The sequence below is a fragment of the Streptomyces sp. NPDC047453 genome (assembly GCF_040643155.1).
GTDB lineage: Bacteria > Actinomycetota > Actinomycetes > Streptomycetales > Streptomycetaceae > Streptomyces.
In genome coordinates this window covers 1-50,289 of record NZ_JBEYTS010000050.1, presented here as the reverse complement: position 1 = coordinate 50,289, position 50,289 = coordinate 1, and the positions used below count along the sequence as shown (strand labels likewise).

39 protein-coding genes, 2 tRNA genes and 4 pseudogenes are annotated in these 50,289 nt (G+C 69.8%); 24 read left to right on the top strand and 21 right to left on the bottom strand.

Annotation, left to right across the window (positions count from 1 at the left end; all coding sequences use genetic code 11):
• Positions 1-299 precede the first annotated feature (299 nt).
• Positions 300-371 (bottom strand): annotated as a pseudogene (locus ABZ818_RS30880) (transposase); the annotation flags it as partial.
• 126 nt (positions 372-497) lie between these two features.
• On the opposite strand from ABZ818_RS30880, the gene ABZ818_RS30875 reads away from it, so the two are divergent.
• The gene (locus ABZ818_RS30875; RefSeq protein ID WP_361421803.1) at positions 498-1,262 is read left to right on the top strand and encodes a GNAT family N-acetyltransferase; all 765 of its coding nucleotides are present in this window, start codon (positions 498-500) and stop codon (positions 1,260-1,262) included.
• A gap of 124 nt (positions 1,263-1,386) precedes the next feature.
• Here the strand turns inward: ABZ818_RS30875 and ABZ818_RS30870 are convergent, their stop codons facing one another.
• Positions 1,387-1,608 carry a hypothetical protein gene (locus ABZ818_RS30870; RefSeq protein ID WP_361421785.1) on the bottom strand — a complete coding sequence of 74 codons (222 nt, stop codon included), beginning with the start codon at positions 1,606-1,608 and terminating at the stop codon, positions 1,387-1,389.
• On the opposite strand from ABZ818_RS30870, the pseudogene ABZ818_RS30865 reads away from it, so the two are divergent.
• Positions 1,593-1,775: pseudogene (locus ABZ818_RS30865) on the top strand (SAM-dependent methyltransferase); the annotation flags it as partial. The gene ABZ818_RS30870 and the pseudogene ABZ818_RS30865 overlap by 16 nt on opposite strands.
• A gap of 109 nt (positions 1,776-1,884) precedes the next feature.
• Here the strand turns inward: ABZ818_RS30865 and ABZ818_RS30860 are convergent.
• Positions 1,885-3,426: a substrate-binding domain-containing protein gene (locus ABZ818_RS30860; RefSeq protein WP_361421782.1), complete on the bottom strand. Its 1,542-nt coding sequence runs from the start codon at positions 3,424-3,426 to the stop codon at positions 1,885-1,887.
• A 272-nt stretch (positions 3,427-3,698) separates the two neighbouring features.
• Positions 3,699-4,817 (bottom strand): serine hydrolase domain-containing protein, encoded by a 1,119-nt coding sequence (locus ABZ818_RS30855; protein WP_361421779.1) that lies wholly within the window; start codon positions 4,815-4,817, stop codon positions 3,699-3,701.
• A gap of 187 nt (positions 4,818-5,004) precedes the next feature.
• Here ABZ818_RS30855 and ABZ818_RS30850 point away from each other — a divergent pair, with 187 nt between their 5' ends.
• The 6 genes from ABZ818_RS30850 to ABZ818_RS30825 all read left to right on the top strand — a co-directional run bounded on the left by ABZ818_RS30850 (position 5,005) and on the right by ABZ818_RS30825 (position 13,645).
• Complete coding sequence (locus ABZ818_RS30850) at positions 5,005-5,679, top strand: TetR/AcrR family transcriptional regulator (protein ID WP_361421776.1); 675 nt, start codon at positions 5,005-5,007, stop codon at positions 5,677-5,679.
• Between the two features lie 226 nt (positions 5,680-5,905).
• Positions 5,906-7,018: an ABC transporter substrate-binding protein gene (locus tag ABZ818_RS30845; RefSeq protein WP_361421773.1), complete on the top strand. Its 1,113-nt coding sequence runs from the start codon at positions 5,906-5,908 to the stop codon at positions 7,016-7,018.
• Between the two features lie 127 nt (positions 7,019-7,145).
• The gene (locus ABZ818_RS30840; RefSeq protein WP_361421770.1) at positions 7,146-9,488 is read left to right on the top strand and encodes a polysaccharide lyase 8 family protein; all 2,343 of its coding nucleotides are present in this window, start codon (positions 7,146-7,148) and stop codon (positions 9,486-9,488) included.
• Between the two features lie 446 nt (positions 9,489-9,934).
• The gene (locus ABZ818_RS30835; protein WP_361421767.1) at positions 9,935-10,465 is read left to right on the top strand and encodes a (2Fe-2S)-binding protein; all 531 of its coding nucleotides are present in this window, start codon (positions 9,935-9,937) and stop codon (positions 10,463-10,465) included.
• Positions 10,452-11,441 carry a xanthine dehydrogenase family protein subunit M gene (locus ABZ818_RS30830; RefSeq protein ID WP_361421764.1) on the top strand — a complete coding sequence of 330 codons (990 nt, stop codon included), beginning with the start codon at positions 10,452-10,454 and terminating at the stop codon, positions 11,439-11,441. The genes ABZ818_RS30835 and ABZ818_RS30830 overlap by 14 nt, the downstream gene beginning before the upstream one ends.
• Entirely contained in the window at positions 11,438-13,645 is a 2,208-nt protein-coding gene (locus ABZ818_RS30825; RefSeq protein WP_361421761.1) for a xanthine dehydrogenase family protein molybdopterin-binding subunit, read from the top strand. Before ABZ818_RS30830 ends, ABZ818_RS30825 begins: the two co-directional genes overlap by 4 nt.
• A 122-nt stretch (positions 13,646-13,767) precedes the next feature.
• Here ABZ818_RS30825 and ABZ818_RS30820 read toward each other — a convergent pair whose 3' ends face one another.
• Positions 13,768-15,072 (bottom strand): MFS transporter, encoded by a 1,305-nt coding sequence (locus tag ABZ818_RS30820; protein WP_361421758.1) that lies wholly within the window; start codon positions 15,070-15,072, stop codon positions 13,768-13,770.
• A gap of 590 nt (positions 15,073-15,662) precedes the next feature.
• Between ABZ818_RS30820 and ABZ818_RS30815 the strand changes: the two genes are divergently transcribed.
• On the top strand, positions 15,663-17,312 hold the full coding sequence (locus ABZ818_RS30815; protein WP_361421800.1) for a TlrC/CarA/OleB/SrmB family ABC-F type ribosomal protection protein: 1,650 nt from the start codon (positions 15,663-15,665) through the stop codon (positions 17,310-17,312).
• A 106-nt stretch (positions 17,313-17,418) separates the two neighbouring features.
• On the opposite strand, the gene ABZ818_RS30810 is transcribed toward ABZ818_RS30815, so the two are convergent.
• Together ABZ818_RS30810 and ABZ818_RS30805 are read right to left on the bottom strand one after the other, a co-directional pair.
• The gene (locus tag ABZ818_RS30810) at positions 17,419-17,976 is read right to left on the bottom strand and encodes an XRE family transcriptional regulator (RefSeq protein ID WP_361421755.1); all 558 of its coding nucleotides are present in this window, start codon (positions 17,974-17,976) and stop codon (positions 17,419-17,421) included.
• A gap of 112 nt (positions 17,977-18,088) precedes the next feature.
• Positions 18,089-20,227, bottom strand: a complete 2,139-nt coding sequence (locus tag ABZ818_RS30805; RefSeq protein ID WP_361421752.1) for a helix-turn-helix transcriptional regulator — start codon at positions 20,225-20,227, stop codon at positions 18,089-18,091.
• Between the two features lie 128 nt (positions 20,228-20,355).
• Between ABZ818_RS30805 and ABZ818_RS30800 the strand changes: the two genes are divergently transcribed.
• Both ABZ818_RS30800 and ABZ818_RS30795 read left to right on the top strand, forming a co-directional pair.
• The gene (locus ABZ818_RS30800) at positions 20,356-20,676 is read left to right on the top strand and encodes a DUF6191 domain-containing protein (protein ID WP_361421750.1); all 321 of its coding nucleotides are present in this window, start codon (positions 20,356-20,358) and stop codon (positions 20,674-20,676) included.
• Positions 20,677-20,705: 29 nt separating this feature from the next.
• Positions 20,706-20,978: pseudogene (locus ABZ818_RS30795) on the top strand (DEAD/DEAH box helicase family protein); the annotation flags it as partial.
• 169 nt (positions 20,979-21,147) lie between these two features.
• Here the strand turns inward: ABZ818_RS30795 and ABZ818_RS30790 are convergent.
• Together ABZ818_RS30790 and ABZ818_RS30785 are read right to left on the bottom strand one after the other, a co-directional pair.
• Positions 21,148-21,276: a hypothetical protein gene (locus tag ABZ818_RS30790; protein WP_263638119.1), complete on the bottom strand. Its 129-nt coding sequence runs from the start codon at positions 21,274-21,276 to the stop codon at positions 21,148-21,150.
• The gene (locus tag ABZ818_RS30785; RefSeq protein ID WP_361421746.1) at positions 21,251-22,576 is read right to left on the bottom strand and encodes an OFA family MFS transporter; all 1,326 of its coding nucleotides are present in this window, start codon (positions 22,574-22,576) and stop codon (positions 21,251-21,253) included. Before ABZ818_RS30785 ends, ABZ818_RS30790 begins: the two co-directional genes overlap by 26 nt.
• 300 nt (positions 22,577-22,876) lie before the next feature.
• Between ABZ818_RS30785 and ABZ818_RS30780 the strand changes: the two genes are divergently transcribed.
• Together ABZ818_RS30780 and ABZ818_RS30775 are read left to right on the top strand one after the other, a co-directional pair.
• Positions 22,877-24,490, top strand: a complete 1,614-nt coding sequence (locus ABZ818_RS30780) for a right-handed parallel beta-helix repeat-containing protein (RefSeq protein WP_361421743.1) — start codon at positions 22,877-22,879, stop codon at positions 24,488-24,490.
• Positions 24,491-25,208: 718 nt separating this feature from the next.
• Positions 25,209-27,398: a phosphocholine-specific phospholipase C gene (locus ABZ818_RS30775; protein WP_361421740.1), complete on the top strand. Its 2,190-nt coding sequence runs from the start codon at positions 25,209-25,211 to the stop codon at positions 27,396-27,398.
• Positions 27,399-27,478: 80 nt separating this feature from the next.
• Here the strand turns inward: ABZ818_RS30775 and ABZ818_RS30770 are convergent, their stop codons facing one another.
• From ABZ818_RS30770 to ABZ818_RS30755, 4 genes and pseudogenes are all read right to left on the bottom strand, one after another.
• The gene (locus ABZ818_RS30770) at positions 27,479-28,546 is read right to left on the bottom strand and encodes a substrate-binding domain-containing protein (RefSeq protein WP_361421737.1); all 1,068 of its coding nucleotides are present in this window, start codon (positions 28,544-28,546) and stop codon (positions 27,479-27,481) included.
• 79 nt (positions 28,547-28,625) lie between these two features.
• Positions 28,626-28,784 carry a hypothetical protein gene (locus ABZ818_RS30765; RefSeq protein WP_361421734.1) on the bottom strand — a complete coding sequence of 53 codons (159 nt, stop codon included), beginning with the start codon at positions 28,782-28,784 and terminating at the stop codon, positions 28,626-28,628.
• Positions 28,775-29,095 carry a hypothetical protein gene (locus tag ABZ818_RS30760; RefSeq protein ID WP_361421731.1) on the bottom strand — a complete coding sequence of 107 codons (321 nt, stop codon included), beginning with the start codon at positions 29,093-29,095 and terminating at the stop codon, positions 28,775-28,777. The genes ABZ818_RS30765 and ABZ818_RS30760 overlap by 10 nt, the downstream gene beginning before the upstream one ends.
• 164 nt (positions 29,096-29,259) lie before the next feature.
• Positions 29,260-29,544 (bottom strand): annotated as a pseudogene (locus ABZ818_RS30755) (DUF2264 domain-containing protein); the annotation flags it as partial.
• Positions 29,545-29,853: 309 nt separating this feature from the next.
• On the opposite strand from ABZ818_RS30755, the gene ABZ818_RS30750 reads away from it, so the two are divergent.
• The 5 genes from ABZ818_RS30750 to ABZ818_RS30730 all read left to right on the top strand — a co-directional run bounded on the left by ABZ818_RS30750 (position 29,854) and on the right by ABZ818_RS30730 (position 35,177).
• The gene (locus ABZ818_RS30750; RefSeq protein ID WP_361421728.1) at positions 29,854-31,194 is read left to right on the top strand and encodes a sugar ABC transporter substrate-binding protein; all 1,341 of its coding nucleotides are present in this window, start codon (positions 29,854-29,856) and stop codon (positions 31,192-31,194) included.
• 89 nt (positions 31,195-31,283) lie between these two features.
• Positions 31,284-32,162, top strand: coding sequence for a sugar ABC transporter permease (locus ABZ818_RS30745; RefSeq protein ID WP_361421797.1), 879 nt, complete (start codon positions 31,284-31,286; stop codon positions 32,160-32,162).
• A complete protein-coding gene (locus ABZ818_RS30740) occupies positions 32,159-33,040 on the top strand; it encodes a carbohydrate ABC transporter permease (protein ID WP_361421725.1) in 882 nt (293 codons plus the stop codon). Before ABZ818_RS30745 ends, ABZ818_RS30740 begins: the two co-directional genes overlap by 4 nt.
• A gap of 116 nt (positions 33,041-33,156) precedes the next feature.
• Positions 33,157-34,140, top strand: a complete 984-nt coding sequence (locus ABZ818_RS30735; RefSeq protein WP_361421794.1) for a hydroxyacid dehydrogenase — start codon at positions 33,157-33,159, stop codon at positions 34,138-34,140.
• Positions 34,141-34,751: 611 nt separating this feature from the next.
• Entirely contained in the window at positions 34,752-35,177 is a 426-nt protein-coding gene (locus ABZ818_RS30730) for a hypothetical protein (protein ID WP_361421722.1), read from the top strand.
• Between the two features lie 105 nt (positions 35,178-35,282).
• Here ABZ818_RS30730 and ABZ818_RS30725 read toward each other — a convergent pair whose 3' ends face one another.
• Positions 35,283-35,867, bottom strand: coding sequence for an XRE family transcriptional regulator (locus ABZ818_RS30725; protein ID WP_361421719.1), 585 nt, complete (start codon positions 35,865-35,867; stop codon positions 35,283-35,285).
• Positions 35,868-35,985: 118 nt separating this feature from the next.
• On the opposite strand from ABZ818_RS30725, the gene ABZ818_RS30720 reads away from it, so the two are divergent.
• Genes ABZ818_RS30720 through ABZ818_RS30710 form a run of 3 tightly spaced genes read left to right on the top strand, consistent with a single transcriptional unit; the run spans position 35,986 to position 38,258 of the window.
• On the top strand, positions 35,986-36,822 hold the full coding sequence (locus ABZ818_RS30720; RefSeq protein ID WP_361421716.1) for an EamA family transporter: 837 nt from the start codon (positions 35,986-35,988) through the stop codon (positions 36,820-36,822).
• A gap of 41 nt (positions 36,823-36,863) precedes the next feature.
• Positions 36,864-37,511, top strand: a complete 648-nt coding sequence (locus ABZ818_RS30715) for an FMN-binding negative transcriptional regulator (protein WP_361421713.1) — start codon at positions 36,864-36,866, stop codon at positions 37,509-37,511.
• A gap of 39 nt (positions 37,512-37,550) precedes the next feature.
• On the top strand, positions 37,551-38,258 hold the full coding sequence (locus tag ABZ818_RS30710) for a phenylalanine--tRNA ligase beta subunit-related protein (RefSeq protein WP_361421710.1): 708 nt from the start codon (positions 37,551-37,553) through the stop codon (positions 38,256-38,258).
• Positions 38,259-38,336: 78 nt separating this feature from the next.
• On the opposite strand, the gene ABZ818_RS30705 is transcribed toward ABZ818_RS30710, so the two are convergent.
• The 5 genes from ABZ818_RS30705 to ABZ818_RS30685 all read right to left on the bottom strand — a co-directional run bounded on the left by ABZ818_RS30705 (position 38,337) and on the right by ABZ818_RS30685 (position 43,223).
• Positions 38,337-39,743: a M1 family metallopeptidase gene (locus tag ABZ818_RS30705; protein WP_361421707.1), complete on the bottom strand. Its 1,407-nt coding sequence runs from the start codon at positions 39,741-39,743 to the stop codon at positions 38,337-38,339.
• Between the two features lie 252 nt (positions 39,744-39,995).
• A tRNA-Pro gene (locus ABZ818_RS30700) sits at positions 39,996-40,069 on the bottom strand.
• Positions 40,070-40,080: 11 nt separating this feature from the next.
• Positions 40,081-40,153, bottom strand: a tRNA-Lys gene (locus tag ABZ818_RS30695).
• A gap of 32 nt (positions 40,154-40,185) precedes the next feature.
• Positions 40,186-41,550: a hypothetical protein gene (locus ABZ818_RS30690; protein WP_361421704.1), complete on the bottom strand. Its 1,365-nt coding sequence runs from the start codon at positions 41,548-41,550 to the stop codon at positions 40,186-40,188.
• Between the two features lie 131 nt (positions 41,551-41,681).
• Complete coding sequence (locus ABZ818_RS30685; RefSeq protein WP_361421701.1) at positions 41,682-43,223, bottom strand: M28 family metallopeptidase; 1,542 nt, start codon at positions 43,221-43,223, stop codon at positions 41,682-41,684.
• A 499-nt stretch (positions 43,224-43,722) separates the two neighbouring features.
• Between ABZ818_RS30685 and ABZ818_RS30680 the strand changes: the two genes are divergently transcribed.
• Together ABZ818_RS30680 and ABZ818_RS30675 are read left to right on the top strand one after the other, a co-directional pair.
• Positions 43,723-44,571, top strand: a complete 849-nt coding sequence (locus tag ABZ818_RS30680) for an arylamine N-acetyltransferase (protein ID WP_361421698.1) — start codon at positions 43,723-43,725, stop codon at positions 44,569-44,571.
• 330 nt (positions 44,572-44,901) lie between these two features.
• Positions 44,902-46,635 carry a M14 family zinc carboxypeptidase gene (locus ABZ818_RS30675; protein WP_361421696.1) on the top strand — a complete coding sequence of 578 codons (1,734 nt, stop codon included), beginning with the start codon at positions 44,902-44,904 and terminating at the stop codon, positions 46,633-46,635.
• A 156-nt stretch (positions 46,636-46,791) separates the two neighbouring features.
• Here the strand turns inward: ABZ818_RS30675 and ABZ818_RS30670 are convergent, their stop codons facing one another.
• Complete coding sequence (locus ABZ818_RS30670) at positions 46,792-48,294, bottom strand: hypothetical protein (protein ID WP_361421693.1); 1,503 nt, start codon at positions 48,292-48,294, stop codon at positions 46,792-46,794.
• Positions 48,295-48,379: 85 nt separating this feature from the next.
• Between ABZ818_RS30670 and ABZ818_RS30665 the strand changes: the two genes are divergently transcribed.
• The gene (locus ABZ818_RS30665) at positions 48,380-48,985 is read left to right on the top strand and encodes a DUF305 domain-containing protein (protein ID WP_361421791.1); all 606 of its coding nucleotides are present in this window, start codon (positions 48,380-48,382) and stop codon (positions 48,983-48,985) included.
• On the opposite strand, the gene ABZ818_RS30660 is transcribed toward ABZ818_RS30665, so the two are convergent.
• Positions 48,960-50,042 carry an NAD-dependent epimerase/dehydratase family protein gene (locus ABZ818_RS30660; protein ID WP_361421788.1) on the bottom strand — a complete coding sequence of 361 codons (1,083 nt, stop codon included), beginning with the start codon at positions 50,040-50,042 and terminating at the stop codon, positions 48,960-48,962. The two genes, ABZ818_RS30665 and ABZ818_RS30660, sit on opposite strands and share 26 nt — an antisense overlap.
• Positions 50,043-50,289 lie beyond the last annotated feature (247 nt).

Below are 50,289 nucleotides of genomic sequence, written 5' to 3'. Positions count from 1 at the left end.
TTGTTCGCACTTCCCAATTGGCGGCCGAGTCGTCGTGGGGAGCCGGGCGGCCAAGCCTCCCAAGCCATGGTCGGCAGCGTCATGAAAGCCACACCGGCTCCCCTGGGTCCCCAAACCAGCATGATCCGTCCCGGGATCCGCGCCCGTATCGCCCTCGCCTGGCGGGCCGCCGGCCCCGCGAGCCCCGCAGCCCGAGTACTGCTCGACAGCCTGCGCGAGAGCCTGCCTGCAGTGCCCGCGACGCCCGCTGACTAGTGCCGCATCAGGCAACGTTCGCCCTGTTCACGACGTCGCGGAGGCGTTCGTCGGGCCTCGATCCGGTTCAGCCAGGAGCTGTTGGTCGGCGTGTAGGCGAGCTCGACGTTGTCGGCTGTGCTGGTCGCCGACGTGACACCGTCGGCGAGCGATCCAAAATCACGTGCAACCTGCGCCCAGTCATGCTGGGATCATTCGTTATGAATGTTCATTTCCTCAATGACGCCGACTTGACGGACAGGATGGAGCAGAATCTGGCGGAACATGCCTGTCACCTGCATCGGAGCATGAGCGGTGCGACCATTACAGAGACTGATGACCTCCTAGTCGCCGACAGCAGCCTGGACGACGACACGTTCAACATCGTTGCCGCGGCCCGCTTCACCGTCACCACCGCTACGGCACGTATCACCGAGACCGCCCGGACACTGGCTCGCACCGGCCGCCGCTTCTCCTGGTGGGTGGGGCCCGCCTCGAGGCCACCGGACCTCACCGCCCGCCTGACGGCGGCTGGTCTGCCAGCATCCGAACGCGAGACGGCGATGTGGGCCGAGTTGGACGACACCCTGCCGCTGCCCGCCGCCCCAGGACTGGACATCCAGACGGTGGCCACGCCAGAACAGCTCGCCGACTACGCCGCGGTTCTCGCCGCGAACTGGACCCCACCTGCTGACACCGTCCGCCGCTTCTTCAGCCAGGCCGCCCCGCAGGCCCTGGCCGCGCACTGTCCGGCCCGTTACCTGGTCGGCTACGTAGACGGCCTTCCGGTCTGCTCGGCCGAAGTGTTTCATCACGCGGGGGTTGCCGGGATCTACAACATCTGCACCCTGGCCGCCCACCGCCGACGCGGCTACGGCGGTGTCATCACACTTGCCGCACTCCACACGGCCCGCGACCGAAACCACCACATCGCGGTCCTGCAGGCGTCCACCGACGGCGAGCCCGTCTACCACCGCCTGGGATTCCGCTCCTGCGGCCAGTTCACCGAACACACCATCAACCCCTGAACACCCCGAACTCCACAAGCCACCTGCCCACTTTCACAACGACCCTGGTCACAGCCATTCGTTGATGGCCGCGACGAGAACGGTCGCCTCGTAGCGGACCGCGAGCTTGATGCCCCTATGGGTGTCAACTTGCTGACCTTGCATTGCACTTGGTCGGGCTGATCGTCTGGTAGACCTCTCGTGCGACGTAGCGCTTGAAGCAGCGGATGGCTTCACGGCGGGTCTTGACCTCGACGGTGCGGCGCTCTGCGTAGTCGCGGGTGCGGGTGTCCCAGCGCAGGCGGGCAAGCGCGATGCTGTAGAAGGCGGAGTTGGCCTGAGGTCGCCGCCTCGGTTGAGCCAGCACCCGGCCCCGGAATGGCTCATCAGTTCCGCCTCAGGCTGCCCGAGATCCCTCTCGTGCTCGGTCACGGCAACAACCTGCCGCTTGCGTCCGACTCCGTCGACATCCTCACCTACGCCCAAGCCTGGTACTGGACCGACCAGCGAAAATCCGTCCCGGAAGCCCTACGACACAGATCTGCCCCGGGTTCGGATTGATCCTTCCGGCGCATCGAACCCCACCCGGGTCTTCTGGGTATCCCGACGGAGCGGCCGGCCGAACTACGCAGGCGCGCGAGGTTCAGTCGGCCGCGCCGCAGACCCGCAGTCCCACGGGTGTTCCACACGGGAGATGGCCGTGGGTGGCGACCACGCCCTTGCCGGTTCCGTTGTCGACGGCGTACGCGAGGAAGCTGGAGGCCAGCGAATCGGCGGGGGGATGGCCGTAGGTGTAGGCGTACTCGATTTCGCGGTACGGATAGCCGCTCGACTCGAGGCGGTCCAGGTCGGGGGCGTGCCCGTCCAGTTTGAGACGGTGCAGCCCCTTCGGCCGCTCTGGAGCGGAGGCGGCGCGCAGCTCGCTGTAGCCGATCGCGCCCGGTGTGCGGGCCACGGTGGCGAGGACCTGCTCCGTCGAGTCGAGTTCGCAGCGCAGCACCGGCGTGCTGCGAACCGTACGGTTGACGCAGTCGTCCGACGACGCGGGCGGTTCGTCCGCGCCGCCCAGGACGCGGCTGATCAGGGCGGAGCGGGTGCCGGAGCCAGAGGTGCGGCTGACCAGGACGACGGGCAGGTCGGGGCCGTCGAGCTGCGACCAGTTACGGATCTCGCCCCGGTAGAGACGGCGTACGTCGGCCACGGGCAGGTTCGTCAGGCGCACGTCGTCGTGCACGACCAGCGTGAACAGGGAGACCGCGATGCGGCTCTCGCTGAGCTGGGTGTAGCTCGCCGGGCGCGGGCCGTCCGAGAAGGCGATCACCGGCGCGCCCTGCTGGCGCCGGCCCCCGGACAGGGCAAGTTCACGTACTCCGGTGCGGCTGCCGTAGGTGGCGACCGTGATGTCCGGCTTTCCGCCGCAGTGGTCCCGGTACTTCTGTGCCAGTTCGTTCATCACCGGCGCGAACGCCGTCGAACCGGTGAGCCTGAGGCTGCCCGTCTCGCAGTCGTCGGGCAGCGGGCCCGGCACAACGAGCGGCAGGGTAGCCGCCACGATCAGCGCGAGGCCGAGGACGACGGTGGTCCAGCGGGCCTGCTTGCTGAACACCGGTGGCTTCTCATCGGGCGTCAGGCTGTGGTTCTCGTGGAGCGTGCCGTCCTTGATGTCGCCGGTGACGACGACCGGAGCGCCCTCCACGCCGCCCGTCAGGAGCACCAGGATCTTGTAGTGGGCACCCGGCTTGAGCGGGACGCGCGGGATGCGCAGGGTGCTCGGGCCCGCGACGAACAGGCCGGGCTGGTTCTCGAAGTAGCCCATCAGATTGGCATGTTCATCGGGCAGCGTGACGTCCTGCGCCTGAATGCGCCGTCCCGGGAACTCCGCGGTGAGCCCGTACTGCGCCGAAGGGTCGATGTAGTCGGATTCTTCGACGTGCCGCGATCCGTCGTTCTCGATGCGCAGCAGGACGAGGGTGGCATCGCGCATCGTGGGCAGGTCGTTGAAGAGGCCGAGGCGCGGGTCCACCCCGCCTGCCTGGCCGTTGTGGCCTATCGCGATGTCCATCTGCTTGCGGAAGCCGATGCGTCTGCTGCGCCGGGCCCGCCGGTCGGCGATGAACGGCGTGACGATGGAGACGACGCCAAGCACCAGGCCGGCGGCCGTGAAGGTGATTTCGAGCCATCCCACGAGGCCGACAGTACGGACCCGCCGGGCGATTCGGCGGGGCCAGCGGCGATCGTCTCCGACTGTTCGTCAGTTGTTCAGGTCCGACGTGCGAGTGACACGGGATCGCGGTGAGCGCGGCCGCCGACCCGACACAGCATCATCCAACTCACCCGAGGTTGAAGGCACTTGTGGGCCATGGAAGACGCTCGTCGGCCCGACGCCCGGCAACTTGACGCACACGTCTATGACAAGGCGGGCCACCCGCACAAGGAAAGCGCCTCTCTCCGGCTCGGTCAGCCGTACATCGCCACGCGGTAGAGGGCCGCGAGCGCGTCGTCGATGGGATGGAGCTGCGGCTTGCCCGAGGAGTCGAGCCTGTTCCACCTCTGGAGGTTCACCGCGACGGCCATCTGTCGCTTGCCGTCGGCACGGGTCATGGCCAGTGCTCCAGCACCCCAGACCGTGCCTCCGTGGCCCCAGAAGGTACCCTGCCCGGGAGTCTCCATCGGGTGCATGCCGAGGCCGTAGTCGATCGTCTTTCCTTCTTGAGAGACGACCGGGACGGTGCGTTGCATCTGCGCCAGCGACGACGGGCTGACGATCTCGCCGGCCAGGAGTTTGCGGAAGAAGCGGTTGAGGTCCGTGACGGTCGATATCAGCGAGCCCGCCGGCCCCACCCATGACATGTCGTAGACGCTGTAGTCGCGCGGGGGGTCGATCATGCCGAACCATGCCTCGTAGATCTGCGAGTGCGGCCCGTCGACGTACGGTTCGGTGGGGAGTTCGGTGTCCCGGAGTCCGGCGCGCTCGATGACGTTCCGGGTGATGTACCGCTCGGCCGTTGTGCCGGTTACCTGTTCCAGGATTTCGCCGAGGAGCAGGTAGTTGGTGTTGGAGTACACCCCCGGAGTGCCGCCCGGGGCGCCGACGGCAGGTGCGGTGACCCCCATCTCGATCAGTTCGGTGGGGTGAAACCGCGTGAGCCGGTTGTCGTCCAGGCTCTGGGGCCCGGTGTCCGCGAGGGCGGGAAACGCCTTGAGGGAGGGGTAGGCACAAGGGAGGTACTCGGCGAGGCCGCTGGTGTGGTTGATCAGCATCCGGACCGTGATCGCGTCACCGCGTTCCCCGGGAACCAGCCTCGGAAGGTACCGGCCGATCGGCGTGTCGAGTCCGATCCGACCGCTCTCGACCTGCTGCAGAACCGCGGCGGCGGTGAAGGTCTTGGTGATGCTGCCGACGCGGTGCCGCATGTCGGTGGTGACGGGGCGACCGGTGGCGACATCGGCGACCCCGGCGGCGCCGCGCCAGACCTGGTCGCCGTCACGCACCTCGGCGAACAGGCCCGGCATCCCTGCGCGGTGGACGTCTTCCATGGCGGCGCTCAGCTCCGCGGGATCCAGTGGATTCCTCACAGCATGCGTCCTTTCGTATTCCCCGGGATGAGCTTCACGTCGGTGGCCCGATGCGGGTAACAGGGCACGAGTGGCACGCCGACCAGCCTGCTGCCCGGCCCCTCGGCACGCTCATGTCCCCATTATGCACGCGGTGCGTGCAACACCAAGTGCATAAGATAGGCTGAGAACCGGCGAGAGGAGTGAGATGGCAGGCCGAAGGCGCTGGTCGACAGAGGAGATCCTGGATGCGGCGGCGGAGCTGCTGCGCACGAGCGACGCGGAGTCGTTCAGCGTTCGCAAGCTCGCCGCGACCCTCGGGACCGATTCCTCCAGCCTCTACCGGCATTTCCGCAGCAAGACAGAACTGCTGCGGGCGGTCGCCGACCGGATCCTCCTGGCCGCCATGGACGGCTACCGCCCCGAGGGTGACTGGAAGCAGCGCATCATCACCCTGGCTCTGCGCGTGAGAGAGGCCTTCGGCCGGCAGCCCCAGCTCGCCGCGATCTGGGGACGCTATGCATCAGGCGGCACCGGTTCCCGGCTGGTCATGGAAGAGGTGCTGCAGGCCCTACGAGCGTCGGGACTGCCCGACGAGGAGATCCCGGCGCGCTACCACCGGATCGCGGTCCTGCTCGCCGCGTTGATCGCCTCCGAGGCCGGGGTCAGCACCATCACCCCCGAGGAGCACGAACAGGGCATGGAGCTGTTCCGGGTCGCGGTACTGGGCGCCGACCCCGAACGCTTCCCCGCCCTGGCCCACTTCGCCCGCGACGTCCGCCCTCTCGGGGCAGACCGCCGCGCCGCGTTCGACGAGATCCTCGCCGTCCAACTCGCCCACATCGAGGACGCAATCCGCCGCCGACCGCCTGAACAGCGGTGACGCGCCGACCGCTTGAGCCCGCCAAGGTCTCTTGATCCCGACAGCTCAGCGAACGCATAATCGGTTGCCTGTCGGCGCTGGTGGTGGATGCAATGTCTGGCATGGTCACCCAGGTGCGCCCGCCACGGCGAGATGAGATGAACGCGTACTACCGGGCCTTGCCACTCCGCGATCCGGACACACTGCAGCCGAATCGTCCGAATCGTCACTCGGGAGACTCCAGCGTATGAATACGCCACCATCACCACCTGGAGCGGAGCGGACTGACGGATCATCCGTGCGCATCGGCGCTCTCGTTCCGCTCACTCGGCCTGGCTGGGTCGGGGCAGGCCGGCACTTGCTCGCTGGACTCGAGTTGGCCGTTCGCGAAGTCAATGACGCCGGCGGCATCGTCGGAAGACCACTGGAGTTGGTGGTCCGAGACACAGCGGCCGATCCGCAGAGGGCCGCGGCGGCCGTAGAGGAATTGGCTCGCCTGGGCGTGGCTGCCTTGGTTGGGGAGTATCACAGCGTCGTCGCTCGCGCCGCCGCCACCCGAGCCGACGCCCTCGGTCTGCCGTTCCTCTGCTCGTCAGCGGTTCTCGACGCGCTCACCGAGCAGCCGACGCAATGGGTCGCGCGCCTCGCTCCGGCGCAGTCCCGCGGCTGGCAGATCTACGCAGACTTCCTCCTCAGCGCGGGCCACAGTCGAATCGCCGTAGCAGCCGAGTCGAGTGTCTACTGGGCATCCGGGACCCGCATTCTGCGGGACTACCTCGCTCCACGCGGCGGCACCGTCATCGAACTCGACCTGCGCGCGCTCGCCCCCGCGGCCGTGTGCGACGAACTCGTCGGCAATCGCGCGACAGCCCTCCTACTTCTGGTCGGCCACCCGGAGCCGGCCGTGTCGATCGTCAAGTCCGTCCGCCGCGACCGGCGCCTCGCCGAGATCATGATCGGTGCCCCGGCCGGGCAACCGGAGTTCACCGAGTGGGCGACGCTGCTGGGCGACGACGGCGCCGCGATCCCGTTCCTGCGCTACCTGCCCGAGCGCCTCAGCCCACTCGGTGCACGAGTCGAGACGGCCCTGCGTGAGCGGCTGGCCGAAGCGCCCTCCTTCGTCGCCTTCGAGGGCTACGACACGATCACCGTCCTCGCCGACGTGCTGCGTTCTCACGGCACGGACCGGGCGCGCACTGCCGAATCCTGGCCGCGCGTTGCAGTCGAAGGCACCCGCGGGCAGATCCAGTTCTCCCGCACGCCGGGCATCAGCGTGTGGCAATGGGCTGGGACGCCCATCCAAGTCGTTGATCGAGATCCGGCGGAACCCGATCGCTTTCGGATCCGCCACACCAGCTGAGCGGGCACGGAGGTGACTCGAGAACAATCTCAGCGCCAACCACGATTCCATTGATCCCGAACGCCGTAGAGTCGACCTTCCGTCCGGCCCGTAGACAGCGCTTTCCGTCGGCTGATAGGGCATGTTCATGACTCCGAACCGCCGTACGTTCCTGATCGCCGCGGCCGTGGCTGCCGGCGCGGCTCCCTCGCTCACCGCGCCCGGTCCGGCGACCGCCGCGCCTCAGGCCGACGAGTACGACACGCTGCGACAGCGCTGGCTGGAGATCGCCCTCGGTACCGGCTACGACGCGACCGCCGAGCCCTACGCGTCCCGGCTCCGAGAGACCGGCGGCCTCGCGAGCGACTTCCGCGCCACCATGGCGCCCGCCGCGAACTCCCTGTGGCCCGGCTATGCCTTCGACCCGCCCGCCGGCATCACCCAGAGCTACAGCAGGCTGTGGACAATGGCCCAGGCGTATGCGCAGCAGGGCACCGGCCTGACCGGCGACGCCAGGCTCCTCGCGGACATCCTGCGCGGCCTCGACCACCTCACGGCCACGGTCTACAACTCCTCGACCACCCGCTACGGCAACTGGTGGGAGTGGCAGATCGGCAGCCCGCGCCTTCTGATGGACATCGTGGCCACGCTGTACGACCACCTCACCGAGGCCCAGCGCGGCGCCGCCTTCGCCGCCGTCGACCACTTCGTCCCCGACTCCATGCTCGGCGACTACACCGGCACCTCCACCGGCGCCAACCGAGTCGACCTGTGCCGCTCCGTGGCGCTGCGCGGCATCCTCGGCCGGGCCCCGGAGAAGATCGCGCTCGCCCGCGACGCGCTCTCGCCGGTCTTCCCGTACGTCACCAAGGGCGACGGGCTGTACACCGACGGATCATTCATCCAGCACACCTGGATCGCGTACTCGGGCACCTACGGACAGGTCATGCTCGACGGGCTCGGGCGGCTCTTCGCGCTGCTCGCCGGGTCGACCTGGGCCGTCACCGACCCGGGCCGCCAGATCATCCTCGACAGCGTCGAGCACGCCTACGCCCCGCTGATCTTCGACGGCCTGGTGATGGACAGCGTCAACGGCCGTGCCATCAGCCGGGGTTATCTGCTGAGCGACGATCAGCACATCATGCGCAGCGACCACTTCCACGGGCAGGGCATCATCGCCGCGATGGCGCTGCTCGCGGGTGGCGCGAGCGCGGCCGAGCGCGAGCGCTGGTACGGGCGCATCAAGGGCTGGATCGCCCGGGACACGGTCACCCCGCTCCTCAGCGCGCCGCAGTTCGGCGTCGCGGACCTGTCCCGGCTGCACGCGGTCGCCGACTCGGCGGTGGCGGCGGCTCCGGAGCCCGTCGAGCACCGCCTCTTCGCCGCCATGGACCGCGCCGTCCACCGCAGGCCCGCCTTCGCCGCGAACACCTCGATGTCCTCCGAGCGGATCGCCTACTACGAGTGCGGAAACGGCGAGAACCCGCGCGGCTGGCACACCGGCGCCGGGATGCTCACCTGGTGGGCCACGGGCGCCCGCAGCGACCAGTACACGGACTGGTTCTGGCCGACCGTCGACTGGTGCCGGCTGCCTGGAACCACCGTCTCCACCAAGCGACTTGCCGATCGGGCGGGCGGCGAGTGGGGCGCGTCCCGGCCCGCCGTGCAGTGGGTCGGCGGCGTCACCGACGGCGAGCTCTCCGCCCTGGGCCAGCACGTCAAAGGCCTCGGCTCCACGCTTCAAGCCCGCAAGGCGTGGTTCTGCGCCGACGACGCGATCGTCTGCCTCGGGGCCGGAATCACCGCCACGGACGGCGTGCCCGTCGAGACGATCGTCGACAACCGCAACCTCGGCGAGGGCGGCACCCAGGCCTTCGCCGTCGACGACCGGCCGCGGCCCCGGTGGGCCCATCTCGAAGGGCACGGAGGCTGGGTCCTGCCGGGCGGCGCCGAACTGCGCACTCTGCGGGAGGACCGCACGGGCGCCTGGTCCGACATCAACACCACCAGCTCCACCGAGCGCCGCACCCGCCGCTGGCAGACCCTGTGGCTCGACCACGGCACCGACCCGGTGGCGGGTTCGTACGCCTACGTCCTGATGCCGGGCGCCACCCGACGCGCCGTGGCCGAGCGGGCGGCCGAGCGCGACTGGCTGCGGATCCTCGCGAACGACAGCACCCGCCAGGCCGTCGCCATCGACCGCCTAGGGCTGACCGCCGCCACCTTCTGGCAGGCCGGATCGGCGGGCCCGCTCACCGTCTCCGCGCCCGCCGCGGTCCTGTTGCGCCGTCGGGGGCGCAGCGCCACACTGTGCGTCAGCGAGCCGCCCCGCTCCGGCGCCCCGGTGGAGATCATCTGGGACCGGCCTGTGCGTCGCGTCGTCGAGAGCGACCCGTCCGTTCAGGTCCTGGAAACCGGCCGCAGGCTGCGGCTCAAGATCACCCCGGGGACGGCGTGCGTAAGCCATCGGTGCGAGGTGACTCTCGGTTGACGAACGGCAGGACGCGGTTCAGGCCGGCCGCTATGTTCCAGGCGAGCGCGTCGGAAATCTCGCGCGCGGAAGGTTAACTTTAGGCCCTGTATGCCGAGTTGGCCGAGCATCAGCAGTGTGCTGCACGGAGCGAGAGGCCACGTCGTGCCGCCGCGAACTCGGCCAGAGGCAGGACCCGGGCCCGGTGTGACGAGCGTGCGCTTCACCGCGTAGCCGGCAGCCCCCGTTTCGCTGGGCCATCGGCACATCCGTCTTTGGGAGCGGCCGGGGTGGAGACGGGCCGGTGCCCCGTGCCGGAACGCCTGTTCAGCGTATATTGGGGAGAAAGGCGGATGTATTGACATCAAAAGGTTGATCCCGCCTTTCGTGGCGCCTGACGAACCAACTCACCGGATCCGCCCCCGGAGGGGCTTGAGTCGTATCCGACCCGTCCCGAGGAGGACGCGATGAGGGACGTGGCGAGCAAACGGGACGTGGACGAGCGTCCCGTGGTCACCGAGCGGGTCGTGACACTCACAGTCAATGGCCGGTCATACACCCTGCGCCTGGACACCCGGGTCACCTTGCTGGACGCCCTGCGGGACCGGCTGGGCCTGGTGGGCACGAAGAAGGGCTGCGACCAGGGTGCCTGCGGCGCGTGCACGGTCCACCTGGACGGTAGGAGAGTGCTGTCCTGCCTGACCCTGGCGGCGCAGGCCGAGGGCCGGGCGATCACCACCATCGAGGGCGTCTCCGGCGCCGACGGGCCGCATCCGGTGCAGAAGGCGTTCATGGAGCACGACGGCTTCCAGTGCGGCTTCTGCACGCCGGGGCAGATCATGTCCGCCGTTGCGCTGATGGCCGAGGGCCGGGCCGGATCCGATGAGGAGATCCGGGAGTTCATGAGCGGCAACCTGTGCCGGTGCGGTGCCTATCCCAACATCGTGGCCGCGATTCGCGAGGCGGCGTCCGGGGGAGGTCCCGATGCGCGGCTTTGACTACGTACGGGCCACCGACACCCAGGAGGCGGTACAGCTGCTGGCGGACGACCCGGCTGCGTCCTGCCTGGCGGGCGGCACGACGCAGCTCGACCTGATGAAGGACGGGGTCCTGGAGCCGCCGCGGTTGATCGACATCACCCGGCTCCCGCTGCATGGCATCGAGCGCCGCGGCGAGTCCCTCCACGTGGGGGCGCTCGCCAGCATGGAGGAGCTGGCCGCCGACGCCACGGTGGTCGAGCGGCTGCCCATGGTGCGGGAGTCCCTGCTGCTGGGCGCGTCGGTGCAGCTGCGCAACATGGCCACCATCGGGGGCAACCTGCTGCAGCGCACCCGTTGCCGCTACTTCCGCGACCCGACGGTCGTCGAGTGCAACAAGCGCACCCCGGGCTCCGGCTGTGCCGCGGTGGACGGCGTGGCGCGTATGCACGCCGTGCTCGGCGTGAGCGAGCGGTGCATCGCGCTGCACGCCTCCGACCTCGCCGTCGCCTTGGTGGCGCTGGACGCGGTCGTCCACATCCAGGGGGTGTCGAGGCGTCGGACCGTCCCGCTGACGGAGTTCTACCTGACGGCCGACGAAAGCCCCGAGCGCGAGAACGTCCTGGAGCACGCCGAGCTGATCACCGAGGTCGAGATCCCGCTGCCGTCGCCGGCCGCCCGGTCGGGCTACCTCAAGGTCCGCGACCGGATGTCGTACGAGTTCGCCCTCACCTCGGCCGCGGTGCTGCTCGTCGTGGACGACGGCACGATCCGCCAGGCCCGGGTCGGGCTGGGCGGGGTGGGGTCGAAGCCCTGGCGGGCCTACGAGGCCGAGCACGTGCTGACCGACGCGCCGGCCACGACGGCCACGTTCCAGGACGCGGCCGAGGCCACGATGCGCGAGGCCTGGACCGTCCCGGGTACGGCGTTCAAGGTGCCGCTCGCCCGGCGCACACTGACGCGCCAACTGCAGACAGTGTCGGGAGTGACCGCATGAGCACCGTCGAGAGCCGGCCGCTGGTCGGCGCGGGCATCAGCCGGGTCGACGGCCCGCGCAAGGTCACCGGCACCGCCCCGTACCCCATGGACTTCAGCGTCCCCGGCCAGGCCTACGGCGCCGTGGTGCAGAGCACCATCGCCGCAGGCCGGATCGTCCGCATGCACACCGAGGCCGCCGAGAGCTCCCCGGGCGTGATCTCCGTACTCACCCACGAGAACGCCCCGGAGGTCGCAACGGGACCGACGACGGTGCTCGGGGGGCCGACGCCCGCACCACTGCGGAGCGACCGGATCCTCCACCACGGACAGCACATCGCCTTCGTGGTGGCCGAGACCCCGGAGCAGGCCACCGCCGCGGCACGCCTGGTACGAGCCGACTACGAGGCCGCGGAGCCGCTGTTGGACCTCCAGGACCCCCGGGCCGAGCAACTCGTCGACCCGTGGAGGATGGACCACTCGCGCGGCGACGCCGCCGCGGCACTGGAGACCGCGGAGGTGACCCTCCGCGCCATGTACACCACGGCGGACAACACCCACAACCCGCTCGGGCTGTTCGCGACCCTCGCCGCGTGGGAGGGCGACACTCTCACCGTCCACGACACCAGCCAGTGGCCGTCGATGGTCCGCACCACCCTCGCCATGGTCTTCGGTATCCCCGAGAGTTCCGTGCGGGTCCTGGTGCCCTATGTCGGCGGGGGCTTCGGCGCCGGACTGCGCGTGTGGCCGCACGTGATCCTGACCGCCATGGCCGCCCGGGTGCTGAACCGCCCGGTCAAGCTGGTCCTGACCCGACCGCAGATGTTCACCTCGGTCGGGCACCGCCCCAGCGGCGTGCAGTGGCTCGGTGTCGGTGCCACGCGCGACGGCGAACTGGTCGCCCTCGACCACCGCAGCCTCAGCTCCCTGAGCATGGAGGGCGACGACTTCGAGCCGTTCGCCTCGGCAACCGCCTTCGCCTACCGGTGCCCCAACGTGATCACGCGGGACCGGCAGGCACGGATCAACGTCTCCGCACCGACGTCCATGCGCGCCCCGGCCGAGGCTCAGGGCAACTTCGCGCTGGAGTCGGCGCTCGACGAACTGGCCTACGCCCTGCACATGGACCCCCTGGAGCTGCGGTTGCGCAACTACACGGACGTCGACCCGCGCAACGGTCTGCCCTGGTCCGGCAAGGCGCTCCTGGAGTGCTACGAGGCCGGTGCCCGGCGCTTCGGCTGGTCCGACCGGAACCCCGAGCCGCGCTCCATGCGCGACGGGAACTGGCTCGTCGGCTACGGCATGGCGAGCGCGCTGTTCCCCTACTTCGCGCAGCCCTGCGCGGCGCAGGCCACCGTCAACGGCGACGGCAGCGCGCTGGTGCGCAGTGCGGCGACCGACATGGGCACCGGCACGTACACCGTGATGACCCAACTGGCCGCCGAGGAACTGGGTCTGCCTCTGGACCTGGTCCGCTTCGACCTGGGCGACTCGGACATGCCCAACTCGATGATGGCAGGCGGCTCCGGCCTGACCGGTGCGCTGGGCAACGCCGTGCACGATGCCTGCCGGCGGCTGGTGCGCTCAGTCGCGGAACTCGCGCGTGGCGACGCCGACTCGCCCCTGTTGGGCGCGCCCCCGGACGACGTGGAGTCCACCGGTGGGCGGGTCCACCTCGCAGGCTGCCCGGACCGCGGGGAGTCGTACGTCGACATCCTCGCCCGGCACGGGCTGCCCGAGCTCACGGCGAACGGGATCAGCACTCCCCCGGTCGCCACCGATCTGGGCATGTCTCTCGCCGGCGCGTACGGCGCGAAGTTCGTGGAGGTCCGGGTCGACGCCGACCTCGGCCTCATCCGGGTCGCGCGGGTGGTCTCCGCGATCGACGGTGGCCGCATCCTCAACGCGAAGACGGCCAGGAGCCAGATCATCGGCGGGACGGTCGGCGGCATCGGCATGGCCCTGTACGAGGACACCGTCACCGATCCGCGCACCGGGCGCGTCGCCAACGGTACGTTCGCCGACTACCTCGTCGCCGTGAACGCCGACGTACCCGAGCTCGACGTGGTCTTCGTCGGCGAGCCCGACCGTGGCACCGCGACCGGAACCAAGGGCGTGGGCGAGGTCGGCTTGGTCGGCATCGCGCCCGCGATCTCCAACGCTGTGTACCACGCCACCGGAAAGCGCCTTCGTGAACTGCCGATCACCCTCGACGCCCTCCTCTGAGCCATCGCCGCCCGCTGTCGGTACGTCAGTCGGCTGAGCCTTTGAGTTGGTTGTGACCGCGCTTCCGTGGTGGCTACGGCCGCTGACGGAGTCGTGCCGGCTCTTCGCGGCGACAGGGGCCGTCACGCAGACGGGACCGGAGTCTCCGGCGGGGCGGGAAGCGTCCGTCCCAGGCGGGCGAGTGGGGACAGGGCCATCAGTGCCGGCGACAGCAGCATGCCTGCGGCTGTTACCAGGAGGCTGGTGCGCGTACCCCATACTTCTGCGAGAAAGCCGCCGAGCAGCGAGCCGAGCGGGGTCAGTCCCATGCCGACAAAGTTGATCGTCGCGGCCGCGCGGCCCTGCATCCCGTCCGGAGTGAGGGTCTGCCGGACGGCCATGACCGTGACATTCACCAGCTGGCTGAAGGTCCCGAAGACGAAGTTGACCGTGAGGAGCGCGAGAAGCGTCACCACAGAGGGGCCGTGCAGTGCGGGCACAAACAGGAACACGCCGTCGCCGAGTGCTGCCGCGGACACGAGTACAGCGCCATATCCGAAGCGGCTCGGCAGGCGGGCGGCCAGCAGCGAGCCCAGGAGCGCGCCCGGCCCCGTCGCAGCGAGTGCCAGCCCAACGGCGGTGCCCGACAGGTGCAGGTCCCGTGGCAGGAGCAGCAGATAGACGGTCGTCACAGCCGCGAAGGAGAACTGGAAGGCGGCTGATGCGAGGCACACAGTCCGCAGCGACGTGTCGCCCGCGACAAAGCGGAGGCCCTCATGGATCCGCCGCCAGACCCGAGGAGGACGTTCCGAGCGTTCCGGGATGGATTCGCGGCGACCGATACGTCGGATCGACAGGAACGACAGCGCGAAGAACACTGCGCTGGAGGCGGCGGCGATCGGCGCCGACAGCACGGACACCAACGCGCCGCCGAGGGCGGGACCGCCGATCTGCGCCGCGGACCGGCTGCCCTCGAGCGCGCTGTTGCCCCGCACCAACTGATCGCGTTTCACCAGCCGTACGAGAGATGCCTGGTACGCCACGTCGAAGAACACGGACAAAGCCCCGATGGCGAAGGCAACCACGAGCAGCGCCGGCAGGCCAAGCCAACCGAGGAGGCCGGCCACGGCGGCGGCGCCCAGCGCCAAAGCCCGACCGGCGTCCGTCAGCACCATCAGCGTGCGGGTCCGCCACCTGTCCACCCACGCCCCGGCGAAGAGCGACAGCAGCAGGATCGGCGCCTGCCCCACCGCGAGCAGGGCGCCCAACTGGCCGGCACCGGCGTCGAGCGTCAGGACGGCGAAGAGCGGCAGAACCACCAGACTTGTGTGTTCGCCCAGTTGGGAGGCCGTCTGGCCCACCCAGAGCCTGCGGAAGTCGCCGTCCCGCCACAGGCTTGACGGAACAGGTCGACCGGAATCGGATACAGCGGAGGAAGAGGACGGCACAGGGACCCCTCGGAGGACCGAAGACGAGACCCGCCAATCGGCACACGACGGGTGCACCGACCATTTCAGGCAGCGGGAAAGGAAGGCTCGCTGTGCCGCGCATCAAGGGCAGCACACGATGACAGGCCGCTCACGGCCTCAAACGTCAACGCGTGCTCGGACGACCGACCATGTCTTCGCTCCTCGTGAGTCACTCGCTGCGCGAACACTAGCTCCCGTTCGGCAAGGCACGAAAGGCGATTAAGAGATCGTCGGGTGCCGTGCCGACGATGGTGAAGCGTCTGGTGCCGGGCGGGTTGTGGGAGTTGTTCCCGGAGCCGTCCGCGGCTCCGGGAAACACCTGTCCGCCAGCGACCCACCGAAGAAATGGCTTGTCGGCGTTCGGATTCCCCGCCTAGAGTGCTGCGTATGGGTTCCCTGTGACAGTCCCCGTGCGGCCGCGTTGAGCTCGGCTCCGCCGTCGTGCGTTCTCATCCGTGCTTCCGCTCCTCCCGTGATACCGCCTGTCTGGCGTGCCGTGGAGGGATCTGGCGTGCGCGGATGCGTCCATCCACCCATGCCGATCGGCCCGGCCGAGAACAGGGGACTCCGTGCCTGCCTCACAGCTATCTCTTCAGAACGTCACCCGCCGCTACGACGACCACGTCGTTCTGGACGACGTGTCCCTCAGCATCAAGCCCGGCGAGAGGGCCGGCATCGTCGGGGACAACGGAGCCGGTAAATCCACCCTGTTGCGCCTGATCGCCGGGCAGGATCGGCCCGACAACGGCGAGTTGGCCGTGGTCGCGCTTGGCGGCTTGGGCTATCTCGCTCAGTCGCTGGCTCTGCCTCCCGAGGCCGGCGTCCAGGACGCCGTGGATGTGGCTCTTTCCGATCTGCGTGATCTGGAAGCGCGGATGCGCCACGCCGAAGCCGCACTCAAGGGCTTGGCGGGGGCGGAGCTCACCGCGGCGCTGGACGCCTACGCCGACCTGGTCGCCCGGTACGAGGCGCGCGCCGGCTACGAGGCCGATGCCCGGGTTGACATCGCCCTGCACGGACTCGGCCTGCCGGGCCTCGCGCGGGACAGACCACTCGGCACATTGTCGGGCGGTGAGCGGTCACGGCTGGCGCTGGCCGCGACCTTGGCGTCCCAGCCGGAACTGTTGCTGCTGGACGAGCCGACCAATGATCTGGACGACCAGGCGGTGGGCTGGCTGGAGGCACACCTGCGGGCGCATCGCGGCACGGTGCTCGCGGTCACCCATGACCGGGTGTTCCTGGAACGGGTCACCACCACGATCCTGGAGGTCGACGAGGGCAAGGTGACGCGTTACGGCGACGGCTACGACGGCTACCTTGCCACCAAGGCCGCTGAGCGACGGCGCCGTCTGCAGGAGTACGCGGACTGGCGCACGGAGCTGGCCCGCAACCAGAAGTTGGCCGCCACGAACGTGGCACGGCTGGACGCAATTCCTCGCAAGCTGCCGTTTGCCGTGTTCGGCCACGGCGGCTTCCGCTCCCGCGGCCGTGGTCACGGGGCGATGGTCCGTATCCGCAACGCGAAGGAGCGTGTCGAACGGCTGACGGACAATCCTGTCGCGCCGCCGCCCGAACCGCTGGTGTTCGGCGCCCGGATGACCACCGCCGACGGTCGGACGTCGCAGGCCGCGGCGGAACTCACCGGCATCCGTGTCGAGGGCCGGCTACAGGTGCCGTCGCTGCGGATCGGCGGCGAGGAGCGGCTGTTGGTCACCGGGCCCAACGGGGCCGGCAAGACGACGCTGATGCGGGTGCTGGCGGGCGAGCTGCAGCCCGATGAGGGGACGGTGCGTACGCGGGGCCGAGTCGGGCACTTGAGGCAGGAGGAGACACCGTGGCCGACCGGCCTGACAGTCCCGCAAGCGTTCGCCTACGGCCGCGCGGGCGACCTGGACGAGCACACGGACCATCTCCTGTCCCTGGGCCTGTTCAGCCCCGCCGACCTGCGCCTGAAAGTGTGCGAACTGTCCTATGGACAACGGCGCCGGATCGAACTGGCCCGCCTTGTCAGCGAACCCGTCGACCTGTTGCTGCTGGACGAGCCCACCAACCATCTCTCCCCCGCCTTGGTCGAGGAGCTGGAAGGAGCCCTTGCCTGCTACCAAGGCGCGGTCGTCGTCGTCTCTCACGACCGCCGCATGCGGAGCCGCTTCACCGGCAGGCACATGGAACTGAATGCCGGCCACGTCGCACAGTTCCATGAGGCCCCAGCGCACTGAACCCGCAGCTCGCCTCTGCGTCCGCATCAGCACAAGGTGGCCTTCTCCAGCGGACCCTCTCCCGCGGGAAGGCCACCACAGCGGGACAAGTACCTGCATCGGCGGCTCAGAAATCCAGGTCGAGGTAGTCAATTTCGTTGATGGCCACGTCCGACAGTCCCATTGCGCGTACTCCGCCGTCCTGGAAATAGATCTCTTTGAATCCTTCGGCGATGATGTGGCGCATCTGCTGGTCGCCGGCTCCCGTGTCACGGGCGTCGAACAGGCGCTGCGCGTACGACGGGGGGAGGTGCACGGTGAGGCGGCGGAAGCGGCCGTCGTCGGTGGTGCCGACCGGCGCGGTGTACCCGAAACGGGCCCGCGTCTCCACCGTGATCCCGCCGGTGGCGGCGGCCTGCTTGCGCCGGCGCTTGCGGACCTGCGGCTGCCAGCGCGACCGCACGGCCGCGTCGATCTTCTGCTGGATCTCCTTCGGCGGGTGCTTGCGCGCACCTCGCCGGTAGCGGTTGACGGAATCGGCAGTGACACCGAGTTCCGCGGCGACGGCCTTCGCGGACTTCAACTGCTTGAGCAGGAAACCGATCTGGCCCTTCAACGTCTTGGGCGGCTCCCGCGTGAAAGCCTCCCGGTCGGCGCGCTCGATCGCGTCCTCGATCTCTCCCACAGCGTCAGTTCCCTTCGGAGGCAAGGTCCTTGCCGTCGGTGCGGTTCAGCATCCGCTCCAGTTCGGTGTCGGCTTCGAGGCGCGGGGCGACGATGCTGGTGCCGGCCACGGCCTACTCGCCTTCGTCCAGGACGGCGTCGCCACCCTTGATGTGCCGAGCGGGGTTCAGGCCCTGCTCCATCAGGTCGACCGCCCACGCCGTCTCCTGCACTCCTTCGACCTTGGCCAGGCCGGGGCTGGCTCCAAGGCGGAAGGCGCCGGGGATCGGCTTGCCGCTGGTGCTGTAGGGCAGGAAGTCCAGCGGGCTGCGGCCCGGGCTGGGGTAGACGACGCAGTCGGACAGTACCGCGAGGGGGTACAGGCCGGTGAACTCCGCCATCTTGAGCATCTTGCGGTGCATGTTGACCCGGGCCTTGCTGATGACGGCGGCGCGGATGTCCGGGCGCCAGGTCGGGCGTTCAAGGGCCGGCCAGCGCTCGCCGTCCTTGTAGTGCCGTCCCTGCGGGCGTTCGCGCAGCTTGCCCACGCCGCCCTTGACGGTCGCCTTGATGGCCGCGAGGACGGCCGCCAAACCGGGGTCGGCCTGCTTGTGCCGCTCCATTGCCGCGAGGAATTCGGTGTCGCTGAGTTCCTTGGTGACGCCCAGGTCGGCGAGGGTGTCGACGTAGGCGGTCTTGAGCCGGTCGTGCCACGGGTCCAGGTACGCACCGGTCTCGCGCCGCAGGTACGCCTCGGTGGGCTGAACGTTGTAGCCGAGTTCCTGGGCGTAGGCGACGGTGTGGGTCTGGTACCAGGCGGGTCCCGTTGGCCGGAGGCCAGAGGGGGTGAACGGTGAGGGCAGGCGCGGGTCCGACTCGATGTGGGACAGGTCCACGAGCCATGAGCCGGGGATCCGCTTGTCGAAGTGCGGGTGCCGGACGTGCTCCGGGCCGGACAGGCCGACCATCAGACGGGCCGCGGCCGCGAGGAAGGCGGTGTTCAGGTCCACGCCGACCACCCACGGAAGGGCTGCCTCGTCGCCGGTGAGCAGGTCGAGGTCGCGCACCCACTGGTACGCCTCCTCGTCCAGGAAGCCGCCCTTCCAGCCGGAGTTGACGACGACGGGGTGCTCCTGGGTGGCCTCCGGCGGTGCCGGGTCGACCGGCTCCGTCCCGAGCGATCCGGGGTTGTGGCCGGAGACCCAGTTACCGGTCACGCGGTCCTGCACTGCCCTCGTGGGTGGGCGCAGCGCAGTCATCAGTTCCAGCCCGGACACGGCCGTAGAGCCGCGAGGGGTGATGACGCGCTGGGCGTAGATGCCCAGGACGCGTGCGATGTCGGCAGGCTCCATCTCCGCGACTCCCGGCCAGGCCCGGGTGTCGAGCGCGTCCCACGACAGGACGGCGAGCTGCACGCACTGCCGCTGCCCGGCCTGCGCGGGGCGGTAGATCCGCGCCCATGGCCCGAACCCGCGCCGCGTCAGCTTCCACTTCGCGCGGGTGACCTGCTTGACCACGGGATGGTCGTCCGGCAGGCGCAGGGAGCGGCGCTGCTCGTGGCCCTCCAGGCGCTCCGGCAGCCCGAGCCTCACGGCGGCCGCCGCGGTGAGCACGATCAGCGGGTCGCTTTCCTTGCCGTTGCGATGCAGCTTCTGCGCACCGAGCCCGGACTCGCGCAGCGTCCACTCCACCAGTTGAGGGATGGTGGTCGCCGGGCAGTCCAGTACGATCCCGTTCACGCCGAACGCGGAGCCGTCACCGTCCAGTACGGCGAGCGACCCGTGCGGGAACCGCGGGTCCAGCGCGGGCTGGGTGGCCTTCTTCACGGCTGGGCGGCGTGCCGATGTGACCGGGCGGCGGGCGGCCGGACGTTCCGGCGCGGCCGGAACAGCGGGTGCCTGCACCCGTGCGGTGGTCTCCGCCTTGGGCTCGGCCAGGCCGGTGAACGCCTCCGGAACCGGTGCCGACTGGGGCGCGGCGGCCGAGGCGGGAGTAGGAGTGGGAGTGACGCCGTGGGCGGGGTGGGCCGGGTGCTTCGCCGCCCAGCCGTTCAGTAGCCGCTGGTAGGCGGACAGGCGTGGCTCCTTCGGTTCGGAGCGGCCGTTCTCCCAGTTCTTGACCGTCTGCGTCGACGTCTTCAACGCGACCGCGAGGCGGGCCTGCGTGATCCCGGCGGCCTCACGCAGCCGGGCGCGCTCCGGCGGAGGCGGGAGCTGCGGCTCCTCCTCCAGAAGCGCGTCAACCGACGCGAACAGCTCTTCCTCGGTTGCCATCTCCATACCTCCATCCCGACACTAGCATCATTTAGCCCTGCTTTTAACCAAGTTGTTTAGCTCGATCTGATGATGTCGTGCCTTCGACGGCTGAGTGCAGCAACGCCGTTCCCCTCCACAATGGCCGTATGGCATTCGTCTTCTTCATGACCCTGCCCGGGCTGGTCGTTGCCCTGACCTTGGTTGCCTTTGTCGACCAGCTGCTGTTGCGCGCGGGACGGGCCGGGGTGTTGCCGTGGCGAAACGGCCAGCGACAGGGCCAGATCTCGGCGACCGGGTTCGAGCAGCTCCACGCGAGTCTTTCGCCGGGCAAGCAGAACGAGCTGAAGGAGCGGCAGTCGGCACTGGTCATGCCGGACAACGAGGACGACGGGGCACCGCCGAACAGGACAACGGTGGACCTGGACGGAGGAACTGCGGTCGTCCGGATGCCTCGCCTCGGTCACTAGGAGGCTCGCTCGAACTTCGATGGCACGAGCGGGACCACCAGGTCGAGGCCGGCAAGGCGATCGTTCGCGGCCTGGACGTACCGCCCCACGGGATCCCCCCGAACGGACTGCGCGGCCAGGTCCACGCCGCCTGCGGCACCGGCAAGACACTCATCGCGGCCGCCTCCGCACGCCGGATCGCTCCCAAGGGACGCACGCTGGTCCTGGTGCCGACGCTGGATCTGCTGACCCAGACCGTGCAGGCCTGGCACGCGGCCGGGCACAAAGGCCCGTCGGTCGCGGTGTGTTCACTCCAGGACGAGCGCACCATCTGGCAGAGGCTGCTGGACGGACAGCGCAAGCGTCTGGAGCAGCTCGGAGTCGTGCCGCTGCCGCCGCAGCAGGAAGCGCCCCCGGAAGGGGGACGCCCGTGTGGTCGGCTGCGCGCCGGCTCTCGGGCGCCCGGGCACCTCCCGTACGCCACCGGTGGCCTCACCCAGTGAAGAGCTGCTTGGCCTTCAGGACGAGTTCGTAGAGGCCGTAGCACAGGGGCGCCCCCACCCACAGCCAGGAGAGGGTGATCAGTGCTCGCCGGTCAGGCGGGCTGCTCGCGTCGGCCATCGGCGGCCTCCTTCTGTGCGGGAATGTGGTGGCGGGGATGGACGGGCCGTACGAACTCGTTGGCGATGAACCCGATGACGAGCAGTCCGATCATGATCATGAAGGAGAGGCCGTAGAGGGACGACCCGTGCTTGCCCGCCTCCTCCTGGCGGTCGGCGATCCAGTTCACGATCAGCGGGCCGAGGACGCCGGCGGTCGACCACGCGGTGAGCAGCCGACCGTGGATCGCGCCGACCTCGTAGGTCCCGAACAGGTCCTTCAGATAGGCGGGGATCGTCGCGAACCCGCCGCCGTAGAAGGAGAGGATCACGAGCGCGCACAGGATGAACAGCGGCTTGGACGAGTCGCCGAACGACGCGATGAGCAGGTACATGAGCGCGCCGACGCCCAGGTAGACGCGGTAGATGTTCTTGCGTCCGATCAGGTCCGAGGTCGAGGACCAGCCGATGCGGCCGGCCATGTTGGCCGCCGACAGCAGGGCGACGAAGCCGGCGGCCGCGAACGCCGACACCGGAGTGGAGCTGTCCGCGAAGAAGTCCGTGATCATCGGGGCGGCCTTCTCCAGGATGCCGATGCCGGCGGTCACGTTCATGCAGAGCACGAGCCACAGGCACCAGAACTGCGGGGTGCGCACGGCACTGCGGGCGGAGACCTGGGCGCCGGCGAAGGCACTCGGCCCGCTCTCGGCGGGCTTCCTGGCGCGCGGCACCCGCACCAACAGGACGCCCAGGGACATGAAGACGGCGTACGCCAGCCCGTGCACGAGGAAGGCGAGGGCGATCCCCGAGTGATCGGCGCCGAACGAGTCCAGCATCTGCGCCGACCAGGGCGAGGCGATCAGCGCGCCGCCGCCGAAGCCCATGATGGCGATTCCGGTGGCCATGCCGGGCCGGTCCGGGAACCACTTGATCAAGGTGGAGACGGGCGAGATGTAGCCGATGCCCAGTCCGATGCCGCCGACGAATCCGTAGCCGATGACGATCAGCCAGTACTGCTCGGTGTACGCCCCCAGGGCGGCGAGCAGGAATCCGGAGGAGAAGCAGACCAGGGCGACGGTCATCGCCCAGCGCGGTCCGTTGCGCTCCACGAGCGTGCCGCCGAACGCGGCGGACAGACCGAGCATCACGATGGCCAGCTGGAACGGCAGCGCGCTTTCGGTGCCGTCGAGGTGGAGCGCGGACTCCAGGGACGGTTTGAACACGCTCCAGGCGTAGGCCTGGCCGATGGAGAGGTGGACCGACAGAGCGGCGGGCGGAACCAGCCAGCGGCTCCATCCCGGGGGAGCAACGGGAGGACTCATGATCCCGGACGGTACGAATCCCGCGCCTGGTTGAACACCATCCGGTCGACCGTATGCGGTAAGCGGTATCCATCGTGCGACGAACGGTTCTTGAGGGCCGGCGTATCCGATCGAACGATCGACTGAGGAGGCGGCACGCCGCCTTTCGATCATATGGCGATCGAGGTGTCCATATGGCTTGACCGAGGTCAGTCAGTCGGCCACCCTACGGTGAGGCACCACTCGGGGCGGAGGCCCGTCGCAACGACGCGCGCGCGGCCTGCCCCACCTCAAGCCGCTCCCTCCTCAGAGAGGACCCGCATGCCCCACCGCCCCTCCGGCGCCCGCCTCGGCGCCGTGCTCGCCGGCGCAGTGGGAGTCGCGCTGGCCGCCACCGCCACCGCGTCCCCCGCCCTTGCCGACAGCGCCCCGCACGGACATCGCTACTACCTCGACTGCTCCGCGGACGACGGACCGGGCGACGGCAGCCACGCGCACCCCTGGACCTCCCTGGCTCAGGCCGGCGCGCATCGCTACGGCCCTGGCGACCAGTTGCGCATCGCGCGCGGCACGACCTGCACCGGCACCCTCGCCCCGACCGGCGCCGGCTCCGCCGCCGCGCCCATCCGGATCGGCGCCTACGGCACCGGTGCGCTGCCGCATCTGGAGGGCGGTGGCCTGCACGACACAGTGCTGCTGCGCAACATGGAGTACGTCGAGGTCCGCGACCTGGAGATCACCAACTCCGGCGGCACGCCCGGCACCGAGCGCAATGGCGTCCGGCTGGAGCTGGCCGACCACGGCATCGGCCACCACTACGTGCTCGCCGGCCTGGACGTGCACGCGGTGCGGGGCGGCGACTTCAAGACCCTCACCGGTTCCAGCGGCATCCAGATCGACGTCGCCGGCACGACGACCGCGAGCGCCTTCGACGACCTGCGGATCACGGGGAACCGCATCCGGGACGTGGACCGGGAGGGCATCTACTTCAAGTCGACGTTCTCCCGCCGCGACCTGGTGGGCGACCAGCAGGACCCCAAGGCCTACCCGGGCCCGTGGACGCCGAGCACACGTGTCCGCATCGACCACAACACGCTGACGTCGATCGCCGGTGACGCGATGAAGCTCGACACCACCTCGGGGGCGGTCGTCGAGCACAACCGGGTGGACGGCTTCCAGTTGCGCTCCAAGGTCGCCAACGCCGGCATCTGGACGTTCAACACCGACGACACCCTCATCCAGTACAACGAGGTGTCCGGCGGCGGCAACAGCCTGGACGGCATGTCCTTCGACGCCGACGGCGCCTCGAACCACACCGTGTTCCAGTACAACTACAGCCACGACAACAAGGGCGGCTTCCTGCTGAACTGCCCGTACAGCGGCGCGAAGACCGTCGACGTCGTCGCCCGCTACAACATCAGCCACAACGACGGCGCCCGCCTGCTGCAGAACTGCTGGGGCCCGATCCTGAACACGCAGATCTACAACAACACCTTCCTCAACAAGGAAGCCGTTCCCACCTACCTGGTGCAGGACGACGCCGGTTCGCCTGCCACCACCCGGCACGAACTGACGGTCCGTAACAACATCTTCGCCGGTCCGGGGGACACCGCCACCGGCTCCTACCGCTTCAAGAACCCGACGCCGGACCTGCACTTCGACCACAACGTCCTGTACGGCATCCCGGGCGGCGTGCCCGCCAACACCGACGGCAGCGGCACGAACCCCGGCGGCAGCACCGCGGACCCGAAGCTGATCGCCGCCATGGCGGGCGCCGACGCCACCGACCCCGGCTCCCTCCGCGTCGCCCAGGGATCCTCCGCACTCGACCTGGGCGTGCCCGTGCCGGACGCGGGCCGCCACGACTACTTCGGCTTCCCGATCCCGAAGCGGCACCCCGCCGCCGGCGCGTACCAGGGACCGCCGGTCCGCTGACCCGAAGGGCGGGCTCGCAGGCCGGTTCGCAGGCGCAGCAGGCCCTTTCGGCGAGGCCGCCATGGGCGGCGCAGGGGCGGAGCGCGGCGATGAACTCGTGGTGTCCGGCGGCCTACGCGCTCTCTCCCTCCGGTGTACGGGCGGCATACCCGAGGCGTCCACACACCGCTCCCGCCCAGGCGGGAGTGAACAATACGAGACAAGTCGGCAACTGGTCTTGCCAGGTTGGCCCGGCTGTCGGAAAGCTGCAGGCGCCATCGATCAGTCGCCGCCACCGCGCTCCCCCGCCGCGAGTGGCTGCCCACGAAGGAGAGGCCCTCATTCCGCAACTGGACTGACTGACGAGCGCCTCACCCACGGGCGGCGGCGCGACAAGCCGGTGCTCCTCCGCGTGCACCAGCCGCTGTCCTTCACCGTCTCCGGCACCTGCCCGCGCGACTGCTGTGACGAGGCCGGGACAGCGGCCGTGCCGGTGCGAGCCGATTCCGAGGCGTTCGCCCAACGGCGGCCGCCACCAAGGTAGTCGCGCGTCACCTTCCCCGCCGTTCGCCGCGTTCCCCCAGCGCAGGCGGACCTCCACCCGCTCCCCACCGCGATCTCGGACCTTCCCGCTGTGCGTCCGATGGCTGCCGCCACCGGTCACCCCTGCCCCGAGGGGCTGTCGGCCCGTGCTGCTGCCGCGCGCCGGTCCGAGTGCCACATCGAAAGGATCATTCGCATGTCGCATGCCGACGAGCCCACCGAGCACCTTCCCGAGACCAACCCCGACGGCTCACTGGCCGGCACAACCGGCCGCATCCCGCGAGGCGTTCCCGCGTCAATCTTCCGTTCGGGCCTGAGCAGGCGCCGGCTGCTGCAGGCGGCCGCGGCGTCGGCGACGGTCGCGGCGGCCACCGGCCTCACGGCGGCGGGCACCGGCAAGGCCGCGGCCGCGCCGGCCGATACGGCAGCGGTCGCCACCGGATTCACCGGCACGATCGCCGATCTCAAGCACGTGGTGATCCTCATGCAGGAGAACCGTTCCTTCGACCACTACTTCGGCATGCTCCCCGGTGTCCGCGGCTTCGGCGACAAGCAGGCCCTGCAGTACCCGGACGGCACCAACGTCTTCCACCAGCCGGACGCCAAGCGGACCGACGGCGGCTACCTGCTGCCTTTCCGTCTGGAGACGGGCAAGTACAACGCGCAGAACGCGGGCGGCCTGCCGCACGGCTGGACGGACGGCCACAACGCCTGGGCGATGGGCAAGAACAACCGCTGGGTCTCCGCCAAGGGCGAGCAGACCATGGGCTACTTCACCGGCGAGGACATCCCCTGGCAGTACGCCCTGGCCTCCGCGTACACGGTCTGCGACCACAACCACTGTTCGATAGCCACCAGCACCAGCCCCAACCGCATCTACATGTGGTCCGGCGCCATCGACCCGACCGGCGCGAACAACGGACCGGCCATCAACAACGGCGGCGACTATCGCTACCGATACACCTGGGAGACCTACCCCGAGGTCCTCCAGAAGGCCGGGGTGTCCTGGCAGATCTACGTCAACAACGACACCGACAGCAACTGGCTCGGTGACTACACCGACAACACCGTGCGCTCCTTCGCGTCGTTCAACCCGGCGCAGCCCGGTGCCGACACCTCGCCCGACGGGCTGCTCGCGCGTGGCAACGTGCTGCAGACTCACACCAAGCCGACCGGGCCCAACTCCAACCAGAACGTCGACTACGTTCTCAAGGACTTCATCGACGCCTGCAAGCCCGGCGCGGAGCGGCCGCTGCCGGAGGTCTCCTGGGTTGTCGCCCCGTACCTGTGGTCGGAGCACCCGGCCGGCGCCCCCGACTACGGTGCCGTGTACGCCGACCGGGTCATCCGGGCGCTGCACGAGAACGAGGAGCTGTGGAAGTCCACGCTGCTGATCCTCACCTTCGACGAGAACGACGGCTACTTCGACCACGTGCAGGCGCCGCTGCCGGAGCCCGGCACGGAGGGCGAATTCGTGCAGGGGCTACCGATCGGCCCGGGCGCGCGGGTGCCGATGGTCCTGGTCTCGCCGTGGACGCGCGGCGGCTGGGTGTCCTCGGAGGTGTTCGACCACACCTCGCTCGTCCAGTTCCTGGAGCACTGGACCACGAGCCTGGGCAAGCCGGCGCTCTGTGAGAACGTCAGCGAATGGCGCCGGACGGTGTGCGGTGACCTGACGTCGGCGATCGACTTCTCCTCGGCCGACACTTCGCTGCCCGACCTGCCGTCGGTCGACGTGCTGGTCGCGGCCGCGGAGCACGACCGGACGCTGCCGTCGATCTCCAAGGCGATACCGGCCCCGGGGCAGCAGTCGATGCCGGTTCCGCCGTCCGGCCGGCTGAAGGCGAGGCCCGTGCCCTACCAGCAGCACGCCACCGTGGCCGTCGACCGCTCCAGCGGCAAGGTCACCGCGACCCTCACCAACGAGGGTGCGCGGGGTGTCAGCATGCAGGTGTTCCCGGACGCCTACCGCGACTTCGAGGCGACGCCGTTCACCGTCACCAAGGACGGCTCGAAGAGCTACGAGTGGGACACGGCGACGACCGACGGGAAGTACGCCTTCAGCGTCTACGGCCCCGACCGGTTCGTGCGGTCCTTCGCCGGAAGCGTCGTTCCGGGCGGCCGGAACGCCGGTGCCGTCCCGCAGGTCGAGGCCGAACTCGTGCCCGGCCACCGTACGCTGCGGCTGCAGCTGTCCGCCGGTGGACGCGACCAGGTCCGCTTCGCCTTGGCCGCCAACGACTACGAGGGCGGCCACAAGACGGTGTACGTCGGTCAGGGCAAGCCCGCGGTCGTGGAATGGCCGACCGACCAGGACGGCTACTACGACGTGGTCGTCACCGCGGCCGACGGCTTCCGCTACCGTTTCGCGGGCCGGATCAGCTGACCTTCAGCCCACGGCCCGGCGGGCTCTCCCACGTCGTGAGAGTCCGCCGGGGCTGCGGACGACGCCGCCGCGGGCGCCTCTCAGACGGTTCTCTCACGGCCGCAGGAGGCGCGTACCTTCAGTTCGGGGAGCAGTTCCACCCGGTGGACCGGGAGGGCCGAGCCGTGCCGCAGCCGCCTCAGCAGCAGGTCGACGGCGGCGGCGCCGACTGCCCGTTTGGGCGGGGCCACGGCGGTCAGCGGCGGGGCACCGAGGGCCGCGAAGACGTCGTCGTAGCTGATCAGCGCCAGGTCCTCGGGGACGGACAGACCGCGTGCGCGCAGCAGTGCCGGAAGCTGGATGGCGTCCTGGTCGTTGTGCACGAGCGCGGCTCGCACGCCCCGGCCGACGGCCTCGGCGAGTTGGCCGGCCACCCGCTCGGGGGCCGTGGCGGGATCGTCGATGTCGATCACCGGCTGCGGTGTCAGGCCGAGGGTGGCGCAGCCTTCGGCGTAACCGCTGCGTACCTTCAGTGCCGTCCAGGTGTCGCGGCGGGCGGCGAGGGCGACGGCGTCGTGGCCGAGCGCGGCCAGGTGGCGCAGGGCGAGCAGCACGCCGTGATGGTGGTCGGAGCTGACCGAGTCGAGTTCCGCGGCTGCCGTGCCGACGGCGGCCCGGCGTTCGACCAGCACCGTAGGGACCGGCAGTTCGTTGAGCCAGAGGCGGTCGTCCGGGTTGTTCGTGGACATCCAGTTGGGCGTGAGCATGAGTCCCTCGGCGCCCGACTTGAGCAGTTGTTCCGCTTGGCCGCGGTCGGCGCCGGGGTCATAGGACGAGATGCCGAGCACCAGGTGGGCTCCGGCGTCGGCGGCTGCGGCGCGCGCCCCGGCGATCACCTCGTCGAAGTACTGGCTGACGGTGTGGCTCACCGTGGGCACGATCAGGCCGAGGGTGCGGGCGTCGGCCTCTGTACCTGCTCGCTCGTCCGGTACCGAGACCGAGCCGTGCGAGCGGCGCAACAGGCCTGTCTCGGCGAGGGTCGCCACATCCCGGCGCACGGTGACCGCCGGGAGGTCCAGACGGGCCGCGAGGTCTGTCACCCGGACCGTGCCGAGCTTGCGCACGATCTCCAGGATCCGCGTCCGGCGCTCGTCTGCCGCGATCGACATGACGGTCCCCTTCTTCCTGATCTGACTCACCACGAGTCTAGCGTTCGATACATTACTGATCTATTGCTCAGTAATTTGATCAGTCCCCGTCGGAGGCGACGGTCACCTCGTCCGCGCGGATGAGGGCCTCGCGGCGGCTGCCGTCCGGCCAGTCGACGCGCAGCCGGTGCCCGGTCGGGGCGGCCTCCACCACGACCCGCGCGGCCGGCGGCGCGGTCCCGGCTCCGCTCAGTCGCACCGCCGAGACGAACAGGCACTTCTCCCCGTGACCGTGCCGGTCAGCACTGGGACGGCCGCCGCGGGCCCGAGCGCGGTGCCCGCAGGCACGGGCTCGGTCGTGGCGGTGTCCAGGCCGTGCAGGGCGACGGCCTCGGAGACCAGCGCGGACCCGGTGACCCGTACCCGTGCTCCGTCGCCGGTCACAGCCGTCTCCACAGCGTTCCCGGCCACGGCCCATCCCGTGTGCCGTACCCGGGTCCCGTCGGCGGCGCCGGTGACCAGGTGCGCGTGGACCTCCTCGGCTCCGGCGGCGAGCACCAGGGAGGTCACGCCGACGCCCGGCAGTTCGGCACCTCCGACGCGGGGCCGGTGGGCGGAGGCCGCCCAGCCGGGTCCCGTGCCGAGCGGGACGATCGGGCCGCGCTCGCTCGCCTCGCCGCCGTCCAGCAGCGCGAAGTGGTTGTCGGCGGTGCCCTCGAAGGCCGGCCCGGTGGCCCCTCGGCGTACCGGTCGAGCAGTCGCAGCGGGTCCTGCCCGCCGACGCCCGCGACGCGGAGGGCGGCCAGCAGGAAGGTGCGGGCGTAGCCCTCCAGCGCGTCCGAGCGCGGGCCGGACCAACTCGGGCGCGGGCCGGGCAGCGCGATCAGCGCGTGGCCGGGCCCGGCGTGCCGCAGCGCCGCGGTGAGCAGCCCGTCCGCCACGGCCTCCCAGTGGGCGCGGGTCCAGCCCGTGTACGGGCTGAGCGAGCGGTCCTCGGGTGGGAGGGACGTACGCGGCATGGCGGGACTCCTTGCTCGGGGTCCCGAATCTAGAAGTCGACCGATCGATCGTCAATGCAATCGATCGAATGATCTGAACACGGGGCTTCCGCACCCTGCCGGCGCCACAAATCCGCAGAAGATCCGCGATGAGCACCCCCTTCCCTCCTGATCATATGAGATCGTTCGATCGAAAGGTATTGACTTCGATCTGAAGCGTTCCCAAGATGTGCGGTACCCGGGCCCGACGGCCCCGGAGCTCGGTCGGCTTCCCGCCGTCGGCTCCGCACCGGGCACACTCCACCCGTCCCGTCTCCCAGGAGCCGAGCCATGTCCGCTGCCCCCACCCGCAGTCGATCAGCCCTCCGCGCCGCCGCCGCGCTCACCGCCACCGCGCTGTCCGTCACCCTCCTCGCCGCCTGCGGCAGCGACGACGACAGCCCGTCGTCCGGCTCGGGCAAGCCCGTCGACATCACGTTCTGGGGCTGGGCGAAGGGCACCCGGCAGGTGGTGGACGCTTTCAACGCCTCCCACAAGGACGTGCACGTCAGCTACGAGGAGATCCCCTCCGGCGCGGCCGGCGGCTATGCGAAGCTCTCCAACGCGGTCAAGGCCCACAACGCCCCCGACGTGTTCAACGTCGAGTACCCGCAACTGCCTGACTTCGTCAGCCAGGGGGCCGTCCAGGACATCGGCAAGTACGTCGGCGCCGACCTGAAGGCGAAGTACCTGCCGCAGGCGGTGCAGCTGACCACTCTCGGCGGTGCCACGTACGCGCTGCCGCTGGACGCCGCCCCGCAGGCCTTCTACTACCGCAAGGACCTGTTCGACAAGGCGGGCATCAAAGCGCCCACGACCTGGGACGAGTTCCGCACGGCCGCCGAGAAGCTGAAGAAGGCCGAGCCCGGCAGCCGTATCGCGACGTTCTTCCCCGACGACCCGACCACCTTCGAGGCGATGGCCTGGCAGGCGGGCGCCCAGTGGTTCGGCACCGCCGAGGACACCTGGCAGGTGAGCCTGGAGGCGCCCGAGACGAAGAAGGTCGCCGACTACTGGCAGAAGATGATCAACGACCACCTGGTCCGCGTCGAGCCCTCGTTCAGCCAGCAGTGGACCGCCTCGCTGCAGAAGGGCCAGACGGCCGGCTATCTGGGGGCGTCCTGGGGCGGCGGCGTGCTGAAGGGCACCCTCCCGAGGGACCAGGCCGGAAAGTGGGCCGTCGCCCCGCTGCCGTCCTGGAACGGCACTCCCGCGAGCGGCATGCTCGGCGGCACCACCTTCGCCGTCTCCAAGGACAGCAAGAAGGCGGAGGCCGCCGTCGAGTTCGCCACCTGGGCCACCACCACCGCCGAGGGCATCCAGGCCCGGATCTCCTCCGGTGACTCCTCCGCCTTCCCGGCCGACCCCGCGCTGGTGCCGGTGGCCGCGAAGGCGTTCAAGGCCGACTTCTACGGCGGGCAGGACATCTACGGTGTCTACAAGAGCGCCGCCGAGTCCATCGAGCAGAAGTGGACCTGGGGTCCGGCGATGGGCGTCACCAACAACTCCCTGAAGGACTCCTTCGGCAAGCTCTCCTCCGGTTCCGGCACCATCGCCCAGGCCCTCGCGACCGCGCAGAAGGACACCGTCGCCGAGCTGAAGAACCGCGGTCTGAAGGTCTCCGCGCCGTGACCCCAACCGCTCCAACGGGCACCCGCACGGCCTCCGCCGCGCCCTCGCGTACCGCTGCCGTCCGGCGGCGGCGGTACGCGGCGCCCGCCGTGCTGCTCGCGCCGTTCTTCGTGCTCTTCACCGGGGCCACGCTGGTGCCGGTCGGCTACGCCGTCTACCTCAGCCTCTACGCCGAGCACCGCTCCGGCCTCGGCTTCGGCGGCAGCGAGACCGTCTTCACGGGACTCGGGAACTACACCCGGGCACTGGGCGACGCGGCCTTCCGCGGCGGCTTCCTCAACCTGGCGCAGTACTGCCTGCTCTACATCCCGCTGATGATGATCCTGGCGCTGGTGCTGGCCCTGCTGCTGGACTCCGCCCTGGTCAAGGCCCGCCGGTTCTTCCAGCTCGCCCTGTTCCTGCCGCACGCGGTGCCGGGCACCATCGCCACCCTGGTCTGGATCTACCTCTACACGCCCGGCATCAGCCCGGTGATCGGCGCCCTGAACTCGCTCGGCGCCCGCGCCGACCTGCTGGGCCATCCGCTGCCGGCCGTCGTCAACATGGCGGTGTGGGAGTGGACCGGCTACAACATGGTGATCTTCTTCGCCGCGTTGCAGGCCATCCCGCGCGAGGTCCTGGAGGCCGCCGTGGTCGACGGTGCCGGGCCGCTGCGCACGGCGCTCAGCGTCAAGATCCCGCTGATCCGTTCCTCGCTCGCGGTCGTCGGCCTGTTCACCGTCATCGGCTCCCTGCAGCTGTTCACCGAGCCGATGATCCTGCACGGCACCACCCCCAGCGTCGTCTCCACCTGGTCCCCCAACATGTACGCCTACACCGCGGCCTTCGAGCGGCACGACTACGGCCTGGCCGCCGCCTCCTCGGTCCTGCTGGCGCTGGCCGCCGCCGCGCTCTCCTTCGTCGTCACCCGGGCCACCCGCGCCCGGGGCGAGGACCGGCCCCAGCCCGCCACGGAGGCCGCCGCATGACCACCGCCACCGCACAGCCCGGCACCGCACGCGTGAAGGGCCGCCCCTGGTCGCTGTCCAGGACCGCCGTCAACGGCGCCCTGGTACTGGCCACCGCCTACACCCTGCTGCCGCTCGCCTGGCTGCTCACCGCCGCCGCCAAGAACACCGGCGACCTGCTCGGCGGCCGCACCCTCACCCCCTCCACCTGGCACCTCGGCGCCAACCTGCACGCCCTGGCCACTGCCGGCGACGGCGTCTACTTCCGCTGGTACGCCAACTCCCTGCTGTACGCCGGGATCGGCGCCCTGCTGTGCGCGCTCGTGTGCGTCTGCGCGGGGTACGCCTTCCACGTCTACCGCTTCCCCGGCAAGGAGCAGCTGTTCGGGCTCGTCCTGCTCGGCGTGCTGGTGCCCACCACCGCGCTCGCGCTGCCGATGTACCTGCTGGCCTCCAAGCTGGGCGTCGTCAACACCTTCTGGGCCGTGTTCGTCCCCAGCCTCGTCAACCCCTTCGGCGTCTACCTGGCGCGCGTCTTCTGCGCCGGGTACGTACCGGGCGAGGTGCTGGAGGCCGCCCGCATGGACGGCGCCGGCGAGCTGCGGACCTTCTGGTCGGTGGGGCTGCGGATGGTGATGCCCGGACTCGTCACCGTCTTCCTGTTCCAGTTCACCGCCATCTGGAACAACTTCTTCCTGCCCCTGGTGATGCTGTCCGACAACCGGCTGTTCCCCCTCAGTCTCGGCCTGTACAGCTGGAACACCCAGACCCACGCCTTCCCCGAGTACTACCCGCTGGTCGTCACCGGCTCCCTGCTCGGCATCGTCCCGCTGGTCATCGCCTTCATCGCCCTGCAGCGCCACTGGAAGGCCGGCCTGACCGCGGGAAGCGTCAAGTGACGTCCGCCCCTGCCACACCCGTACCGGAGAACCGAGTGTCCAACCCCCCGACCGCACCAGCCGCGCTGCCGAACCCGGCCGCCTCCGGACGGCGGCGTCCGCGCACTCTGCTGGCCATGCACGCCGATCTCGCCGGCCGGCTGATCGACCGCGCCACCCTGGAGCGGCTCACCGCGCTCGCCGACCTCGACCCGGCCCTCGTCGTCGACGACTTCGACGACCCGCGGGCCGCCGCGGCCCTGCGCGAGACCGAGGTCATCGTCAGCAGCTGGGGCTGCCCGCCGCTGGGCGAGGACGTCCTCGCCCGGGCGCCCGCGCTGCGAGCCGTCATCCACGCCGCCGGATCGGTCAAGCACCACATCACCGATGCCTGCTGGCGGCGCGGGATCCAGGTCACCTCGGCCGCCTGGGCCAACGCCCTGCCCGTCGCCGAGTACACCGTGGCGATGATCCTCCTCGCCAACAAGCAACTGCTGCGCCTACGGGACGACTACCGCGCCCGGCGCGGCGTCGAGCACGACTGGCTGACCGCCTACCCCCAGGTCGGGAACTACCGGCGTACGGTCGGCGTCGTCGGCGCCTCCCGCATCGGCCGCCGCGTCCTGGAACTCCTCCGCCCGCACGACATCGACCTGCTCCTGCACGACCCCTACGTGGACGCGACGGAGGCCGAACTCCTCGGCGCCCGCTCGGTGGAGCTGGACGAGCTGTGCGCGGCCAGCGACGTGGTCACCGTCCACGCCCCCGAACTCCCCGCCACCCGGCACCTCATCGACCGCCGCCGGCTCGCCCTGTTCCGCGACGACGCGACCTTGGTGAACACCTCCCGTGGCTCCCTCGTCGACCAGGACGCCCTGGTCGACGAACTCCTCACCGGCCGCCTCAACGCGGTTCTCGACGTCACGGTCCCCGAAGTCCTGCCCGCCGACTCCCCGTTGTACGACCTGCCCAACGTCCTCCTCACCCCGCACGTCGCCGGCTCCCTCGGCGGCGAACTCCACCGCATGGCGGCAGCCGCCGCCGACGAACTCGCCCGCTACACCGCCGGCCTCCCCTTCGCCCACCCGGTGCTGCACGAGGAGACCACCCGCTCGGCCTGAGAAGGCCGCACACCGACTCCGTGGCACACAGAGCGGGGGCGTCTCCCAGGGCGCTCCCGCTCCCGGCTTCACCGACCGCCACGGAGACGGATACCGCCTCACGAAGCTGCCGCGGACGGCCGGTGCCGCCCGGCGGCCCGACCAGGGTCGGCTAAACGGTGTGCCCTCGGGGGCGAGGCGTATCTCAGACAGGGGCCGCGGCCGAGGTCGTCGCCTTTACGGAAACGCTCGCCGAGCTTTCTGTCCTGCGCAGGCGTGACGGTGCCGGAGGGCGCGGCGAAGCGTTCTGCTGTCGGCCGAGACTGTCGCGCCTCCCCTGGCATGGCCGACAGGATCGTCGCATGCAGCCGATCTTCGTTCTCGTGCACAGTCCGTCTGTAGGTCCCTCGACCTGGCACCCAGTGGCCGAACACCTGACAGCGGCGGGTCACCAGGTGCGGGTGCCATCCCTGCTGCGCGTAGGCGCCGGTGCTCCGCCCTTCTGGCCCCGCATCATCAGTGCCGTCCGCGACGACCTCCGGCAAGTCTCGGCCGGCAGCCCCGTCACATTGGTGGCACACAGCAACGCAGGCTTGTTTCTCCCTTCGATTCGCTCGGGCCTCGACCACCCAGTGACCCACTCGATCTTCGTCGATGCCGCGCTGCCGGCCCGCACCGGACCGACCCCTGTCGCCTCACCGGAGTTGCTGGAGTACCTCCGTCCGATGGCTGTGAACGGCAGGCTGCCGCGCTGGACCGATTGGTGGGACGAGGCAGACGTCGCGCCCATGTTCTCTGATCCGGGGGTGCGGCGGACGGTCGTCGAGGAGCAGCCCACCCTGCCGCTGTCCTACTACGAGCAGCACATCCCGGTCCCCGACGGCTGGGACGACCACCCCTGTTCCTACTTGCTGTTCGGCCCTCCCTATGACGACTTCGCCGCCGAGGCGCGCCAACGCGGATGGCGTGTGGCACAACTGCCCGGCTCACACCTCCACCAGATCGTCGATCCTGCCGGCACGGCCCGGCACCTCCTCGAACTCGCCACCACGGGTTGATCCACCTCCGACCGGGCGCACCCCTGGCATTCGTCACCCTCGAGGACGGCCTCCTGCCGGCGGCACCGGAGTGCGCGCAGTGCCAAGCTGTCGCGCCCGTGCCGGTCAGGCTGTGGAGCCGGGGCCGGGCGGGATGTGAACGGTCATGATCAGGTGGCAGGTCTCGGTGCCCGAGCCGCGGTAGGTGTGGGTGGTGTCACCGTCGAAGGCGGCAGTCTGTCCGGCTTCGACGGGATGCTCGGCGCCGTCGACGATCAGTGTCATCCGGCCGGATGTGACGCTGACGGTTTCCACGACGCCGGCCTGGTGGGGGTGGCTGGGGTATTCCTCTCCGGGCTCCAGTCTCCAGCGCCAGACCTCGACCGGAGCCGGTCCCGAGGTGGTCAGCATGAGCCGGGCCTCGCTGCCCCGCTCCCCCGCCCACAAGGGCATGACGGCATCGGCGGACACCACTCGGACCCGGCCTTCGGCCGGTCCCTCCATCAGTGCGGACACCGAGATGCCGAGGGTGTCGGCGAGGCGGACCAGGGTGGCGAAGTTCGGGTTGCCCTGGGCTTTCTCCAGCCCGACCAGGGCACCCTTGCTGACCTTGGCGCGGCGGCCCAACTCGTCCAGGGACAGGCCCGCGCGCGTGCGTGCGGCCCTGACGTTGTGCGCGAGCGTGCGCAGGGCTGCTTCTGCCTCGGCCACTTGATCACCGTCCTGACGAGTGGAGCACTGGAATGGACCATGCGGTCATTTGGTTGACAGCAGGCGGTCGTTTCATTGTACGGTCGGGTCGTTCCATTGTGAAAGTTAGGGAAGTGCCGTGCTCGCTCTGCTGCTGGCCCTGGGCAGCTCTCTCGCCTACGGATGCGCCGATTTCCTCGGAGGCCTCGGTGCCCGTAGGGCGCATGTGCTGCGCACCGTGCTGGTCGCGGCGCCGGCCAGTCTCGCCGTCGAGCTGCTGCTGTGGCCCGTCCTGGGCGCCTCGTTCACCTGGGCAAGCGTCGGGTGGGGCGCAGCCTCCGGGATCGCGTCCGCCGCCGCGTTCGCCCTGCTGTACCAGACCCTCGCGATCGGCCCGATGAACGTGCTCTCGCCCATCACCGCACTGGTGTCCGCCGCACTGCCGGTCGCGGTCGGGCTGCTCCAGGGCGAGCGCCTGGGCGTGGCGGGGCTTGCGGGTCTGCCGCTGGCGCTGGTGGCGGTGGTCATGGTGAGCGCCGGGCACGGAGCACGCTCGTCACGTCCGTCGCGGACGGCGCTGCTGCTGGCCTTCGGCGCGGGTGCCGCCATCGCCCTTCAGCTCGTCTTCCTGCACCAGGCGCCCTCCGACAGCGGTGTGGCCCCTCTGATCATCGGCAGAGCGGTCTCCTCGGCCGTCACCCTGACCGCGGCCGCGGTGATGCACCGTCGGCTGGGCCCGGAGAAGCCCGCCTACGCGATCTCCGCGGCCGCGGGCGTGCTGGACTCACTGGCAAACCTGCTGTTCCTGCTCGCCGCCCGCAGCGGGGACCTCACCGTCGTCGCCGTGATCACCGCCCTGTATCCGGCCGGCACGGTCCTGCTCGCCCGCGGCGTGCTCGCCGAACGCATCCACCGCGGCCAACTCGTCGGCCTGGGCACCGCCGCCGTCGCGGTCAGCCTCCTCGCCCTCACCTGAACCGCCCCACCGTCCGCCCTACCGCCGCCAAGGAGAATCGCATGTTCATCCAGCCCTGGGATGCCGGCCTGGACGATGCCGAATGGCAGACCTGGATCGCCGACGGCCACGACTTCGGCCAGCTCAGCGTCAACGGCCTGCCCGGCCAGGCACCCATCGTCGTCCCCACCCACTTCACCACCGACAACGGCCAACTGCTGGTCCACCTCGCCCGGCCCAATCCGGTCTGGAAGGCGATCGCGCACGACCCGCACGTCACCTTCACCGTCATCGGCGACTACGCCTACGTCCCCGGACCCTGGCGCGCCAAGCCCGACATCCCGCCCACCGATGGCGTGCCCACCAGCTACTACGCGGCCGTCCAGTTCACCTGCCGAGCCCACATCGTCGACGCCCCCGAGGCCAAGGCCGACCTGCTGCGCCGCCAGATGGCCCACTTCCAGCCCGACGGCGACCACGCCCCCATCGACGTGGACCAGCCGCCCTACGGGCGGATGCTCCCCGGCATCCGCGGACTGCGCCTGGAAGTCACCGAGGTACGGGCCAAGTTCAAGTACGACGACCACAAACCCGTCGAGCACCGCACCGCCGTCGCCGGCCAACTCACCGAGCGCGGCCAGGGTCTGGACGTGCCCGCCGCACGCCAGCAGCTGCGCCGCCTGGACCGCATCGGCCCCTGGAGGCCCTGAAGCGGCCGCCGGCCCACGCACCAGAGGAGGACCATGCTCATGACCGCCTTCCGCATCAGCCCCGCCGTCACCGGCGCCTTCCCGGACACCCTCATCGCCCTGGTCACCGCCACCGGCCTGCGCGGCCACGAACCCTGGCCCGACACCACCACCGCTCTCGAAGACCTGGAGCAGCAACTCGCCCTCGGCATATGGCAGCCCGCCGACGAGAGCGACCCGCGCATCGAGGCGTGGCACACCGCCTACCGCTCCTTCGGCACCAACCCCCGCCGTATCCGCCCCAGTGTCGACGCCCTCGGCCGGCGCATGACCAAGAAGGGTGTGCTCCCACGTATCAACCCGGCGGTCGACTCCTACAACTCCGTCTCCGTCCGCCACGGGCTGCCCTCCGGCGCCTTCGACCTCGACCACGTCACCGGCGACGTCGACATCCGCTACGCCGACGGAAGCGAGGAGTTCACCCCGCTCGGCGAGCCCGACACCGTCGAACACCCCAAGCCCGGTGAGATCATCTACGCCGACGCCACCGGCGTCCTCACCCGCCACTGGAACCACCGCGACGCCCACCGCACCCGCGTCACCGAGGACTCCGCCCACGTCGTCTTCGCCCTGGAAACCCTCCACGCCATGCGCGACGGCGACCTCCTCAAGGTCGCGGCAGACGAACTGCAGGGCCTGCTCGTCCCGCACGCCGAGCGGACCGCGGTGCACTACCTGAGCCCCGCCCACCCCAAGGCCGGCGCCTGAACTCTGAAGGTCTCGCCGCAGAGTTCGTGGCCCGCCGGCGAGAAGGCATCGCCGCAGGCGTAGTTGTACCGGGGATGTTCACCGGATGCGGTGCGTGCTCCAGAAGGAGGTCAGGTCCTTGTCGGTCATGGACTGGGCGGCTTTCTTGAAGTCGGCGGTGGTGGAGACGCCGTCCCAGTGGTCGTGGGCGTAGCGCTTGAGAAGGCGTGCCATGGTGGCGCTGCCGAGGGTGCGTTCCAGGTCTGCCAGGGCGCAGGGGCCGGCGGTGTAGATGAGGTGGTACGTGCCGCGGTGCGTCGACCAGTAGGCCATCGAGCTGGTGAGCGCGGCGTCCTGGTCGGGCCACTCGTCCGGGTCCCAGCAGTCGCGGGTGTCCAAGCCGTAGAAGCGGAAGTTGGCGTACTGGGCGAAGCTCTCGTCCAGCCAGGGCGCACGGTATTGGTCGTTGCCGACGATGCCGTACCACCACTGGTGGGCCACTTCATGGACGACGGCGTTGCCTTCCTCGGTGGTGCCGAGCAGGACCAGGCCGGGATATTCCATGCCGCCGCCGAACTGCGGGGTCATCACCAGGTCGAGCTCGCCGTAGGGGTAGCGGCCGTACTCCGTGCTGAACCGGTCGACGGCGGCGGCGCCGTCCTGGCGGGCGAGCCGCACGCCCTCGGCCGGCGTGTCGGGTGCCCAGTACGATCTGACCCGCACGCCGCCGGGAGTGGTCTGGTCCGCGGTGCGGAACGGGCCTGCCGCCCACGCGAAGTCCCGTACCCGGTGAGCGACGCTGTGCGTGACAGTGCGCCCCGGCGTGCCGGGACTGGTGCGGGTGCGGCCGGTCGCCGGGACCTTGAGGGCCGAGGGGTGGTCGAGCGTGACCTGGAAGTCGCCGGCCAGGGTGTAGAAGCTCTCGCCGGTCGACACATACGGATCGAGGTGCCATCCCGCCGCGTCGTGCACGGCGAGCACGGGCAGCGCATTGCCGAGGAAACGGAACGCACCCTCGCGGCCGAAGCGGTCGTTGCGCCCGGGCGCGGTGAGGGACAGGTCGAAGGAGACAGCCGTGCGCCGGCCGCGCCCGAGAGGTGTGGGCAGGGTGATACGCAGCGCCGTGCAGTCCACGCTGAGCCGCCCCGCCGTGCCGCCGCGTACCCGTGACACGGTGACGGGAGAAGGGCTGCCGGAAGTGCCGCAGGCGTCCACGCCGTTGCCCCACAGTCGCAGGTACACCTCGCGCAGAGGCCGGTCGGAGGCATTGCGGAACGACACGCGCTGCCGGCCCTTCCAATGGGTGCCGTCGGCGTCGGCGCGCAGGGTCACGTCGTAGCGCAGGTGATCGGGTGTCGCGACCTGGACGCTCTTCGCCGCGGCCACACGTTCGGGGGCGGCGTCGGCGGCGCCGGCGCCGGCTCCGACGAGCAGCGCGAGCAGCGCGAGCAGGGCAACGAGCAGGCGGCGAGGGGGTGTTGACGGACGAGCGGACAGAGACGGCATGGCAGCCGATCGTGCCACAGCGCTCTTCGGGATACGCCCTCCTGTGCGGGAAGTAAGCGGGCCGGTTCCGTTTGCCGCGGCCGAGCACGACAGCATGCACGGCTGCTGGACAATCGGGCCGGCGGGCGGGTCGCGGGACGGCGTCAGGACGCCTCGGACGCCGCCAAATCGGCAGCCCCGCTTCGAGCTCCGCATACGCCAGTGATCAGCCGGCCAAGGTGGCGGCGGTGACCCAGTCAGTCCCTGCGGCGGGGCACCGGGGCAGGATTCGAACCTACGTCCACCCGGTCCCGAGCCAGGCGCTCCACCGCAGAGCTTCCCGGTGCCCATGAGCCGCAGACGAGGGCAGGGCTCGAACCTGCGTCCAGCCGGTTAAGAGCCGGCCGCTCCACCATCTGAGCTTCCTCGCCGGCCCCGAGTCTCCCGGTCGGCTGTGGCGAGGTCAACGTATTTCCGCCGCCGCGGGCCGTGGCGGCTTCCCGGAGAAGACTCCTGCCGAGCGCAGCAGCGTGGCCAGCATCGGGTCGGCGACCGTGACACCGTGCACCATCTCGGGCGTGGCCCGGAACGGCACCGGGCGCACCACCCGCTTCGCTCGGGTCCAGCCGCCCCGCGCGGGATCCACACCGTGGCGCCGGCAGACCTGTTCGACGAGCCACCGCGGGCACTCCGCCTCTCCACGCAGCACCTGCCAGGGCAGCGGCAGCTCAGCCCACACGCCGGTGTCCGGGTGCAGCCCGCCTCCCGCCTGGCGGTGCCAGGCGGCCACGTCTGCCGCGACGAGGAGCAGCACCTTGCCGGGGCAGATCCGCTCGATGAGGTCCTGTGCGCCCATGGCCTCCAGCAGTGCGAACCAACTGGAGCGTGCCGTGGTCCAGGCCCGTGCCGCCTGGTTCCAGGTGGTGGAATCCTGCCCGCGCTCCACGACCATGGTCGTGCGGTCCACCGGCTGCCGCTGCCACAGCTCCTCCAACTGCTCCGCGACCTTGAGCAAAATGCCGTACCAGCGCCCGAGCAGCAGTCCCCGCTGTTCGTCACCCACATGCTTCAGCACCTCGGCGGTGGGATGCACATGGGCGACGGCGAACCAGTTCGCGGTGTCCGCGTCCAGCCGCCGGAACAGGGCGTCGGCCACCTCGTCGTAGGGACGCTGCTGGCCGGAGACGGTGAACTCGCTGCGCAGGTTGGCGCGTGCGGTCAGATACGCGATGAACGCGGCCGTGCCGGCATCGGCTGTGAACTCCTCGTACGTCAACCGGGAAGCGAGCCCGCTCTTGCCGATCACCGTGATCTCGCGCTTGTGCTGCTCCACAAGGATCCGGGTGAGCTTGGCCTCCATGCGGCGCAGAAGCCGGAACCGCTTGTTGTACTGCCGCTTGGACACCTCCTCCAGCCCGGCCTCGGTGCGCTGCTCACGATTGAGCCGGTCGGAGAGGAAGTCGCTGTGCCCGTACTCCTTGCGGATCTCCTCGCCCGCGGCCCGGATGACCGCCTCAACCTGCGCCGGGTCGTCCCCGGCCGCCTCCGGAAGCGCGGTGACGGTGGCGAACAGATCGGCGGCCCGGGCAAGTTGGCGCTGCGCGCCGACCGGGCGGGCGAAGTCCTCCACCATCGACGTGTAGCCGTGCCACAGGCTGCGCAGCGACGTCCGTGTCGCCTTCTCCAGCGCGGTACGGGTGCGTCGGTCCAAGGAGCCCGGCGTCGCGTCGAAGAGGTCACGGATCAACTGGGCGACGTCCTCGGGGCGCTTGCGCTGCCCGAGGGAGGCATACATCTCCCGCAGAAGCCGTTCGGAGTGCGCGGACATGCGCATCAGGCTGGCATCCCTGCCCACCGCCGCACCACCGGTTATCGCCCGGACGCGGGCTTCCCGAGTCCCTGGATGAACGGCGCGGGGAGGGCCGGACAGTCCGGCCCTCCCTTTGTGTGTACGGGGAGTTACTCGGTGACCTCGTGGTCGTGGCCCTCGTGCAGGCCACCGCCGCTGCCCGCCGAACCCTTGGTGTTCTGCGGCGCCACCGGCTTGCTGAGGAGGCTGGTGTCCCAGGCGTACTGGCCCACCGCGTTGGCGATGACGTCGATGTTGACGTCGAACGCCTTCATGTTGATGTTCTTCAGGTTGTCGCAAGCGGCGTGGTAGCAGGCGTCATACGCGACACCGGCCTTACCGCCGTACAGCTTCGCCTGCTCGGCCGTCTTGACGCCCTCGGCTCCGGTGAAGGTGCCGCCCGAGGGGATGCCCACCTCGATGAACGGCCCGTAGTCCGAACGGCCGGTGAAGTCGGTGCCCTCGTGCGGAATGCGCCGGCTGTCCAGGTAGTCGGTGATCTGCCGCTCCAGCTGCGCCGATCCCTCCGGGCCGGGACCGGCACCGACCTGGTCGGAGTCGTCACCGTCGTAGACGAACTGGGCGTAGTTCGGCGAGGCGATCATGTCGAAGTTCAGGTAGAGCTTGACCTTCGCACGGTCCGCCGCCGAGAGGCTGTCGACGTAGGCCTCCGAGCCCAGCAGGCCGAACTCCTCAGCCGACCACCAGGCGAAACGCACCTTGTTCTGGACCTTCTGGTGGGCGAGGTTCAGGGCCACGTCGAGGATGCCGGCGGAGCCGGAACCGTTGTCGTTGATGCCCGGGCCGGCCGCCACCGAGTCCAGGTGGGCGCCGAACATCGCCACGTTGTCGGGGTCGCCGCCCTTGGTCTCGGCGATGACGTTGTAGGTGCGCCGCATCTCCGCGAAGGTGTGGATCTCCAGGTTGACGGTCACTGCGCCGGAAGCGGCCTTGGCCGCCAAGGCCTGACCGTCCGCCTGCGTGACGCCACCGGTCGGGATCTTCGCGACGTTCGGGTCTCCCAGGGTGCCGTTGAGGGCGCCGTCGGTGTTGTTGTAGATGATCGCGCCGACCGCGCCCGCACCGGCGGCGGTCGCCTGCTTGTCCGCAAAGGTGCAGCCGCCGCGCTTGATCAGCGCGATCTTGCCGGTGAACGTCCCCGGCGCGTAGTCACCCGGCTCGCAGCCGGTGGTGTCGTCGACCGGCACCACCGCGACCGGGGCGGTGATGCCGCCGGTGGGGCTGTTGGCAGAGTACGTCATGGCGATCAGCGGGATGTCCTGCTGCTGCGGCGACACCACCCGCAGGCTCTCTGCGAGCGTCTGACTGAACTGGTAGTCGAACTCGTTCCGGGTCACCGAGTACCCGGCCTTCCGCAGCAGGCCCTCGACATACTCGGCGGACTGCCGATGGCCCTCCGACCCGGCCACCCGGGTGTTCCCGTTCTTGTCAGCGATCCGCTGGAACTTCTTCAGATGCTCGTAGGCATCCTCGGCGTTGCTCTTCTTGACGAGCTTCTGTGCAAGCTTGGCAGCCTCCTTGGCAGGGTCGCTGTGAGCGGAGGCGGTGCCCGATCCGATCAGCAGCAGCGGCGCTATGAGCCCTGCGGCGGATACGGCGGCTACCGTGGTGCGGCGGTTCCGAGCGTTCAAGACGCGTCCTTCCGGCAGTCCATCAGAAATGGGCGTAATGGCCGAAAACAGGCCGAACGGGCGTACGGCTGCACTCCGGGGCAGGTGGGGATGGCCGGATCGGTCCACCCCCCTGCCACCGGCAAGGAGAAAGTATCTGCTCAGTAAACGCTTGGTAATGGGTTGACGGGAATCTTCGTTGCCGACGCCGCCCGTACGGGAGTGCCGAGCGCAGCGGTCGGCACCTGATCCAACCGAAGTTGACCGGATGTCACCGGTGCTGACTAGTGCCCCGGCAGGCAACGTTTGCCCGTCAAGGAGCGGCGTCCGATGCGTGCTCTGGGGGTCCCCCTGCTCGAAGAGCTTGGGGGAGTGCCGGCCGGAAGTCCCCGTACTGGACGTACTTGGGCTTTCGGCCGGTGCGGCGAGTGGGGGTCCCCCCTGCTCGAAGAGCGCGGGGGAGCGTGCCGGGCGTCGCGACGGGGCGAACGTTGCCTGTTGGGGCACTAGAGTCCAGGACATGCCGAAGGTGGATGTCGACCGCTATCTGGAGCGACTGGGTGTCGCGGATCCTGAGACACCGTCAGTAGCGGTGCTGCGGGCGCTGCACGCCGCGCATGTGGCCCGGGTGCCGTACGAGACGCTGGAGATCCATCTGGGGCGGGCGACCACGGTGGATCCCGAGGAGTCGGTGGACCGGATCCTCCGGGGGCGCGGCGGTTACTGCTTCCACCTCAACGGAGCCTTCGCCACTCTGCTCGACGCCCTGGGGTACGCCGTGGCGTGGCACCGCGGCGGCGTCCAGGGCAGTCAAACCGCCCAGCCGCCCGGCGCGAACGCCAACCATCTGGCCCTCACGGTGGTCTGCGAGAGCGAGACCTGGTTGGTCGACGTCGGGCTCGGTGACGCGCTCTACGAGCCGCTGCCGCTCCGTGCCGGGAAGTACCGTCAGGGGCCCTTCACCTATCGGCTCTCGCGGTCGGCGGTCGAGCCCGACGGGTGGCGCTTCGACCACGACCCCCGCGGCTCCTTCGCCGGGATGGACTTCACCATGGCGCCCGCCGGGCCGGAGGACTTCGCCGCACAGCACCGGGAGTTGTCCACCTCGCCGAGTTCGGGTTTCGTCCGGGTCGCCTCCGCGATCCGCAGGGATGCGGACGGCACGGACGAGCTCCGGGGCTGCGTACTGGTCCGGACGGACGGTGACGGGCGGTCGGAGCGCGAACTGACCACCGAGGCCGCCTGGTTCGGAGCCCTCGCGGAGGTCTTCGGTCTCACCCTCACCGACGTCGGCGAGCAGGAGCGTTCCGCGCTCTGGGAGAGGGTGCGGTCGGCCCACCGGGCATGGCTCGCCGCCCGCGCCGGCTGACCAGGTGGCCCCATGTGGTGTGCCGGTCCCCGCAGTCGTCCACCCGCACCTTGCCCGGTTGACCGCCCGCGCCGCTGCCGCTTGTTCCTCCTACCACGTCATCGCTCCCGAGTATGGGGGCCGGTGGGACGCCGGTCCGGACAGACTGGGCCCGTGCCGAACTCGACCTGCTGGATGGCCGTCCAGCGGGTCGGCACCATGCGCGCGTATGCGACCACGGTGACACGACCGTTGATCAGTACACGGCAAGGTGGAATCCTGCGCGCGTCGGACGGTTTCCCGGCCTTCCCGGCCGCGTGCCGTTTCCCGCGAGCAGAGAGCGAGCACCACGTGAGACAGCCCTCGTCCCGCAGAAAGCCCTCGCCCCACACATTCCGTGCCCTCACCCGCGCCGTCAGCGCCCTCGGCACGACGACGGCCCTACTGGCCCTCACCACCACCGGCGTCCAGGCCGCAGCACCGGCCTCCCCCGCCGGGCGCGGCGAATCGGACCTCGCCCTGGCCAGCGTCCAGGCCGACACCGCCGCCGAGCAGCAGGCGCTCGCCGCGACCGGCCTCGACATCATCGAGGCCGACGACAAGCACGCCGAAGTCCTGCTGCACTCCCCGGACGACCATGTCGCCCTGGCCGCCGGCGGCTGGACGTACCGCACCGAGAGTGTCGACGACGACCTCGCCACCCTCGACGGCGCACGTGCGGCCGAGGCCGCCGCGGCCGCGGCGGGGGAGAAATCCACGCTTCCGACCGGCCGCGTCGCGTACCGCGACCTCGGCACCATCAACACCGAACTCAAGGCCCTCGCCAAGCGGTATCCGAAGCAGGTCAAGCTGTTCCGGCTGCCTCACACCACCCTGCTGGGCAAGACTGTCTACGGCGTCGAGGTCACCGGGGACGTCCACGAGTACGCGGGCAAGCCGGAGTTCCTGCTCACCGGAGTGCACCATGCCCGCGAGTGGCCCACCGCCGAGTTGACCACGGAGTTCATCACCGAGGCCGTCACCTCGTACGGCACCGACGACCGGTTCACCCATCTGATGGACTCGAGCAGGATCGTCGTCGTGCCGGTGGTCAACGCCGACGGTTACGACGTCTCCCGCTCCCGCATCAACGAGATGAAGCGCAAGAACTGCCGCGTCACTCCCGGCCTTGTGCCCACCGCCGCCGACTGCGAGGACCCGGCCAACGCCAACTCGGGCGTCGACCCGAACCGCAACTACGGCGCCTTCTGGGGCGGCCCCGGCTCCACCACCAACCTCCTCGCGAGCGACCACCACGGCTCGGCGCCCTACTCGGAGCCCGAGATCGAGAACATGCGCGAGTTGGTGAACGCCCACCAATTCACCGTGGCCATCAACGCGCACACCCCGGATGAACGTCTGCTGCGTGCCCCGTCGTCCCCGCTGGAGCCCGACCCGGTCGAGGAGGACCTGTACCAGTCCCTCGCCGAGTCACTCGGCTCGGACCTCGGCGGCTGGCCGTCAGGGCCATGGCCCGAGGTGTACTACAACGCCTCCGGCACCGCGGAGGAACACGCCTTCTACACCTCTGGCACCTTCGCGTTCACCCCCGAACTGATGCCGGGATTCAACGGACTCCTGCGCTTCCACCCGCCGTACGAATACGTCGCCGACCAGTACTGGGGCACCGGCATCTACCAGGGATCAAGCGCCCGCGAGGCCTTCCTGCACGCCTGGGAGATGTCCACCGACCCTGCCCTGCACTCCGTGATCAAGGGCAAGGCGCCGAAAAACATCGAACTACACATCACCAAGGACGTGACACTCAAGTCGTCCCCCACTCCGGTGGCCGACGGCGGCACCATCCCGACGGACCAGCACCTCGAGTCCACCATCAAGGTGTCCGACGACGGCACCTTCACATGGAACGTCAACCCGTCCGTGCGGCAGTCCCAGGACGCCTCCCGGCTGCTCCAGGAGTCCTGGACGATCTCCTGCCTCAACCCGGCAGGAAAGGTGATGCATTCCGAACAGGTCACCGTCACCCGCGGGGCGTCGGCCATGGTGAACATGTCGGAGTGCCCGGGCGGCCCGAAGCGCCATTGACGGCTGGAGTCCTCAGGGTCAGTCCGTGTGTCTTGAACGGAGTGCGCCGGCCCCCACCGGAAGACCGGCGGTCACCCGGGAGAGTGACCGCCGCTGTCAGTCCTTGCCCACGTCTCCGGGTTCCTTGGCCCGGAGCCCCGGCGGGCTTCTGCCGGGTCAGTCGAAGTAGTCCGGCTGGCTCTGGACGTTCAGCTGGTCCAGCTGGATCTTGCGGGCCGGGTCGGTGCGCCGGTCGTTGACCTTGAGCACGTCGAAGCCCTTGGCGATGTCGTTCGAGTAGATGTAGCCGTTGTAGTAGTACGCGGACCAGGAGCCGCCCACGGTCAGCCGGTCCGTGGCGAGCGGGCCGCGCTCGAAGTAGCCGATCTCCTTCGGCTGTGTCGAGTCGGTGAAGTCCCAGACCGAGACGCCGCCCTGGTACCAGGCCTGGACCATGATGTCGCGGCCCTTGACCGGGATCAGCGAGCCGTTGTGGGCGACGCAGTTCTCGGTGTCCGCCTGGTGCCGGGGAATCTTGAAGTAGCCGCGGAAGACGAGCTTGCGGTTGTCGCCCTTGCCGACGATGTCGTAGATGCCGTCGGCTCCGCGGTTCGGACCGATGGCCGCGTTGCAGGTCGCGGCGCCTCCGCCGCCGAGTTCGTCGGTGAAGACGACCTTCTTCGCGGTCTGGTTGAAGGTCGCCGAGTGCCAGAACGCGAAGTTGACGTTGTCCTGGACCTGGTCGATGACCTTCGGGTGCTCCGGGTCCTTGATGGACATCAGGATGCCGTCGCCCATGCAGGCACCGGCGGCCAGGTCCTTGCACGGCAGCACGGTGATGTCGTGGCAGCCGGTCGTCTTGGAGACACCCGGGTTGGTGGGCGCGCCGGGGTTGCCGCCACCGTCGGGGCCGTCACCCGGGAAGAGCACCGCGAAGTTGACGAGCGCGGCCTTCTGGGGAGCGTCGCGCGGCACCTTGACGATCGAGATGCCGTCGTGCGGGGGCTGGCAGTCGGGGAACGACGGGCTCGGGGAGTACGAGGACACGTAGATGTAGACATTACGGCCATGGGGAACGATGGAGTGCGTGTGTGAGCCGCAGTTGGTCTCGACGGACGCGACGTACTTCGGGTTCTTCTTGTCGCTGATGTCGAAGACCTTCATGCCCTCCCACGACGACTTCTCGGACGCGGGCTGCGGCGTGCTGGAGCAGGAGTTGTCGCTGCGTGAGGAGTCGGTCGACAGGAACAGCAGGTTCCCGGAGACGGATATGTCGTTCTGCGACCCAGGGCACAGCACCTGGGAGACCGTCTTGGGAGCCTTCGGGTTGCTGATGTCGAAGATGCGGAAGCCGTCATAGTTGCCGGCGTACGCGTACTTGCCCTGGAAGGCGAGGTCGGAGTTCAGGTCCTTCAGGGCGTCCTTGGGCATGTTGGCGACGTGTTCGATGTTGTCGGAGTGGACGATCTCGTCCTGCGCCGGTATCTCGCCCTTGGCGATGGCCGTTCTGGTCTCGGCCGCCTCGCTCTTCGACACACGCTGAGGCGCGGTGGCGGTGTCGCCGGGGTCGGGCGTCGCCACGGCCGGAGCTGCCGTGAGCAGCGCCGCCAGCAGTCCGACAGCGGCTGCCACAACCCCGAGGTGTCTGGGCCGTGTTCGGGGACTGTTCAACAGGTTCACTGTTTCCTCCCTGGTCTCCGTTCGCAAGGGAACTGACAGTGAGGGCGACAAGGGCGAGAGCCGTGACCCCCAGCCACTTGGCACGATCAGCGGGTGCGACTCGGGCACGGACGCCCCGGCGAAGAAGAGCGCGCCCGGCCCCTCGGTGATCGCGCCCGGCAAACCCGGTGAGCCCGCCCGGACCCTGTCCGCCGAGGACGCCGCGAAGGAGATCCCCGACGGGTCCCCCAACGGGGCGGACTTCGAGTACGTCCAGATGATGATCGTCCACCACGGCCAGGCCCTGGAGATGACCGAACTCGCCGAGCACCAGGCGAAGTCGAGCGGGGTGAAGCGGATCGCCTCACGCATCGCCGCAGGACAGGGGCCTGAAATCGACGCCATGAAGGGGTGGTTGAAGAACCACGGCGAGGGACGGCGCACGAGTGGCGGCGCGGGCTCGGGGCACAACCACGACCATGCCACGATGCCCGGCATGGCCACCGAGGCACAGCTGAAGCAGTTGCGCGCGGCGCGGGGCGCGGCCTTCGACGAGCTGTTCCTGAAACTCATGATCATGCACCACAACGGCGCGATCGTCATGGCCACGTCGGCGCTCTCGGACGGCAACAACGTACAGGTCGAGGAGATGGCGAACGAAGTGATCGCACAGCAGACCAGCGAGATCAGCCGGATGCGCGCGATGCCCTGACGATCGGCGTGGCGTTCCACGGGCCGCTCCCCCGAGGCGCTTTGGTCAGTGAGTGCTCGGGGACGGTCTCTTGTCCCAAGGCCGCCAGAAGTGCGCGCTCCGTGTCCGCGCCGAGTCCGGCGCGACGTGGCCGGTGGAGTCCCTGCTCGCGTTCCCAGCGCAGAGTGTCGGCGAGGAGGTCGGTACGGGATCGGTGGCGCAGGCCCGCGGCGGTGGCGGCGGATCCGTCGCGCGCCGCCCAGCCCTCCCATCCCGGTTCGACCACCCACATGGGCAGTGAGTCGGGGCCCATGTACTCGGTCACTCCGTGCGCGAGGAGCTGTTGGGACGCGACGGGGACGACCGTTCCGGTGTGTCCGCCGACGCCTCGAGACAGCTCGATCCACTCGGCGAAGGGCACAGTCGGGCCAACCGCGTTGTATGTTCCCGTGGTTCCACGTTCCGCAGCGTCCAGGAGCCACGTCGACAGGTCGCGTACGTCGATGGTCTGCGTCGGTGCCTTCGGGGTGTCGGGGACGAGCAGCGGCGCCTGCGGGGCACGGGCGGCGCGGGCGACCCAGTAGCCGGAGCGGTCGCTGTGGTCACCGGGCCCGCCGATGAGTCCGGCACGTGCGACCAGGAGCCGGCCGGCCAGGGCTGTCCGAGCAACCGTTTCGAAGGCGGACTTGGCCTCGCCGTACAGCTCACGACCGACCTCTTCGTGCTCTGTGGCGGTCAACAGGGCGGCGCACTCGTCCGCGCCGGGCTCGCCGTGGGAGGCGTACGCGCTGATCGAGGAGACGTAGATCCAGTGACGTGCCCGCGCGCCCAGGGTCGCAACAGCTCTCCGTACGAAGCCGGGTTGCCAGGACACCTCGAGCACAGCGTCCCATTCCCGGTCGGGCAGGGACGCGTACGCGGCGGGGTCGCGCCGATCCGCGGCCACCAGACGCGCGCCTTCCGCGACGGGCCCGCTGTCACCACGCGCCAGGCACGTCACCCGGTGGCCACGGTCGAGGGCCTGCCGGGAAAGTTCACGCCCCAGCCAGGCCGTACCGCCGAGGACCAGGATCTCCATGCACTCCATGACGGCACTCAATCAGCACGGCCGTCCCACACCAAGAGGCCTCTGCTGTCGGCAGAACCACAGAAACCCGTATGCGGCGCTCGCACGGTCGCCGCGCGCCGTCGGACAAGATGCCTTCGCCCTCCGCTCGAATTCCAGAGTTGACCTCGATTCGTCAGCGGGTTTCGGTCGCTGATCGGTGCGGCTGTTCGCCCGTAATGTCCTCTGCCGTTGGAGGACGGGCCGTCGCGTGACGCCG

Bases quoted from the DNA above. Each gene is read 5' to 3' on its own strand.
- ABZ818_RS30750 (WP_361421728.1), top strand. From the start codon at position 29,854: ATGTCCGCTGCCCCCACCCGCAGTCGATCAGCCCTCCGCGCCGCCGCC.
- ABZ818_RS30740 (WP_361421725.1), top strand. From the start codon at position 32,159: ATGACCACCGCCACCGCACAGCCCGGCACCGCACGCGTGAAGGGCCGC.
- ABZ818_RS30840 (WP_361421770.1), top strand. From the start codon at position 7,146: ATGACTCCGAACCGCCGTACGTTCCTGATCGCCGCGGCCGTGGCTGCC.
- ABZ818_RS30785 (WP_361421746.1), bottom strand. From the start codon at position 22,576: ATGAGTCCTCCCGTTGCTCCCCCGGGATGGAGCCGCTGGCTGGTTCCG.
- ABZ818_RS30680 (WP_361421698.1), top strand. From the start codon at position 43,723: ATGCCGAAGGTGGATGTCGACCGCTATCTGGAGCGACTGGGTGTCGCG.
- ABZ818_RS30830 (WP_361421764.1), top strand. From the start codon at position 10,452: ATGCGCGGCTTTGACTACGTACGGGCCACCGACACCCAGGAGGCGGTA.
- ABZ818_RS30805 (WP_361421752.1), bottom strand. From the start codon at position 20,227: ATGGCAACCGAGGAAGAGCTGTTCGCGTCGGTTGACGCGCTTCTGGAG.
- ABZ818_RS30875 (WP_361421803.1), top strand. From the start codon at position 498: ATGGAGCAGAATCTGGCGGAACATGCCTGTCACCTGCATCGGAGCATG.
- ABZ818_RS30690 (WP_361421704.1), bottom strand. From the start codon at position 41,550: ATGTCCGCGCACTCCGAACGGCTTCTGCGGGAGATGTATGCCTCCCTC.
- ABZ818_RS30735 (WP_361421794.1), top strand. From the start codon at position 33,157: ATGCACGCCGATCTCGCCGGCCGGCTGATCGACCGCGCCACCCTGGAG.
- ABZ818_RS30790 (WP_263638119.1), bottom strand. From the start codon at position 21,276: ATGGCCGACGCGAGCAGCCCGCCTGACCGGCGAGCACTGATCACCCTC.
- ABZ818_RS30780 (WP_361421743.1), top strand. From the start codon at position 22,877: ATGCCCCACCGCCCCTCCGGCGCCCGCCTCGGCGCCGTGCTCGCCGGC.
- ABZ818_RS30850 (WP_361421776.1), top strand. From the start codon at position 5,005: ATGGCAGGCCGAAGGCGCTGGTCGACAGAGGAGATCCTGGATGCGGCG.
- ABZ818_RS30705 (WP_361421707.1), bottom strand. From the start codon at position 39,743: ATGCCGTCTCTGTCCGCTCGTCCGTCAACACCCCCTCGCCGCCTGCTC.
- ABZ818_RS30710 (WP_361421710.1), top strand. From the start codon at position 37,551: ATGACCGCCTTCCGCATCAGCCCCGCCGTCACCGGCGCCTTCCCGGAC.
- ABZ818_RS30660 (WP_361421788.1), bottom strand. From the start codon at position 50,042: ATGGAGATCCTGGTCCTCGGCGGTACGGCCTGGCTGGGGCGTGAACTT.
- ABZ818_RS30715 (WP_361421713.1), top strand. From the start codon at position 36,864: ATGTTCATCCAGCCCTGGGATGCCGGCCTGGACGATGCCGAATGGCAG.
- ABZ818_RS30825 (WP_361421761.1), top strand. From the start codon at position 11,438: ATGAGCACCGTCGAGAGCCGGCCGCTGGTCGGCGCGGGCATCAGCCGG.
- ABZ818_RS30775 (WP_361421740.1), top strand. From the start codon at position 25,209: ATGTCGCATGCCGACGAGCCCACCGAGCACCTTCCCGAGACCAACCCC.
- ABZ818_RS30835 (WP_361421767.1), top strand. From the start codon at position 9,935: ATGAGGGACGTGGCGAGCAAACGGGACGTGGACGAGCGTCCCGTGGTC.
- ABZ818_RS30770 (WP_361421737.1), bottom strand. From the start codon at position 28,546: ATGTCGATCGCGGCAGACGAGCGCCGGACGCGGATCCTGGAGATCGTG.
- ABZ818_RS30845 (WP_361421773.1), top strand. From the start codon at position 5,906: ATGAATACGCCACCATCACCACCTGGAGCGGAGCGGACTGACGGATCA.
- ABZ818_RS30800 (WP_361421750.1), top strand. From the start codon at position 20,356: ATGGCATTCGTCTTCTTCATGACCCTGCCCGGGCTGGTCGTTGCCCTG.